Annotated in this window: 58 protein-coding genes and 1 riboswitch (2 of these 59 cut by a window edge); of the genes, 8 read left to right on the top strand and 50 right to left on the bottom strand. The window is 27.7% G+C overall.

Features of this window, described 5'->3' with window-relative positions; all coding sequences use genetic code 11:
* The 15 genes from KGF45_RS15250 to nrdE all read right to left on the bottom strand — a co-directional run.
* Positions 1-100: the start of a putative RNA methyltransferase gene (locus tag KGF45_RS15250; protein WP_227842849.1), read on the bottom strand. The gene continues 818 nt to the left of window position 1, outside the view; the window shows 100 of its 918 coding nt (coding positions 1-100); its start codon is at positions 98-100; its stop codon lies beyond the left edge, outside the window.
* Between the two features lie 317 nt (positions 101-417).
* Complete coding sequence (locus tag KGF45_RS15245; protein WP_227829580.1) at positions 418-852, bottom strand: N-acetyltransferase; 435 nt, start codon at positions 850-852, stop codon at positions 418-420.
* A gap of 143 nt (positions 853-995) precedes the next feature.
* On the bottom strand, positions 996-2,912 hold the full coding sequence (locus KGF45_RS15240) for an FtsX-like permease family protein (RefSeq protein ID WP_227842848.1): 1,917 nt from the start codon (positions 2,910-2,912) through the stop codon (positions 996-998).
* Positions 2,912-3,658, bottom strand: coding sequence for an ABC transporter ATP-binding protein (locus KGF45_RS15235; protein ID WP_227842847.1), 747 nt, complete (start codon positions 3,656-3,658; stop codon positions 2,912-2,914). Before KGF45_RS15235 ends, KGF45_RS15240 begins: the two co-directional genes overlap by 1 nt.
* A 103-nt stretch (positions 3,659-3,761) precedes the next feature.
* Positions 3,762-4,613, bottom strand: a complete 852-nt coding sequence (locus KGF45_RS15230) for an undecaprenyl-diphosphate phosphatase (RefSeq protein WP_227829583.1) — start codon at positions 4,611-4,613, stop codon at positions 3,762-3,764.
* Between the two features lie 266 nt (positions 4,614-4,879).
* Positions 4,880-5,872 (bottom strand): sensor histidine kinase, encoded by a 993-nt coding sequence (locus KGF45_RS15225; protein WP_227829584.1) that lies wholly within the window; start codon positions 5,870-5,872, stop codon positions 4,880-4,882.
* Positions 5,873-5,881: 9 nt separating this feature from the next.
* Positions 5,882-6,574 carry a response regulator transcription factor gene (locus KGF45_RS15220; protein ID WP_227829585.1) on the bottom strand — a complete coding sequence of 231 codons (693 nt, stop codon included), beginning with the start codon at positions 6,572-6,574 and terminating at the stop codon, positions 5,882-5,884.
* Between the two features lie 160 nt (positions 6,575-6,734).
* The gene (locus tag KGF45_RS15215) at positions 6,735-7,694 is read right to left on the bottom strand and encodes an ABC transporter substrate-binding protein (RefSeq protein ID WP_227829586.1); all 960 of its coding nucleotides are present in this window, start codon (positions 7,692-7,694) and stop codon (positions 6,735-6,737) included.
* Between the two features lie 31 nt (positions 7,695-7,725).
* Positions 7,726-8,595 (bottom strand): ABC transporter ATP-binding protein, encoded by an 870-nt coding sequence (locus KGF45_RS15210; RefSeq protein ID WP_227842846.1) that lies wholly within the window; start codon positions 8,593-8,595, stop codon positions 7,726-7,728.
* Complete coding sequence (locus KGF45_RS15205) at positions 8,588-9,370, bottom strand: ABC transporter permease (RefSeq protein WP_227829588.1); 783 nt, start codon at positions 9,368-9,370, stop codon at positions 8,588-8,590. The genes KGF45_RS15210 and KGF45_RS15205 overlap by 8 nt, the downstream gene beginning before the upstream one ends.
* Positions 9,371-10,000 carry a hypothetical protein gene (locus tag KGF45_RS15200; protein WP_227829589.1) on the bottom strand — a complete coding sequence of 210 codons (630 nt, stop codon included), beginning with the start codon at positions 9,998-10,000 and terminating at the stop codon, positions 9,371-9,373.
* A gap of 340 nt (positions 10,001-10,340) precedes the next feature.
* Positions 10,341-11,240, bottom strand: coding sequence for a helix-turn-helix transcriptional regulator (locus KGF45_RS15195; RefSeq protein WP_227842845.1), 900 nt, complete (start codon positions 11,238-11,240; stop codon positions 10,341-10,343).
* Positions 11,241-11,291: 51 nt separating this feature from the next.
* Positions 11,292-11,921, bottom strand: coding sequence for a GyrI-like domain-containing protein (locus KGF45_RS15190; RefSeq protein WP_227842844.1), 630 nt, complete (start codon positions 11,919-11,921; stop codon positions 11,292-11,294).
* 84 nt (positions 11,922-12,005) lie between these two features.
* The gene (gene nrdF, locus KGF45_RS15185) at positions 12,006-12,977 is read right to left on the bottom strand and encodes a class 1b ribonucleoside-diphosphate reductase subunit beta (RefSeq protein ID WP_227829592.1); all 972 of its coding nucleotides are present in this window, start codon (positions 12,975-12,977) and stop codon (positions 12,006-12,008) included.
* A 12-nt stretch (positions 12,978-12,989) separates the two neighbouring features.
* Positions 12,990-15,089 (bottom strand): class 1b ribonucleoside-diphosphate reductase subunit alpha, encoded by a 2,100-nt coding sequence (nrdE, locus tag KGF45_RS15180; RefSeq protein WP_227829593.1) that lies wholly within the window; start codon positions 15,087-15,089, stop codon positions 12,990-12,992.
* A 473-nt stretch (positions 15,090-15,562) separates the two neighbouring features.
* Between nrdE and KGF45_RS15175 the strand changes: the two genes are divergently transcribed.
* Positions 15,563-16,288: a pentapeptide repeat-containing protein gene (locus KGF45_RS15175; RefSeq protein WP_227829594.1), complete on the top strand. Its 726-nt coding sequence runs from the start codon at positions 15,563-15,565 to the stop codon at positions 16,286-16,288.
* A 173-nt stretch (positions 16,289-16,461) separates the two neighbouring features.
* Here the strand turns inward: KGF45_RS15175 and KGF45_RS15170 are convergent, their stop codons facing one another.
* The 8 genes from KGF45_RS15170 to KGF45_RS15135 all read right to left on the bottom strand — a co-directional run bounded on the left by KGF45_RS15170 (position 16,462) and on the right by KGF45_RS15135 (position 25,019).
* The gene (locus KGF45_RS15170) at positions 16,462-17,658 is read right to left on the bottom strand and encodes an ABC transporter ATP-binding protein (RefSeq protein WP_227829595.1); all 1,197 of its coding nucleotides are present in this window, start codon (positions 17,656-17,658) and stop codon (positions 16,462-16,464) included.
* A gap of 2 nt (positions 17,659-17,660) precedes the next feature.
* Complete coding sequence (locus KGF45_RS15165; RefSeq protein ID WP_227829596.1) at positions 17,661-18,686, bottom strand: FecCD family ABC transporter permease; 1,026 nt, start codon at positions 18,684-18,686, stop codon at positions 17,661-17,663.
* Between the two features lie 73 nt (positions 18,687-18,759).
* A complete protein-coding gene (locus tag KGF45_RS15160) occupies positions 18,760-19,890 on the bottom strand; it encodes an ABC transporter substrate-binding protein (protein WP_227829597.1) in 1,131 nt (376 codons plus the stop codon).
* 202 nt (positions 19,891-20,092) lie between these two features.
* Positions 20,093-20,273: riboswitch (cobalamin riboswitch) on the bottom strand.
* Between the two features lie 122 nt (positions 20,274-20,395).
* Positions 20,396-21,289 (bottom strand): dihydrodipicolinate synthase family protein, encoded by an 894-nt coding sequence (locus KGF45_RS15155; protein ID WP_227829598.1) that lies wholly within the window; start codon positions 21,287-21,289, stop codon positions 20,396-20,398.
* Positions 21,290-21,370: 81 nt separating this feature from the next.
* The gene (locus KGF45_RS15150) at positions 21,371-22,273 is read right to left on the bottom strand and encodes a fumarylacetoacetate hydrolase family protein (RefSeq protein ID WP_227829599.1); all 903 of its coding nucleotides are present in this window, start codon (positions 22,271-22,273) and stop codon (positions 21,371-21,373) included.
* Positions 22,274-22,325: 52 nt separating this feature from the next.
* Positions 22,326-23,486 (bottom strand): UxaA family hydrolase, encoded by a 1,161-nt coding sequence (locus KGF45_RS15145; RefSeq protein WP_227829600.1) that lies wholly within the window; start codon positions 23,484-23,486, stop codon positions 22,326-22,328.
* A 175-nt stretch (positions 23,487-23,661) separates the two neighbouring features.
* Entirely contained in the window at positions 23,662-23,967 is a 306-nt protein-coding gene (locus KGF45_RS15140) for a UxaA family hydrolase (protein ID WP_227829601.1), read from the bottom strand.
* Between the two features lie 77 nt (positions 23,968-24,044).
* Positions 24,045-25,019 carry a 2-keto-3-deoxygluconate permease gene (locus KGF45_RS15135; RefSeq protein ID WP_227829602.1) on the bottom strand — a complete coding sequence of 325 codons (975 nt, stop codon included), beginning with the start codon at positions 25,017-25,019 and terminating at the stop codon, positions 24,045-24,047.
* Positions 25,020-25,588: 569 nt separating this feature from the next.
* Between KGF45_RS15135 and KGF45_RS15130 the strand changes: the two genes are divergently transcribed.
* Entirely contained in the window at positions 25,589-26,365 is a 777-nt protein-coding gene (locus KGF45_RS15130) for an IclR family transcriptional regulator (RefSeq protein ID WP_227829603.1), read from the top strand.
* A 262-nt stretch (positions 26,366-26,627) separates the two neighbouring features.
* Positions 26,628-27,773, top strand: a complete 1,146-nt coding sequence (locus KGF45_RS15125; protein WP_227842843.1) for an iron-containing alcohol dehydrogenase — start codon at positions 26,628-26,630, stop codon at positions 27,771-27,773.
* A 148-nt stretch (positions 27,774-27,921) separates the two neighbouring features.
* Here KGF45_RS15125 and KGF45_RS15120 read toward each other — a convergent pair whose 3' ends face one another.
* The 8 genes from KGF45_RS15120 to KGF45_RS15085 all read right to left on the bottom strand — a co-directional run bounded on the left by KGF45_RS15120 (position 27,922) and on the right by KGF45_RS15085 (position 35,100).
* The gene (locus KGF45_RS15120) at positions 27,922-28,791 is read right to left on the bottom strand and encodes a L,D-transpeptidase family protein (RefSeq protein ID WP_227829605.1); all 870 of its coding nucleotides are present in this window, start codon (positions 28,789-28,791) and stop codon (positions 27,922-27,924) included.
* An 81-nt stretch (positions 28,792-28,872) separates the two neighbouring features.
* Positions 28,873-29,586 carry a DUF434 domain-containing protein gene (locus tag KGF45_RS15115; protein ID WP_227842842.1) on the bottom strand — a complete coding sequence of 238 codons (714 nt, stop codon included), beginning with the start codon at positions 29,584-29,586 and terminating at the stop codon, positions 28,873-28,875.
* Positions 29,587-29,822: 236 nt separating this feature from the next.
* Entirely contained in the window at positions 29,823-31,205 is a 1,383-nt protein-coding gene (locus KGF45_RS15110) for a dihydrolipoyl dehydrogenase family protein (RefSeq protein WP_227829607.1), read from the bottom strand.
* Positions 31,206-31,297: 92 nt separating this feature from the next.
* Positions 31,298-32,596 (bottom strand): cytochrome c biogenesis protein/redoxin, encoded by a 1,299-nt coding sequence (locus KGF45_RS15105; protein ID WP_227842841.1) that lies wholly within the window; start codon positions 32,594-32,596, stop codon positions 31,298-31,300.
* A 125-nt stretch (positions 32,597-32,721) separates the two neighbouring features.
* A complete protein-coding gene (locus KGF45_RS15100) occupies positions 32,722-33,054 on the bottom strand; it encodes a winged helix-turn-helix transcriptional regulator (protein ID WP_227829609.1) in 333 nt (110 codons plus the stop codon).
* A gap of 371 nt (positions 33,055-33,425) precedes the next feature.
* Positions 33,426-33,572 (bottom strand): hypothetical protein, encoded by a 147-nt coding sequence (locus tag KGF45_RS15095; protein WP_227829610.1) that lies wholly within the window; start codon positions 33,570-33,572, stop codon positions 33,426-33,428.
* Between the two features lie 18 nt (positions 33,573-33,590).
* On the bottom strand, positions 33,591-34,217 hold the full coding sequence (locus tag KGF45_RS15090; RefSeq protein ID WP_227829611.1) for a flavodoxin: 627 nt from the start codon (positions 34,215-34,217) through the stop codon (positions 33,591-33,593).
* 22 nt (positions 34,218-34,239) lie between these two features.
* Positions 34,240-35,100 (bottom strand): aldo/keto reductase, encoded by an 861-nt coding sequence (locus KGF45_RS15085; RefSeq protein ID WP_227829612.1) that lies wholly within the window; start codon positions 35,098-35,100, stop codon positions 34,240-34,242.
* 118 nt (positions 35,101-35,218) lie between these two features.
* Here KGF45_RS15085 and KGF45_RS15080 point away from each other — a divergent pair, with 118 nt between their 5' ends.
* Complete coding sequence (locus tag KGF45_RS15080; protein ID WP_227829613.1) at positions 35,219-35,614, top strand: MerR family transcriptional regulator; 396 nt, start codon at positions 35,219-35,221, stop codon at positions 35,612-35,614.
* A 59-nt stretch (positions 35,615-35,673) separates the two neighbouring features.
* Here the strand turns inward: KGF45_RS15080 and KGF45_RS20520 are convergent, their stop codons facing one another.
* The 5 genes from KGF45_RS20520 to KGF45_RS20510 form a co-directional block, all read right to left on the bottom strand.
* Positions 35,674-36,087: a hypothetical protein gene (locus KGF45_RS20520; protein WP_413841277.1), complete on the bottom strand. Its 414-nt coding sequence runs from the start codon at positions 36,085-36,087 to the stop codon at positions 35,674-35,676.
* Positions 36,088-36,099: 12 nt separating this feature from the next.
* On the bottom strand, positions 36,100-36,621 hold the full coding sequence (locus KGF45_RS20515) for a hypothetical protein (protein ID WP_413841279.1): 522 nt from the start codon (positions 36,619-36,621) through the stop codon (positions 36,100-36,102).
* A gap of 224 nt (positions 36,622-36,845) precedes the next feature.
* Positions 36,846-37,796, bottom strand: coding sequence for a DUF1848 domain-containing protein (locus KGF45_RS15070; RefSeq protein ID WP_227842840.1), 951 nt, complete (start codon positions 37,794-37,796; stop codon positions 36,846-36,848).
* A 121-nt stretch (positions 37,797-37,917) separates the two neighbouring features.
* Entirely contained in the window at positions 37,918-39,492 is a 1,575-nt protein-coding gene (locus tag KGF45_RS15065; RefSeq protein WP_227842839.1) for a ClC family H(+)/Cl(-) exchange transporter, read from the bottom strand.
* Positions 39,464-39,646: a transposase gene (locus KGF45_RS20510; protein WP_227842838.1), complete on the bottom strand. Its 183-nt coding sequence runs from the start codon at positions 39,644-39,646 to the stop codon at positions 39,464-39,466. Before KGF45_RS20510 ends, KGF45_RS15065 begins: the two co-directional genes overlap by 29 nt.
* 159 nt (positions 39,647-39,805) lie before the next feature.
* Here KGF45_RS20510 and KGF45_RS15055 point away from each other — a divergent pair, with 159 nt between their 5' ends.
* On the top strand, positions 39,806-40,252 hold the full coding sequence (locus KGF45_RS15055; protein ID WP_227842837.1) for a MarR family winged helix-turn-helix transcriptional regulator: 447 nt from the start codon (positions 39,806-39,808) through the stop codon (positions 40,250-40,252).
* A gap of 2 nt (positions 40,253-40,254) precedes the next feature.
* Positions 40,255-41,550 (top strand): MATE family efflux transporter, encoded by a 1,296-nt coding sequence (locus KGF45_RS15050; protein WP_227829618.1) that lies wholly within the window; start codon positions 40,255-40,257, stop codon positions 41,548-41,550.
* A gap of 222 nt (positions 41,551-41,772) precedes the next feature.
* Here the strand turns inward: KGF45_RS15050 and KGF45_RS15045 are convergent, their stop codons facing one another.
* The 13 genes from KGF45_RS15045 to trxA all read right to left on the bottom strand — a co-directional run bounded on the left by KGF45_RS15045 (position 41,773) and on the right by trxA (position 55,044).
* Complete coding sequence (locus KGF45_RS15045; RefSeq protein ID WP_227842836.1) at positions 41,773-42,450, bottom strand: epoxyqueuosine reductase; 678 nt, start codon at positions 42,448-42,450, stop codon at positions 41,773-41,775.
* 67 nt (positions 42,451-42,517) lie between these two features.
* Positions 42,518-43,264, bottom strand: a complete 747-nt coding sequence (locus KGF45_RS15040) for a DUF2087 domain-containing protein (RefSeq protein ID WP_227829620.1) — start codon at positions 43,262-43,264, stop codon at positions 42,518-42,520.
* A gap of 369 nt (positions 43,265-43,633) precedes the next feature.
* Entirely contained in the window at positions 43,634-44,104 is a 471-nt protein-coding gene (locus KGF45_RS15035) for a PTS glucose transporter subunit IIA (protein ID WP_227829621.1), read from the bottom strand.
* Between the two features lie 23 nt (positions 44,105-44,127).
* Positions 44,128-44,727 (bottom strand): KpsF/GutQ family sugar-phosphate isomerase, encoded by a 600-nt coding sequence (locus tag KGF45_RS15030; RefSeq protein ID WP_227829622.1) that lies wholly within the window; start codon positions 44,725-44,727, stop codon positions 44,128-44,130.
* 19 nt (positions 44,728-44,746) lie between these two features.
* Complete coding sequence (locus KGF45_RS15025) at positions 44,747-45,928, bottom strand: MalY/PatB family protein (protein ID WP_227842835.1); 1,182 nt, start codon at positions 45,926-45,928, stop codon at positions 44,747-44,749.
* Positions 45,921-47,498 carry a PTS transporter subunit EIIC gene (locus tag KGF45_RS15020; RefSeq protein ID WP_227842834.1) on the bottom strand — a complete coding sequence of 526 codons (1,578 nt, stop codon included), beginning with the start codon at positions 47,496-47,498 and terminating at the stop codon, positions 45,921-45,923. The genes KGF45_RS15025 and KGF45_RS15020 overlap by 8 nt, the downstream gene beginning before the upstream one ends.
* Before the next feature lie 434 nt (positions 47,499-47,932).
* Positions 47,933-48,769 (bottom strand): PRD domain-containing protein, encoded by an 837-nt coding sequence (locus KGF45_RS15015; protein WP_227829625.1) that lies wholly within the window; start codon positions 48,767-48,769, stop codon positions 47,933-47,935.
* A 1,037-nt stretch (positions 48,770-49,806) separates the two neighbouring features.
* The gene (locus KGF45_RS15010) at positions 49,807-50,487 is read right to left on the bottom strand and encodes an ABC transporter ATP-binding protein (RefSeq protein WP_227842833.1); all 681 of its coding nucleotides are present in this window, start codon (positions 50,485-50,487) and stop codon (positions 49,807-49,809) included.
* Positions 50,488-50,503: 16 nt separating this feature from the next.
* A complete protein-coding gene (locus tag KGF45_RS15005; RefSeq protein ID WP_227842832.1) occupies positions 50,504-51,874 on the bottom strand; it encodes an FtsX-like permease family protein in 1,371 nt (456 codons plus the stop codon).
* A 60-nt stretch (positions 51,875-51,934) separates the two neighbouring features.
* Positions 51,935-52,996 (bottom strand): sensor histidine kinase, encoded by a 1,062-nt coding sequence (locus KGF45_RS15000; RefSeq protein ID WP_227842831.1) that lies wholly within the window; start codon positions 52,994-52,996, stop codon positions 51,935-51,937.
* Complete coding sequence (locus KGF45_RS14995) at positions 52,984-53,655, bottom strand: response regulator transcription factor (RefSeq protein WP_227829629.1); 672 nt, start codon at positions 53,653-53,655, stop codon at positions 52,984-52,986. Before KGF45_RS14995 ends, KGF45_RS15000 begins: the two co-directional genes overlap by 13 nt.
* Positions 53,656-54,429: 774 nt before the next feature.
* Positions 54,430-54,555, bottom strand: a complete 126-nt coding sequence (locus tag KGF45_RS20190) for a hypothetical protein (RefSeq protein ID WP_255287840.1) — start codon at positions 54,553-54,555, stop codon at positions 54,430-54,432.
* A 171-nt stretch (positions 54,556-54,726) separates the two neighbouring features.
* On the bottom strand, positions 54,727-55,044 hold the full coding sequence (gene trxA, locus KGF45_RS14990; protein WP_227842830.1) for a thioredoxin: 318 nt from the start codon (positions 55,042-55,044) through the stop codon (positions 54,727-54,729).
* A gap of 442 nt (positions 55,045-55,486) precedes the next feature.
* Here trxA and KGF45_RS14985 point away from each other — a divergent pair, with 442 nt between their 5' ends.
* Both KGF45_RS14985 and KGF45_RS14980 read left to right on the top strand, forming a co-directional pair.
* On the top strand, positions 55,487-56,233 hold the full coding sequence (locus KGF45_RS14985) for a helix-turn-helix domain-containing protein (RefSeq protein WP_227829631.1): 747 nt from the start codon (positions 55,487-55,489) through the stop codon (positions 56,231-56,233).
* Positions 56,226-57,107, top strand: coding sequence for a PhzF family phenazine biosynthesis protein (locus KGF45_RS14980; protein ID WP_227829632.1), 882 nt, complete (start codon positions 56,226-56,228; stop codon positions 57,105-57,107). Before KGF45_RS14985 ends, KGF45_RS14980 begins: the two co-directional genes overlap by 8 nt.
* A 203-nt stretch (positions 57,108-57,310) precedes the next feature.
* Here KGF45_RS14980 and KGF45_RS14975 read toward each other — a convergent pair whose 3' ends face one another.
* Positions 57,311-57,671, bottom strand: the 3' portion of a protein-coding gene (locus KGF45_RS14975; protein ID WP_227829633.1) for a peptide MFS transporter. The gene runs 995 nt beyond the window's last position; only the last 361 of its 1,356 coding nucleotides appear in the window; the start codon falls outside the window, past its right edge; it ends in the stop codon at positions 57,311-57,313.

Raw genomic sequence — 57,671 nt, 5'->3', positions numbered from 1 at the left:
TGAATACATCTATATTTTCATTAAGTAGTAATTTAGCAATTTCTATCCTTTTTAATTTTCCAACAATCTTTTTACCTTCATTACTTATATTTTGTTTCATCTCCATAATCTCCTCAAATTTACTATTTAATTTAAATAGCACGAAATTATGGCTACTTATATAAGGTATGTTTCTATATCTTATATAAAATCATGTTATAAGTTTTTGTAAAATAGCCACAATTTGTGCGCTATCCTCTTATTCTAATATAATGCATAAATGCTCTTTTATTCATTATTTTATCCTCCCATAATTATATATTTTGTAATATATACTAGGTTACAAGCATATATGATTCAGGATTTTAAGTCTCACCATTATAAAAATATATCTATCTAGATAGTAAACATTTTAATCGCTATTCTAATATGAATATACTAAAGCTGTTTACTATATTCCATTAGATATTCTTTAAACCCTGAATCTTCATTTACTTGTTCTTTTACTATATTAAAACCTTTTTTATTGTAAAATACAACTGCTTTTTTATTATCTTTATATACTGCTAAGCTTAGATTTTTATACTCTTTAATTACATAATCTAAAAGTTTGCTTCCTATTCCTAGACTTTGATAATTTGTACTTATAAACAAAGCTCCTATAAATTCATTATCTATAATACTTATAAATCCTTTTATTTCTTCTCCATCATCATATACAAAAGTTTCAGATATAGGCATATATTCGTTTTTAACAATATTGTAGCTATTTTTCCAATAATCTTTATTTATAAAATCATGTGCTTTGATTGTACTTTCTTCCCAGATTTCCATTATTTTTTCTATATCTTTGTTATTTGATTTTCTTATCATAAATTTTACCTCATCTCATTATTATATTGAGTTATTCTTAAATCCTATACTGTCTATTTTACTCATAAATATTACTGGATTATAAGTTAATATAACTCCAGTAATATCTATTTTATATAAATACAGTTTACTAATATATCTAATTAAAAATTGACTAAATTTAATCTTATCTCTTTTAAATAATTATTTCTTATAAGTAAGAAATACACTATTTGAACTATAAACAAGCTTCCCATTACCAAAACTGCAGATGATGCAACCTCTATATCAAAAGAGTTCTTGAGTGCAGTAAGTGCAAATACCGAATGTACAACAGCTACTACATAAGGTAACAAAAACACAATTCCAATCTCAATGGTTGAAGCTCTTTTAATCTCCTTATATGTCATCCCCAATTTATTTAACTGTTCATACTTTTTCTTGTCAATTTGACAATCCATATAAAACTTATTATATAAGAAACTACTTGTAGTAACAAAGAAAATTAAACCTATAAATACTGCTAAAAACATAAATGTAGAATATGTTAGTTTACCAGTTTCTATCATTAATTCTTTAGAGAAAAACAAATATGGTTGCATTCTAGACTCATTATCAAATTTATCTTCAAATTGTCTACATATATCTATAGTTTTACTTGAATCTTCTACCTCAAATGTTGAAAATCTATCTATTATAAACTTTGATTTTATACTATCATAAAAATTATCTTTTACCACATACATATTTTTATAATACGCTGGCATAACACATTCTTCAACTTGTTTTGCCACCTTTAAACTTCTATTCCCTATAATGACATTTTCTTTGACTTTCTTATCTCCAGGTAAACTTGATGAAAACAATGATATAGATTCATTATCTTCAAAACTTATAGGCTTAACTCCTATAGTCTTTGTAATTTCTAGGTACTTTGATTCTTTCATTATTCTCACATTAAAATCACTTTTCTTAGGAAATACAGTTTTAAACTCACCATTAACTCTTGCATAATCTATACCTTCTTTTTTCAACTTATTTTCTATAAAACTCATTCTTTCCTTATCTTTCTCTTTACTGTCAGGTTTATTAGTGTCATTATGCAAAGTCATTGTTGAATAATATATTGTGCTAGGATATATTAAATTAATTTGACGTTTTACATCTTTCCAAAATGAGTAAACAGTACCTATAGCAGTGAATGCCACTGCAGAAGTTATAGTTATCAAAAAGAATATCCTAGCATTATCTTTTACCTTATAAATTAAGTTTGAAATCCAAAGCATATTTGTATTACTTCTATAAAAACTTTTCTTCATCTTCAATTTTTTTATAAAGTACACACTAAATTGAGAAAAGAATAAATAAGTTGCTACTATCGTCAGAGATGTAACTGGAACTAAGCGTAAATATGTTGTATATTGGTCAGTTGATGTAACAGCACTATAATACGCTATTATAAACAGGCAAATACTTAATATAGCAAGTATTAGTGATGTTTTAGGCTCTGGTTTTGGAGTTTTTGTACCTTTAAGTAACTTCAATACTTGATTTTCCTTAATTATAAAAGAAGTAAATATAGATGTTAATATAGCTAAAACCATAAAATAAATTAAAGTGGAAAACATTGCATTTAATGGTATATAAAATTCTAGTGGTGATAATTCTAAAAAAGTAGACATAGTTACTAAAAATATCTTTGAAAAAATTAAACCTACTATTATCCCAATTACAGAAGATACTATATTTATTACTATATTTTCTATAAGAACCAATTTCATTACTTGTCGTTTTGATATACCTGTAATATAGAGTATTCCAAACTCTTTATATCTACTCTTAAGAAAAACACTCACTGAATAAAACACAAAGAAGAATAAAAATAAATATGCAATTATTTTACTCATCTTAAGCCCTTCTTTTAAATAGTCAGGAAATTGAGCTATATCTAAACCTGGATGACTTGTAAACATAATAAAAGAAAAAAGTAGTGAAGAGGATATAACAATACTTGCTAAATATCCTAGATATGCTTTAATATTTCTTGAAATATTATTAATGGCAAATTGTTTTATGTTCATTAATTATCTCCTCCCAATAATGTAAGCACATCCATTATTTCTTGATAAAATTGCTCTCTACTATTTTCCTTATATATTTCATTGTATATAGCTCCATCCTTTATAAATAAAATATGATTACAATAGCTTGCTGCTAATGGGTCATGAGTTACCATCATAGTAGTAACTTTATTCTCTTTATTTATCTTTTGAAATAGCTCCATTACAGTCTTTGATGATTTTGAATCTAAATTACCTGTTGGCTCATCTGCTAAAAGTATTGATGGTTTATTGATTAATGCCCTAGCAATAGCAGTCCTCTGAGCTTGGCCACCAGACACTTCAAAAGTCCTTTTATTTAATAAATCTTCTATACCTAAAATTTTAGATACTTCATTTAGCTTTTCATCTTGTTCTTTTACACTTACCTTATCTAATGTCAATGGCAATACTATATTTTCACCAATAGTTAAAGTATCTAATAAATTAAAATCTTGAAATACAAACCCCAACTCTCTTCTTCTAAATAAGGCAAGTTCTTCACCTTTTAATGATAATGGATTTTTACCTTTTAATTCTATTTTTCCTGTAGTTGCTTTATCAATAGTAGAAATCATATTTAAAAGAGTAGTCTTGCCACTTCCAGATGGTCCCATAATTCCTACAAATTCTCCGTCCTCTATACTAAAACTTATATTGTTTAATGCATTAAAAATCATTTTTTTACCATATACTTTGCTCAAATTACTCACAATTAAGGTTTTCATTATTTATAACTCCTTTCTAATTTATAAAATGACATGAAGTATATATTAAATACTACTCATATTAATTAAAGAAATTTTATATAAATACTGAATTTATTTTAGTTTATATACTAATTATATTGGTAAAAGCTAATATAGCAAGTACTATACCTGCCACTATTCTATATATAGCAAATACTCTCATTGGTTTTTTCTTTAGAAAATTTACGAACTTTTCCATCACTACTATAGACACAAGAAAGGCTACTATAAATCCAACAATTAAAGCAATCCACAAAGTTGGTGTCATTATTGAATAATCAAATTCAAATAAATCTAGTCCTGAAGAAGCTACCATTGCTGGTATAGCTAAGAAAAATGAAAATTCTGCTGCTGTAGGAGAATTAAGCCCTGCTATCCATCCACCCATAATAGTAGATGCACTTCTTGACATTCCTGGCCACGCAGATAAAACTTGTAATACACCGATTTTTAAAGCTTGCACTGGAGTGATTTTATCTATATTATCTGTTGAGTGCTTCTTTTTTCTAAATAGAGTTTCTATTACTAATAATAAAATACCCCCAACTATGAACCCTATAATTACAGATTGTAAGTTAAACAATGCTTTTATGTTATCATAAAATATAACTCCCACAATCCCAAATGGTATACAACCTACAATAACATTTATTCCAAATTTAAATCCAGTTTTTCCTTCCTTACCTCCAGTAAATATGAATTTAAAAAACTCTATAACACTATCCTTTATTTTTTTCCAGTAAAGTACTACTACTGCTAGTATAGCTCCAAGTTGTATTACAACTTCAAACATCTCAGCAAATTGACCTTTAAAATCTATTAAGCTTCCCACCAAAATCATATGACCTGTAGATGACACTGGAATAAATTCTGTAAGTCCCTCTACTATAGCTATTATGATTGATTTTAATATAAAAATAATATCCAAACTCATTGATAAACACCCTTTCTTTACTATATAATCTTCTTAAAATTTCTTTTCTTATGTCATTTCTTATATTAATTTTAATTGACATTAGAAAATTTCACTATCTACAAACATTACACAAACATTACATCTATGTAATATTTGCAAAAAATAAACTATCTTAAAATTAGATTGTATAATTATAAATCTTATTAAAAAATATATACACATTAATTTTAACAAGACATTTAAATTATAAATACAATGTTAATCCATCTTAAAATAGTCTCTTATTAGTTTATATTATCTTTACTAAATATTATTGAAACTTCGGTTCCTTTTCCTACTTCTGATTTTATATTGACCTTATGACCTAAGTTGTCACATACTTTTTTTACTAGATAGAGTCCCATACCTGTAGATTCTCCAAATTTACGTCCATTTTCTCCTGTAAAAAATGGGTCAAATACTCTTTTTATATCTTTAGATACAATTCCAACACCTTTGTCTATTATACTTAAAATTATAGACTTATTATTTTCTTCAGATTTTATAATCAAATCTTTACTATAATCTTTAGAATATTTAACTCCATTTGTAATTAACTGATTTATTATAAATTTCATCCATTTTATATCTGTATAAATATAAATAGATTTATCTATATCTATTTTAGGAATTATCCCATTCTTTATAAATAATCTCTTTTCATCATTTATAGTATCTACTATAATATCATTCAAATTAGCTTTTTCAACCACAAAATCTTTCTGAAATTCATCCACTCTTGCGAAATACATAGCCATGTTTAAACCTTTATTAACTCTATCTATCTCCTTTTTTATATTTTCAGTAACTTCTTCACCTTCATATTCCTGAAGTTGAAGACTTATAACTGATATTGGAGTCTTCATTTGATGAATCCATTGGTTGATAAAAGTTAAATGTTCACTATGTATTTTTTTATGTTCCTGAATCATTGATTGATATAATCTATGTTGTTGTTTTAAAATAACTGATATGTTTTCTCCAAAAAAAGAGCTCCCTAAATATAAAAAGGATTCATCTAAAGAGTTTATACCTTTTTTAAAGAGATTATATACTTCTCTATTTTTATAATATTTATATATCAAAAAAAACAATAAGATAAAAGTACTAAACAATAAGATATATAAAGCTTCTTCTACACTGATAAATTTCATAAGACTACAATAAATAATTGTCATAGATATTCCTAAATAATATATAAAAATATAGCCTTTACAATCTTTAAATAATAATTTCATATTCTCTCCTTACCAATTTTTATTTAACTTATATCCTACTCCTCGTACAGTTTGAACAGCATCATTTATACCTAACTCCTCAAATCTTTTTCTTATTCTACTAACATTTACATTTAGAGTATTTTCTTCTACAAACTCAATATCATCCCATATCTTTTCTAATAGATAATCTCTACTTACTACTTTAGGGTATTTTTTTATAAGACACTCAAGTAATATTCCTTCTTTTTTAGTGATAATCAAGGTCTTATCCTCTAACTCTAGCTCTAATCTTTCTGGATAAAACTTTAGTCCATCTAGTTCTAATATTCTCTCATCTATTTTAGGCGAATATTCACCATATACCCTTCTTATATGACTTTTTATCTTTGCCATTACTACATCATAATAAAAAGGCTTTGTTATATAGTCATCAGCTCCACTTTCTAAAGCTCTAATCTGGTCTAAATTACTATCTCTAGCTGATACAAAAATTATAGGAATATTTGATTGTTGTCTAATACATCTACACCAATAGAATCCATCAAACTTTGGTAAATTTACATCTAAAAGCACTAAGTCTGGCTTGAAATTTGCAAATGTAGTAATTATATTATCAAAGTTTTCTTCAACCATTACTTCAAATCCATATTTCTCTATATAATCTTTAAGTAATGTACTTATTGATATATCATCTTCTACAATATATATTTTATGACTCATATAATTCCTCCATATTTTAATTTTCTTATTTACCCTATGTTAATATTACATTCTCATATTGCTCCATATATAAACATACCATTAGCATATATTTTTATCAATAGAATAGAAAAAGTTACCTTAAATAAGGTAACTTAAACTTTTAGCACTATTAACTCTACTATTTAGCATTATATATTAATTCTTTTATGTCTACTTTTTTCTCTTGTAATCCATTTTTTATTAAGAAGTCTTGTGTCTCTTCAAGAGAAGATATATCTTTGTCTGTTATATCTAAACTAAAATCATACCAAGCATATAACTCTTTAGTTTCTTCAACGCTTAAATCAACTTCTTTTGCTACCTTTTCCATAGCTTCATCAAAGTTATTGTCTACATATTCTAAAGTTTCTTTTTCAACTTTCATAAATCTTTCAACTACCTCTGGATGTTTTTCAGCAAAATCTGTACTAACAGCAGTTACTATTATACCATCTACTAAACCTTCACCATTTGCTACAAGTTTACTTCCAGACTTCATGGCTTTAAGAGCTGCTGGTCCAGCAATCAATGCAGCATCAACACTACCATCAGAAAGAGCTGCTGATGCTTCTGGAATACCCATATTAACAAACTCAACATCATCCATACTTAGTCCTTCTTTATCAAGTGCTGCAATTAATACTTGATGTAATATAGTTCCTTTTGGTCCAGCAACCTTCTTGCCAACTAAATCTGCTGCTGATTTTATTGAATCATTATTTGTTAAAATCATAAATCCTTTTGGTGATCTACTATAAGTGTTTAATATTTTTAAATCTACACCATTAGATGCTGCTATTAAAGCTGATGTCCCTCCTAATGCATGTAAAAAATCTATCTCTCCAGCCGCTAAAGCCTGTGTTTGCTCCGGTCCTGTAGTTATTTCATGAAAATTAACTGCTATATTATCCTTTTTAAATTCTTTCCCAAATAAATCATCTTGTTTTTGAATTATAGAAGGCACATTTAGTGGTGATTTTACATAAGTTAAATTTATTTCTGAAAGATTTTCACCCTCATTCTTTTTTGCACATCCAGCTAAAGACGCTGTTGTAAGTGTTAATATTGTTATACCTATCAATAGTTTTTTTAATTTCATATTTTTACTCCTTAAAATATTATTAATTTCTTTAAATGCTTTTATTTGATTTCATTGTCATTAAAATATCTTTTTTTAATTTAATATAGTAATTTGAAGTTAAATCTCTATTATAATCATCCTCTATATTAAATTCTTCTATTTTTCTTTCCTTTGTAAAAACAACTATTTTTTTGCCTATCTTTAATGCTTCATCAATATCATGAGTTACAAATATTACACCTTTATTGGTTGATTTATGTATTCTTATAACTTCATTTTGCATATCAATCCTTGTAAAATAATCTAGTGCTGAAAAAGGCTCGTCCATAAACAACATATCTGGATTAAAAGAAAGTGCTCTAGCTATACTTACTCTCTGTGCCATACCTCCTGAAAGCTCATTTGGATAAGAATTTTTAAATTTCTGTAAGTTCATCATTTTAAGATATTTTTCTATATCAATACTATCTTGTTTGTTTGATTTACTTAAATCATCCTTGCCATTTAAATATATAAGATTATCATTTCTATCTTTATTAGTGGTACTTTTTGAGTGATTTAACTTATTGAGTATTTTATTTAAAAGAGTGTTTTTTCGTTGATTGTGAAAAGCTATATTTTCACTTACATTTAACCATGGCATCAACCTACTTTCTTGAAATACAAAGCCAACATTAGGTTTATACTCTTTATTATCTTTTACAAACCTAATTTCACCACTATTTACATCTTCAAGTGATGCAATTGCCCTAAGTAAAGTAGTTTTGCCACATCCACTTTCACCTAAAATTACAGTTATATGACTTTTATCTATATTTAAAGAAATATCACTAAGCACTACATGTTCTTCATTATCAACTTTATAACTTTTAGATAGATTTCTGATTATATACCCAGAATTACATACTAGACTACTCATATGCTTCCACCATCTTTCCTTTGCTTACCTTCTTTACAATAATTGAAAATATATAGTCTGTAATTATTCCTAGAAGTCCAATTACAATTATTCCTACAATAACAACATCTGTTCTAGACATTTCTTTTCCATCAGATATTAAATATCCAAGACCTGACGAAGCAGCTACAAGTTCAGCTCCTATAATTGCTCTAAAACTATATCCAAGTGCTAACTTTAGACCAACTGCAATATCGAGAATTGCATTAGGAATAATTATTCTAAATATTATCTGAAGCTTTGACAATTCAAATACTCTGCCTACTTCAATTAACTTTGAATCACAATTTTTAATCCCCTTTAATGTACTTGTAAAGATTGGGAAAAAAGATGCCAAAATTATAATTATTATTTTTGATTCTTCACCTATACCAAACCATAATATAAGCATTGGTATTAGAGCAAGCGGTGGTGTATTTCTCAAAAAATTTATCAATGATTTAAAGTACTCATAAACTTTACCATAAATTCCAAAGAATATACCTAAAGGAACACCTATAATTGTACTTATTGCAAACCCTATCAAAACTCTTTTCATACTTGCATATACATTAATAAATATTGAACCATCATTTATCATATTTAAAAATGTACTATACACTTTTTCAGGTGGTGGTAGTATATATTCACTCCAAATACTAAGATAATTTGTAATTTTCCACAATACAAGAATTATAAAAAATATTAAAACACTTTTTATTAACCTCAAAAGTTTATCATTAATTTTATTGCCCATTTACAAACCATCTCCATTATTACATCCATCTTTACAATAAAACATTTCTACTATATCGTACTTATCCTCAGAGCCATTTTTAATTTCTTGTATTTTACTTAATATTTCATCTTCACTTGATACTTCAAGAACTTTTTCAAAAGAATCCTTAAAATATCCTAATGGAATTGGAGATTCATCTATTTTTCCAAGTGATTTTATACCTTCTTTTTCAGCAAATTCCTTCCATGTATAAAATACAGCATTATCTTTGCCTTTAAACTTTTCACTTGCAAAATCTCTTAATTGTGTACATGGACAGGTTACTATTAACATATCTTCTTCACTTTTAATATATTTTTCATATAAGACTCTACAAGTCCTTACTAATATTGGTTCTATCATAGGAACTTCAAAGCCACTTATCAAATTATTTCTTTTTAAAAGATTTATGCTTTCTGGACATCTACAATCTAACATTGTATTTTCAATTTTTTTTGCATATTCTTTGTACTGATTCTTTACATATTCTAATTGCGCCTCACATTCAACCATTATGTACCCTTTTTTTATCAAAGTTTCTTTGATAATATTAAACTTTTCCCCATACATTTTTTCTGCTACTGGATTTATTAGAAGATATTTATTCATAGCTCCTCCTATTATTTAATATTGAATATTATTCTCAACTATTAGTTTAAATGAGCACTTAGTTTTTGTCAATATATTAATTTTTTCTTAAAAAAGTAATGTTTATTTACAAATTATTACTATTTTACTTACAATATTAAAATAATATATTCAATTTGTTTTAACAATAACATATGTATATTACTATTAATCTACTTATAATGATATATACACAATTAGTATAGATAATTTGACACTGATTCTATATATGTAAAATAAAAATGTGATAAAAAACTAAATTATACTTTGCTAATTTACTAAAAAAAGTGAAGTATAATTAATACTTCACTTTTTTTAGTAATCACAAATATTTTATTTTAATATCATCAATAATCTGTAAAATCTTATCTCTAACATCTATGGGTTCTAGTACCTCAATATTTTTTCCAAAAGAAAGTATATATCCATAAATCCAGTCGTTTTGTGGATATTGTACAGTCACTATAAAATTTCCATTGTTATCATCTGATATATTGTCAATATCAAATTCATCATATACTCTATATCCTATATCTTTAGAAATTTTCAATTCCAAATTGATATTTTTATACTCATTTTCTTTTATTTCTCCTACTTCTGTTGGTATACTCCTCACAAATGTCTGCTCACAGACGCAGATATTTCTCATCCTTATAATTTTAAAAATTCTATAATCATTTTTTTTACGACAATAAGCTTTAAGATACCATGATTTTTCTTTAAACCAAATCATAAGTGGCTCTACACAGCGTAAACTTATTTTTCCATAAGTGTCTATATATTCAAAAGTTATAATATTACAATCTAATATAGCAGATTTTATCTTTACAAATTTATCTTTTTCTCTATCATCACTACCCCAATGAGAAAAATCAACACTTATCCAGCTTGTATCTGATTTGCAGAATAAAGGTTTAAGTTTTGCCAATGTAGAATCAATATTTGGATACTTAAGTGCATTTAAGCTCTCCAGTGAAGCTAAAATTTCATTCTGCTCTTGCTCAGATAAAATAGATTTATCAAAAGTGAAATTATCTAAAATACCTATACCACCATTTCTACCTTTGTCAGTATAAATTGGAATACCAGAAGATGACAATATTTCAATATCTCTACAAATAGTTCGTCTAGATACTTCAAAGTGTTCAGCTAACTCCGTTGCAGTGACTCTTTTCTTATCTAACAGGATATAAATAATTTCAAATAATCTATTACTTTTCATATAATCACCTCATTACTTTATTATAGTATAACAATAAAGCAATATATATACTTACATCTCTCTTTTTACTTCAAAACGCAAAACAGTCTTCAACAAATCAGCATTTGATACTTTACTTTCATTAGTTATATATATTTCACGATGTATATCAGATTTTCTTATAAGTTTATTTTTCTTGCAAAATTCATTCATAATAATAAAACTCTCTGGTTCATTATCATATAAACCTCTATGAAGCATTTGAACACATAGTCCATCATTAATAATTCCAAATTCAACATTTTCAATCAGATTATGTGGCTTTTTCTTTTTTACTATCTCAATTGCTTTGCTTAATAAATCTTGTGTAACAAAGTCTGGTTGACGTATCATTATAGTATAAATCAATTCTTCCTTAATAAGTGTACTTGAACATTTACTATCTTCTGTTTTATCCCATATAGCTTCTAATGGAAAAACAGTATAATCAAAGTAACCTTCTGGCACAATACCCTTTTTAGGCATAGTTTTTATTGCATATGCTAAAGAATATAGAACTCCAATTGCCTCACTAAACTCTTTATCATTTGGATTTCCTTTTCCTTTTATCATAATAAATTTCTGTTCTGGTACATCAACTATTACAGGATTCTCATTAGGTAAATATAACTTTTTATCTTTCTTTCTCCATTCATACTTCATAAAAAATACCTCCGTATATTTATTTTATACATTGATATTATCATGATAAAAGTGACAACAGTGTGTCACAATTTATAAAATAAATTATATTATAAAATCTTCATCTTCTAACTCTTCATAGACCCCTTTTTGATATCCATTACCTTTAGTTGAAAAGAAATCATGTGTTTTAGTTTCAGTACTAAGTCCATTTAACACAATTGGATTGATAGCATTTACAGTATAAAGTCTTTCAAATCCTAAATTTTCTAAAGCTCTATTTGCATTGTATTTCAAAAAATCTACAACCTCTTCTTCAAGTCCACTATCTTTATATATTACATTTGTATACTCTATCTCATTTTCCATAAGAATATCAAGTATAGAATACATCTTATCTTCTAATTTTTTCTTATCAGCATTGTCAAATGAATTGTATATTTCTTGCGCAAGAAGTCCTATATATTTACCATGTAAAGACTCATCTCTAAGAATAAGTGATATTATTTCTCCACTAGCAACCATTTTTCCTTGACCAGACAGATACAATGGATAAAAGAATCCTGAATAAAACAAGAAACTCTCCAAAAACACACTTGTAACCATTGATAAATATAAATTCTTTTGGTTTGTAGTATTTTCATATTGAGCTAAAACTAAATCAGCCTTTCGTTGTAATGTTGGCTCTGTTTCTATCCATTCAAATAAATCATCTATCTCGGAGTTAGAAAGCAAAGTCATAAATATAGAAGAATAACTTTTTGCATGTATTTCTTCCATAGTACCCATAAAAGATAAAACTGCTTTTCTTTGAAGATTATCTGTTAAACTCATCATCGATGGAATCCCATTATTCCCTTGCTTTGTATCCAGTAATGTCAGTCCACCTAATACTTTTTTATATAAATCTTTTTCATTATCATCTAATTCATTCCATACCTTAATATCTTTAGAAACAGATATTTCTTCAGGAAGCCAAAATTGTTTTACATTTTGTTCCCAAAAAGCCTGTGTGAATCCATCTTCTTCTTTATTCCAATTAACTGCATCATGTGTTTTATGTAATTTAAATGTCATATATTTCTCTCCCTATACTGAACATACTAGACACTCATGAGTGTCTCTTGTCATCTTTGTTCTTGTGTAATATAAACTTTTCAGACCTTTTTTATATGCATATATGTAATGTCTAGCTATATCTCTAGTTGTCTTTTCATCTGTAACAAATAATGTTGTTGATATTCCCTGGTCAACATGTTGTTGAACTGTTGATACTAAATCTATAACTTTCCTCATATCCATTCTATATGCTGATTGATAATACAACATATTTTCATTAGTTAAAAATGGCATTGGATATATCGTAGTTGAATCTCCATATGTTCTTACTTCTACTGGCTCAGTAATTGGCATTATACTTGATGTTGCATTTTGAACATAACTAATACTTTGAGTTGGTGCTACTGCCATTAAATATGCATTATATATACCTTTTTCTTTGACCTCATCCAATAATTTTGTCCAGTCTTCTTTTGTTGGTATATAAATACCTTCAAATAATGCTTTTACCTTTTCTAACTTAGGTAGATAAGATTGTTCATAGTATTTTGATAATACCTTGCTTTTTCTTCCCTTAGCATACTCTGATTTTTCAAACCCTTCAAAAGTTTGATTTTTTTCTATAGCTATTTTCATAGATGCTTTAATTGAATAATATCTAATCATTGCAAAAAATACATTAGAAAACTCTATAGCATCCTCTGAAGTATATAAAATATTTTCTCTTATTAAGTATCCATGTAAATTCATAGCTCCCAATCCTATAGAATGAGATTTGCTATTGCTATTATTTACAGTCGGTACTGGCTTTATGTCTGTTTTATCTGCTACAAATGTCAATGCTCTTATCGATGTCTCAACTGTGCTTTCTATAGTTTTATTGTCCATAACATTTGCTATATTTAAAGAACCAAGATTACAACTTATATCTTGACCCCATTTATTTTCTCCACCATAGCCTTCTATTTCTGAAGATGTTTGGTATTGGAATATTTCACAACACAAATTAGACATTTTTACCATACCAACCTCTTTCAATGTATGTTCCCTATTGGCTGTATCTATGTACACTACATATGGATATCCACTTTCTTGTTGCATTTGTGCTATTTTAGTCAACATTTGTCTAGGATTTATTTCTTTTTTTCTTATATCTTCATCATTAACTAACCTATCATACCACTCACTTATTTCTATCTCATCAAGGTAAACTCCATACTTTTTATACACAGTATGAGGATAGAATGCATAGGCTACTTCATTTTTTTCTGCTAACTCCATAAATTTATCAGGTATAATAGCTCCCAGCGATAATGTAGCAAGTCTTATTTTTTCATCAGCATTTATCTTTTTAGTATCCATCAATAATTCAAAATCAGGATGAAATACTGTGAGATAAACTGCACCAGAACCTTGCCTAGCTCCCATCTGATTAAAATAGCTGAATGATTGTTCCAACATTTTAGCTACTCCAACAACACCTCCAGCTGCACCTTCTATATCTTTAATAGATTCACCTGATGCTCTAAGCTTAGATAAGTTTAGTGCAACTCCTCCACCTATTTTTGATAAATGATTTGATGAAGATATAGCATATGAAATACCTTCTGTGCTATCTTCTACAGATAGTAAAAAACATGATACCATTTCTCCTGCTCTTTTTCTTCCAGCATTTAAAAATGTAGGTGTAGCTGGTTGAAATTCTTGTTTTACTATTTTGTCTGCCAAGTTTAAAGCTAGACTCTCATCACCATTTCCTAATGTTAAAGCTACAATTAATACTTTTTCATTATACGTTTCTAATATTTCTTTTCCATCATTACTTTTTAATGCATAATTTTGATAAAATTTATTTGCACTCATATATGACTGAAACTTAAATTTATGTTCCTCAATAAGTTTGTATATCTTTTTGATAAAATCCATGCTGTATTTATGTATTACTTCTTCTAAATAATAACCTTCCTCCATTAAATACTTCAATCTTTCTTCTAGATTGTTAAATTTCTTTAACTTTGGATTTATAAATTCTTCTATGTAACTACTTAGGGCTTCCTTATCCTTTTCCAATTGATATTTCCCTTGTTCATTTTTAATTATCACTTGATTGTTAAGCTCTATCCAATTCATTATTTACCGTCCTTTTAACATAATCTTGTGCTATAATTTCATTTAATTTACTTATTATTTCTTTTAATATTTATCAGTTCAAATTCCAAAAACAACCTATAATTATAGGGCATAATAAGTATTTTTCAAAAACAAAAGCACTACATATAGTTAGTGCTTTATCTATTATATACTACATATAGTATATACACAAATTTTTTTATATCTAAACTTTTATTATTATATCATTGATATTATTTTTATTTAAAGAAGTTAAAATCATAGTTATTATCTTCCTTTCTTTACTTTATTCTCTAAATAAAACCATAAAAATATTTACTCAATGTTTATATGTTACTAGAAATAATAAATCTTCAATAAGATATTTAATATTTTATATATTATTTAGAAGTTTTTTATTTATTGTTATATAATTAAATATATGACTATTTTTCTACTAAATATATAAAAATAAATTAGTGAAGGTGATTTTAATGAAAACTGTTTCTAAACAAGAATTAGAAAAAATACTTGATAAACATTATTTGTGGCTTAAAAATAATAATGATGGAGAAAGGGCAGATTTAAAAGAAGTAAGATTAGAAAATATGGATTTAAGAGGATATTGTTTAAGTAATATTGACTTTTCGTGGTCTGACCTAATCAATTTAAATTTAGAAAAGGCAGATTTAGAAAACTCTAGCTTTAAGAATTCTTATTTTTCAGATTGTTCATTAAAAAATTCTATATTAAAAAATGCAGACCTAGGTGGTGCCAATTTTAGATTTTGTGATTTATCTAACTCAGATATTAGAGGAACTAATTTAGAAAATTCTAATTTGGAATATGCTACATTGGATGGAGTAGTATCAGATGAAAGTACTCGTTTTTTTAAATTGTACTGTCCTGAAACAGGTGCATTTGTAGCTTATAAAAAATGTTTTAATTTTAGAATGGTACAATTATTGATACCAAGTGATGCAAAAAGAGTATCTGCTACATCAAATGCTTGTAGATGTGACAAAGCAAAAGTACTATCAATTACAAGCATAGATGGTAAAGAATCTTTTAAAAGTGCTCGTGCATATGCTGATGAAAATTTTATATATCGAGTAGGAGAAATGGTGGTAGCTGAAGATTTTCATGAAAATAGATGGAAAGAATCAACTACAGGAATTCACTTTTTTTTAACTAGAGATGAAGCTATTGGTTATCTATAAAGTATTATTTTTTTATTTAAGTGTGCAGTTTAAAATACATAGTAAAAAATGTATCACTAAATAAATAATTTCTAAAAAAGAGTATCTAGAGATTTTAAAAATGTACTTTAAAAATCTACTTACGATACTCTTTTATATATTTTATCATTCCTAAATATGCCATAAATTACAATTTACAGTAAATTATTTTTATCAATACTATCCACTATTTTAGAAACTTTATCTACATATTCTATATTATCACTCAAATGCTTATAATATTTATTACTCTCATTTTTAGTTCTAAATGAATAAACTTTTTTATCCAATTTTAAAGCCTCTTTTATAATGTCTATATTTCTTTTATTTGTTTCTCCTACGCTAAATCCTGTGTCTATTATAATCTTAGAATTATTTAAATTTCTAATAGCCAAATCGAAACTTTCATCACTTATTGACTCAAATGGCTTTTCTGTAAACAACTTTATGCCCATAGTCCTACCAATTTCATAATCAATATCATTTTCATGTATTATGCCAGAATATATACCTATACCTCTTTTAGTAAAAGCTCTGTAGATTGGTGTTGCTTTACCACCTCCACCAATTATAAAAACTTCATTTTTTGATTTATTGCTAATTTCTACTGCACCTAACAAACTGTTAAAATTTTTATCCTCTAATTCATAAAGTGAATTTATCATATTTTCATCTACCATATCTTCTGGCTGACCATACGCTATAACTTTGTTGTTTTTCACAAGAACAACCTTATCACAACTTTTTAGCGCTATATCTATTTCATGTAATGAAAGTATTACTGATATTGATTTTTCCTTACTTAGTTTTTTTAGTATATTCATAAGTTCTAATCTATGCTTTATATCCAAATGAGTTGTAGGTTCATCTAATATTATTATTTCTGGCTCTTGAACTAATGCTCTTGCAACCAATACCTTTTGTTTTTCACCATCACTAAGTTCATCAAAATATCTTTTTTTTAAATGAAGTGCATTTACAGATTCTAATGAATCATCTACCATTATTAAATCTTTTTTAGATAGATTTCCAAAAAATCCTGTATAAGGGTATCTTCCCATATTAACTACATCTTGTACAGTCATTAAATCTCCTAATAATCTATTTGTAAGTACTAAAGCCATCTTTTTAGATAATGTCTTTCTGGAGATATGATTTATATCTGCATCATTTAAATATATTTCACCTCTTATTGGTGTTATGAGTTTAGATAGAGACCTTAATATAGTAGTTTTACCAGCACCATTACTTCCCAAAAGACATAATATTTCTCCATTTTTTACCTCTATGTTTATGTCACTTACAACTACTTTTTTATCATATCCAACACTTAAATTATTAGTTCTCAACATGTCTAAGCCCTATCCTTCCTTTTCATCAATAACATTATTACAATTGGAGCACCTAATAATGAAGTTATTGCACTTATTGGTAATTCTATTGGCGACAAAATTACTCTGGATACTAAATCACAAAGAGCTGTAACTATACTTCCTAAAAGAATTACTACTGGTATCAATACTCTATTGTCCGATGTTCTAAATATCAATTTTGCTATTTGTGGTACTGCAAGACCAATAAATCCTATAGGACCTGCAAATGCTGATACTATTGCTGCTAGTATACTAGATATAAATACTACCAAAAATCTAAAAAATTTTATATTTACACCAATACTCTTTGCATACTCTTCCCCTAGTAAAAAAGCATTTAGAGGTTTTATTATGAATATAGTCATCAAAAGACCTAATATGCCGACTAACATAAGTATTTCTACTTTTTCCCATGTAAATCCTGAGAAACTTCCCATAGACCACATAGTAAATTCTTTTAATTTTTCATTATTTGCAAATGATTGTAATATATTTGTTATTCCACTACATACATATCCAGTCATAATTCCTATAACCAAAAGCGTTGTTATATTTTTTACTTTGCTGGCAAATAGAATAACTATAGACATTACAATTAAAGCTCCTACAAATGCGGCTATAAATATACTCATTGAATTTATACTTTCAAATCCTAATGTATATCCGCCTAAAATCATCAGTGCTACTGATAAAGTGGCACCTGAAGACACACCTAAGATATATGGTTCAACTATTGGGTTTTTGAAAAATATCTGTAGTAAAATACCAGATACTGCTAAGCAAGCACCTCCTACCATAGTTGCAAGAACTCTAGGAATCCTTATATTATAGATTATTTTATAGTGTTCTGTACTATCTATTCCTCTTAATACAACATCTATTATTTCTTTAAATTCGATTTTTACAGAACCAAATGCTACACATATCAAAAAAGTAAGTATTATGCCTACAATTAAGGTTATAAATATAGTAGTATTTTTAATTCTGCTTTTATTGATAAAGTCCATCTATATACTCCTCTTATTAAAAACTACATTAACTCAAATTTATAAAGTTTACTTGTTAATTTAATCTTATCTATTACTTATCATAATTTACATAATGCTTAATTTTTTCACCAGTAGTACCTGGGTGAAACATTTCAACCAAATCTACTATTAATTCATCTGTCCTATCCACCGATTGATAATAATCTGGAGCAAACACCCATAAATTCCCTTTTTTGACAACATCTAAATCAGATAACACTGGTGCACTAGATTTTATAGACTCTAAATTTGGTGCATAATCTGAACTTGATGAATACACAAATATATCTGCATCTTTTGCTACTTCGTGCAATTGCTCAATACTTACTCGCCCTTCATTTGAATCTATTGAGGCACAAGCATTTATTCCACCTGCCATGTTTATCATATTATCTACATATGAATTTTTAGGTGCTATATAAGCATTACCTTCATATACAGACGCCCATACAACTTTAGGTTTACTTTTATTTTTTATTTTTTTACTAACTTCTTCTATTTTTTGTACTGTTTTATCTAATTCACTAGTAGCTATATCCTCTTTATCATAAAATGCAGCTATTAAGCTTGTCCACTCCATTCTTCCAAATGGATTTTGTTCTTTATATTCATTATCTACAACATAGTTAAGTCCCAATTCTTCTAACTTATCTATAAACTTTGTATCTGCTTCTGATAAACCACTACTCACTATAGTCAAGTCAGGATTTAAGTCTACTATTTTTTCATAGTCTGGTGCTAAATTTGAACCGACATAATGTATCTTTCCATCTTTCATTAAATTTTTAATTTCTTTGATAGTCCAATATTGTTCTTCTGTTGTTACTGCTTTTATACTATCTAACTCACCTATCGTCCTTAAAGAGCAAGCTTGTGTTGTAGATGCTATCAATACATTATCCACAGGTGTCCTAACTATATTTGCATTCTTGTATTTTTCAGGTATTTTTATCTTTTTAGGAATCAAAATTAGTTCTCTATTATCTCCATCAACAACCTTTTTAATTCCATCTTCTAAATTCTCAACACTAAACCCACTTGCATATTTTAATTCTAGTTTTTCACCGCTATTAACTTGTTCATTGTTGTTATCTTTTTTGCTACAACCTACAATACCTCCTACGAAAAAAACTACCATTACAATTAAGAAAAACTGCTTTAAAACATTTGATTTAAATTTCATTACTTTCACTCCATTATTTTATTTTTTATGAGTGGCTACATATATTTTAAAAAGACATTTTACTAAAATTAATTTTATAAATATAACTTTTTAGTAAAATAAAAAACTTCTCCTAAATTAGCAAGGAGAAGCTTCTATATCAATTTTATAAAAAATGAATTGATATCTCATTTTATTATAAACTACAATCTCCACCCTAAATTGTATTTATGTAATACTGGGCAGGTCTCCTGACTCACGGCTTTTCCTCCATCAACCTTCCCAAAATTACTATGAATCTCAGTGGATTTGATTTTGTATCCGTATACAGTAGCGGGGGCTGTAGTGAATTTACATCACTTTCCCTATTAAACTAAAATAGTACCCTAGTATTATTTATATTTAATTTTTCATTAAGATAATTGTAGTTTATTGTTAATTACTTTGCAAGGTTGATTTAATATATCCACTCAAAAAGAGGGCTTAAAATGACTATAAAAATCAATTTAAAACCCTCTTTATCTTCCTAGTTTATATTTAATTCATCCATCAAATCTTTAATTTTACATACTTGATTTTCATTTGGCTTTATAAATGGAGCAGTTACATAATCACTTATTTCTAATCCTCTAATATTCATAGCTTTCTTCATTGCTGGTATAAATGGATTTGTTATTGAATAAAAATCCATTGCTTTATTAATATATTTTTGAATTTCAATAACTTTGTCCATATCCTTATTATTATAAGCTTCAGTCCATTTAAAACATACTTCTGGAATTAGATTTGATAAACCGCCTATACATCCTGCTCCTCCAGACATTAAGTTGTGTATAAAATTTTCATCATATCCACTATATATCTTAAAATTTGGGAACTCTGTTTTCATAGTATTTATTAAATCTCTAGTATGTCCCATTAAAGTTACTGTATCTTTATATCCAACTATGTTTTTATGCTTTCTTGCAAGCTTTAATGTAAGTTCTGGACTTAAATCATAACCAGTTCTATCTGGATAATTATATAGGTATATTTCTGCATCTGTGTTTTCAGCTATCTTACTGTAAAACAGTTCAATACTATCATCATCAAGTGAGAAATAATAAGGACTTATTATCATAACTCCATCTGCTCCACTATTATGTGCATAATTTGAAAGTTCTATAGACTCATCTGCACACATACGACTTGTACCTATAAACACTTTAACCCTCTTATCGACATGATTAATTACTAAATCTATAAGCTCTTTTTGCATATCCATAGACATATTAAAGAACTCTCCAGTACTTCCCATTATAACTAGACCATCTACTCCCCCATCTATAAGGTAATCATATACTTTTTTGTTTCCTTCTCTATCTAAATTTCCGTCTTCATCAAATATTGTAACAACTGGTGTCAAAAATTCTGCTTTCATAATTTAAACTCCTAAAATTTATTTTGATATGTTCATTTAATATGTTTATAGCCCATGTTTTAAAATTATATAATAAAACATTTACTTAACATAATTTTTCAATATTCCAATACTTTCAATCTCACATTCAATTACATCTCCACTATTCATATATCGAGGAGGAGAAAAGCCCATCCCTACTCCAGAAGGTGTTCCAGTAGCTATAATATCTCCTGCCTCTAAAGTCATCCCTTTTGAAAGTTGTGAAATTATATCTGAGATATCTGATATGAATAACTCTGTATTAGAATTTTGTCTTTCTTCATTATTTACTCTACTATATACATTAAGTTTTACTGGAAAAGAAATTGCACTTTTATGTAAGATACATGGCCCTAAAGATGTAAATGTATCTAATCCCTTTCCCCTAAACCATTGAACATGTTCTTTTTGCAACTTTCTAGCAGAAATATCATTTATCACAGTGTAACCAAAGATATAATCTTCTACATCTTCTTTTTCTATATTAACACCTGTTTTACCTATTACTACTCCAAGTTCAACCTCATAATCCAACTGATTATTTATATCAAAATGAGCATCTATCTCGTCTTCTGGACCTATTGCCTTTGTCACACGTTTTGTAAAATAGACTGTTTTCTCAGGTTCTTCAAAGCTACTATCAAAATGAGTTTGAGTTTCTTCAAGATGTTTTTTATAGTTTACTCCTACACATAAAATGTCATGTATTGGCTTTTCTATAGGAACATGTATAGTGCATTTTTCTCTTTTAAAAACATTATAGGCATTAAATGATTCTTCACTTATAATATTTTTTAACTTAATAATATCATCCTGAGATACGCTTTGAATTAAATCAATTACATCTATAAAAAATTTACTAAGACTTATGGAATTGACATCGATAATAAACAATTCATCCTTTGAGAGAATTCCTACCTTTTTAGATGTATCTTCAATACTACTAAAACTAACAAACTTCATACTATCACCCTTTAGTAAAATTCTAAATGCATACCTTTTTAAGTCCTATATTTTATACATAATTACACACTCTAGCTATTGCCATTTCAGTATATCCCAGTGATTCTGCTTTTGATTGCTTACCATTTGCTACATCTACAACTAGATTTAATAAATCATCTGTCAATTCTTCCATTGTCTGTGGTCCATATATAACTGGACTAGCATCAAAATCCATATTATCTTCCATATTTGCAAAAGTTATTTTATTTCCAGTTATTTTTATTACTGGAGCTATTGGATTTCCTGATGGAGTCCCTCTCCCTGTACTAAATACTACGACTTGAGCTCCTCCTGCAACCATACCCGCAACAGATGAAGCATCATTTCCTGGTGTATCCATTATTACAAGACCCTTCTTATCAATTTGCTTTGCATAATCATATACTTCACTTATTACTCTGTGCCCACCTTTGTGTATACAGCCTAGTGATTTTTCTTCCAAGCTTGTAAGCCCACCAGCTATATTTCCAGGAGATGGATTTCCTTCTCTAACTTCTTCTCCAACTAATTTTAATGAATTTTCATATCTATGTACTATATGTAGTATTTTTTCTTTTACCTCTTCATTTACTGCTCTTCTAGCTAATATATGTTCTGCTCCTATAAATTCAGTAGTTTCACTTAAAATTGAAGTAGACCCTAAATCAACAAGTCTATCACTTAATTCTCCTATTAGCGGATTAGCAGCTAGCCCACTTGTTGGGTCAGACCCTCCACATTCAGTCCCTAATATAAGTTCAGATATTGGAAATTCTTCTTTTCTAAGTAAAGAAGCTTCTTGTGCCATTTCTCTAGCATAACGAACAGCTTTTTCTATAGTTTTCAAAGTTCCATGCTCTTCTTGTATTACAAGAGTCTTTATTGGTTTATTTGTTCTCTCTTTTATTGCATCAACTACCAAGTCATTTTGACAATTTTCACAACCTAAAGACACAACTATTACACCATATACATTAGGATTTGCTGCGTATCCAGCCATAACATCCATAGTTAATTGTTGGTCTGAACTTACTTGAGAACATCCATTTTGATTATTAAAAGTAACAGCCCCTTGAACTTGTGAGGCTATAATTCTCGTTGTATCTGATGCACACACACTTGTAGGTAATATTAATATGTGATTTCTTATACCAACTCTTCCATCTGGTCTTTTATATCCATAAAATTTCATATTGATTTCCTCCTAAAATAGTCTCTTTATCATACTTTATGTGATTTTCTTGTACTATAAATTTTATTCTTATTGCTAATTAGCTAACTAAAATCATTCTTATTCAATCATTCAACACAAAATACTTTAATCATTTAATACTAAATACTACTTTGCTTGAATTATAAATGTTACTTTATATGTTCGATACAATTTGTTTATCTAAATCTTCCCTAACACTTTTAACATTGTGAATATGTACATGTTGACCAATTTTTATTTCTTGATTAGCTTCTCCTATGTGTTCTCCATATTTAGTAACTTTATCTCCCTCAGCCATATCCTTTATAGCCAATTTATGATAAATAGTTATATCATCTAAAGCTGTTATTGTCTTTATTGTTTTATCTTTTAATTTAAATTTAATTTCACTGTTCTTAGATATTGCCTCAATAGCTACTGCAACATTATCTTTTTCATCAATTATCACTGCATTTATCATTATCTTTGTTCTCCTTTATAAATAATATAATTTTATTAATATACAAAATCATCTTAGTAATTATATATCTGTATTCATCAGGCTACTATTGTCCCATCATCTTTTTGTTTTGGGAATTTAGGACATCCATGCTTCTTGGCCCACCAGCTAGTTATAAGAGGAACTAATATCGCAGTAACAACTACTGCAGCTGCTACTTGAGTTGTAGCTGTTGCAACATATGGCTGCCATGTTGGGTCAACTAATGCAACAGCAGCAGGAACAGCAATTGCATTCCCTGCAGTTGTGGCTACAGCCCATCCTGCATACCCTGGACGTTTCCCTATAAATCTATCACAGAATACTATAAATATACCTCCTACAAACACAGATATTAATCCAAGCAATACTCCAGATAGACCTCCTTTTAATATACTTGCAAGATTTATACTACTTCCAAGTGCAAATCCTACAAAAGGTACTAATAAATTACATCCTGGTTCTAAAAATTCTTTCATCTTTTTGTCAAAATTACCTATTATCATACCAACAAGTATTGGCACAATTGCAGCCAATAATGACATTAATGGAACATTTGCAAGTCCTGAAGTTCCAAGAGCTATCAATGTAAAAAATGGCCCATCGTTCAAAGTAAGTAAACTCATAGTTGCACAATCTGTTTCATCTCCATATGAAGTCATTAATGAGAGATATATACTACCATTACTATTTGTAACTGCACTTATAACTGCCAAAGTTGTAAGACCTAATACTCCATCCATTCCAAATAATTTTCCTATAAGTATACCTATTAAAGCACCTATAGCAAATTTAGAGCCAAGAAGTATGCCTCCTCTTTTTAATACTTTTGGCATTTCTTTAAATTGAAGCTGAGTTCCAAGACATACTAGTTGAACCCCTATTATAGTTGCAGAGCCAACACTTGAGAATACTGCTGTTGTAAATGAACCTATTTGTACAATATCTGGGCAAAATGTATTAATGAAAGCTGCTATAAACATTGGAACTATCATCATACCTGCAGGAATTTTTTTAATAAAATCCATTATCATAAAGTTACTCCTCCTAAAACATGATATTTAATTACTCTTATTAAATTTTTTAGCTTTAATTTTAACGGCCGTTTCGGTTCGTATTTAAGAACTAAGTTTTTATTTACGAATCTTTGAATTAATGATAGCATTTTCCTAATTATGAGTCAATAAAAAAAATAAATTTTTGTCAAAATTTTTTCAAATTATCTGATAATATATCAATAGTTATCAATTATCTTCATTATATGCAAAATATAAAAAGTAATTTTTCTCAATTCACATCTATATATCACAATTTATATAATTTAAATTCATAATATTTCGATATTTATATATAAAATACGGTTATTATTGTCTTATCTTAAATTATATAGCTAAATACAGTGTACTTTCTTCAGGTATATTTTGGAAATTATTTCAAGTTTTCAATATAAATTTTCATAAAAAAAATCATATACAAATATTTACAATTAAAGCTTATTTGTATATACAGTCATATATTTTATTTCTACATTGTAAATTATCATACATTATGCTAAAATCAACATATTCTAACACTTTAAATTAACAAAGATAGGGGGAAATTTATGACTTCAGATAATCATCGCCCAACAGCTAGGATATTAGATATTTTAGAAGCATTAGCTGAATCTGAGAATGGATATACTCTTACAGAAATAGCAGATGCTATCAATGCTCCAAAAAGTAGTATCTTTCCTATAGTTCATACACTTAATGCTAGAAAATACATTACTATTGATAAAAATACGTCTAAATATTCCATAGGTATACGTTCTTACACATTAGGGTCTTCGTTTTTTGAAAAAAGAACTATTTTTAACTACATAATTGACGAAATGACTAATATAGTTAATTCTTGTTCTGAAACTTGTCAACTTGGTATACTTGACAATAACGAAGTTCTTTATATTGGAAAAGTTGACTCTCCAGAGCCAATTAGACTTATTTCTTATGTTGGTAAAAAGATACCTGCTAATTGTACAGGTCTTGGAAAAGCACTTTTATGTGATTTTGATAAGGAAAAACTAATAAGTTTATATCCAGATGGGTTAAAAGGATTTACAAAAAAATCAATTACTGACTTTGATATTTTATATGACCAGCTTCTTGAAGTTCGTGAAACTCAAATAGCTTCAGAATGTGAAGAATCAATGGAATATCTAAAATGCCTTGCTGTACCAATAAGAAAAAATGGATGTATAAGAGCCGCTGTTAGTGTAACACTTCCACTTTTTAGGTCTAGTGAAGAAAAAATAGAACTGATAAAAAAATTACTTTTAAATGCACAAAAAAACATTCAATCTATGATGGAAGAACGTAATGAAGATATTATAATAAATTAGATTGATAAAAACAAAGTTGCTGACTTAATTACAGTAACTTTGTTTTTTTATGCTCTTTTTTATTTTTAATATTTTTATTGACATGATAAAAATACTATGTTAAATTCTAATCATAATCGTAATTACGAACTTAGTTCTTATATAAAAACTCGCAATATGTATTTTAACCTCAAAACCAATATATAATATGTGAATTAGTATAAGACTATTATAGGTATGTATATTTTACATAAAAATTAATTCAAAAAAGGAGATTTTAACTATGAGTATCTATTATGTACCACCAATAAACTTACTTGGAAAAGGGTGTCTTAGTGAAGCTAAAGATTCTATTAAATCTTTAGGCACTAAAAAAGCATTTATCGTTAGCGATAAATTTCTAACTTCAAATGGTACTGTAAAAAAAGTAACAGATATGTTATCTCAAATAGGTGTAACCTTTGCTGTTTATGATGAAGTTAAACCAAATCCAACTGTAACTAATGTTAACAATGGTCTTAAAATACTAAAATCAGAAAATTGCGACTTTGTTATAACTATAGGAGGTGGTTCTCCACAAGATTGTGGCAAAGCTATTTCTATATTAGCTACCAATGGAGGAGACATTAGAGATTATGAAGGTGTAAATAAAACTTCCAAAAAATGTCTTCCTATAGTTGCAATAACTACTACTGCTGGTACATCAGCTGAAGTTACAATAAATTATGTTATAACAGATGAAGATAGACATGTAAAAATGATAATGGTTGATACAAATGCACTAGCTACAATGACAGTAAATGACCCAGAATTAATGATTAGTAAGCCAGCTAACTTAACAGCAGCCACTGGTATGGATGCACTTACTCATGCTATAGAAGCTGTAGTGGCTAATGGAGCTTATGATGTTACAGATTCAACTGCACTATATTCTATAAAACAGATATTTGAATATCTTCCTAGAGCTGTTAAAGATGGGAATGATATAGATGCTAGAGAACAAATGTGTTATGCTTGTTTTTTAAATGGAATTGCATTTAGTAATGCAGGTCTTGGAAATGTCCATGCCATGGCTCATCAATTAGGAGGTTTATATGATTTACCTCATGGAGTATGTAATGCTATGTTACTACCAATAGTTGAAGAAGAAAATGCTAAATCTGCACCTTCTAAATTCCGTCCAATAGCTGAAATTATTGGAATGAATATACATGACAAATCAGATAAAGAATGTGTTGATTTTGTAATAGATAAAATAAAGGCTCTTTCAGAAGAGGTAGGAATACCAAAATCTTTAAAAGATGTTGGTGTTGATAATCCTAATTTTGAGTTGCTTGCTGAAAATTCTATGAAAGATGCTTGTGCTGGAGCCAATCCTGTTTTCTTTGATAAAGACAAAATTATAGAATTATTTAAGAAAATCTCTTAGTATAATAATACTTATAAATTAATTATGTATATTTATAAGGGAGTGTCTCAAAATATTTTTATTTAATTATTGACACTCTCTTATTATTTAAATTCTTATCTTTAATTTTATTTTATTTTAAACTCCTTGAAACTAATAAATAATATTTTTAATGAATTATAACTGTTGTCGTGTCAGGTATATTATCATATATCCACTTAGCATTTTCTGTACTTAGTCTTATACATCCATGACTAAGAGCTTCACCAAGTCTAGCATCTATTATATAACTTCCAGTTGAATTATATAACACAGAATGATAATAATACCCTCCTTTAATACGAGTGGCATACTTAACTGAATACTCATCAGTCCCAAAAGAAGGTTTTCTACCACTTATATAAAAAATACCTGTTATCGTTGGAGTTTCAGGTTTACCTATAGTACATTCCCATTTATATAATTGCCCCCAGCCACCATTATCTTTCTTAAAAATATAAGTGTATTTATTTTTAAGGTCTGTGGTAATTAGATAGTCACTAGTACTTTTAATATTATTTTCATTAACAAATTTAGTCATATCAGTATAAAAATACTTATAGTCTAATTCATTAGGTTTATTTCCATCATTTGACAAGAAATAATTAAAAACATATCCTGTTTTATCATCATATACAACTTTACTCCAATCACCATCTACCTGTAGAACTTCGACCCTAGACTTTTCAGGAATTACTGTAATTATATTAGAAGTTGTAGACTTATCTTCTCTTAAATTTAAATTACTCCAAGCATATTCACTTACTGATATTAAATCCTTGTATACATACCCTTCTTGAAAATTATAAATTACTTTAATCCAATCGTCTTCTTCATCTAACACCTCTAATTTAGAACCTTGAGGTATTACAGTTATAATACTTGAACTTGTAGATTTCGCAGACCTCAAGTTTACATTTACTAAAGCATATTTATATATAGGTGCTCTGTACTTTTTAATGTTTATTTTAAATAGCTTCACACATACCCATCCTCTCATATGTCTTTTTACAATACTTTATGAAATTCGATATGTATTCGTTCTTCTATTTTTAAACTTACTCTGTATAATTAAAGGTTATTATCCATTTAAATTTACAATATTACAATCTTTAATGTATTCTTCAATTATACTTCTAGCTACATTAAAATAACTTATACATTTATCAACTATAACAGCATCACTACTAACTACTCTATCAAGTTTTTCTAATATAACATCTGCATTTTTTACTAATTCTACTTCTGTTTCAATTTTCCATTCCTTGGCATGTTCTAATATCTTATACCTTAGATTTCCAGAATTAGAAACTGGTGCATCTAAGTAAAATTTAATTTTTGGAGCTTTATATTTGTTAAAAAACTTTCCTATTAAGTTTAAAGCTTCTTCTGTTTTATCTATAATTTTATATGTTCCTCTAAGACCTGCTAAATCTCTTATATTTCCATCTCTTCCTATGACTAGAGTTCCTCCAGATAATGCTACTTCTAGAGCTATTATCAAATTAAAACCATCTATGTATATAATTCCTTCATTTATTTTATCTAAAGAAAGTATCTTTGATTGTCTTATTCTATTTTTTTCATCAGTACATACTGCTCTCTTCAGTGCATCTCTTTGTCTTATTGAAAACTGATATCTATCTCCCACAAAAGTTGCAACAGGGTCTATTTTATAATCTCTATTTATTAACCATTCTATTTCTTCTTGGGCCTTTACAAGTCTTATAAGTTCTTTCCTTGAAAACCAATGTTTGTCACTCTCATCAAATCCCCTTTTAGATATTTTATTCATAGAATATTTCACCACCTTGATATTAAGTTTGCTAATATTATCTTATTCATTTATATTACTCAATATTTAGATTATACCTTTTAATGCTCTCTTATAATACAAAATAATAACTTTCACACTATATTTATACTTTATAATGTAAAAAAAGGATACTATTAGTAAATTCTCATAGTATCCTTTCTTTAAAATTTATTTATAATGATAATTTTAGGCTTTATTTATATATTAGACTTATTCTATACTTCCTTTATCATATTAGGAGATAAAACATCATTAAGAGCCTCTGTCATAGTTGGATGTGCATAAACACGGTCTCTTAAATATGTGTATTCTACTTCTAAATCTACTGCTAACTGAATTAAATGTATAATCTCACTAGAATCTTCACATATCATGCTAGCACCAAGTATCTTATTGGAATTTTTATCTATTACGATTTTTATAAATCCATCTGTCTTTCCAATTTGTTTAGCTCTTGGAATTGCATCAACTGGTATCTTTGCTACTAATACATCATATCCTTTTTCCTTTGCTTGTTTAACATTAAGACCAACTCTTGAAAATGCTGGACTTATAAATATAGCATTTGGTATATTTTTTCTATTACTAGTTGTTCTAGTCTTATTTCCAAATAATTGATTGATTATTATACGATAGTCATCTAGTGATATATAAGTAAATTGAGGTCCTCCATTTATATCTCCTATAGCCCATATGTGTTCTTTATTAGTCTTAAGGGTATCTGATACTTTAATAAATCCTCTTTCATTTAATTCTATACCTGCATTTTCAAGTCCTAAACCTTCAGTATTTGCCTTTCTACCTGTAGCTACAAGTATTATATCACTTGTTATTTCCTTTAATTCACTATTTATCTCATATTCTACTGTAGCTAAATTAGAAACTTCCTTAATCTCTTTTACCTTTGTATTATTTATAATTTTTACATTTCTCTTTTCAAGTAATTTTATTATTTCTTCTGAATCCTCAATATCTTCATTTGGTAAAATTCCATTATTTGAATTTAATATTGTGACTTCTGTTCCAAATGAACTATAGATACCTGCAAATTCTAAACCTATAAACCCAGCACCTATAATTGTCATTTTTTTAGGTAGAGTTCTCAAATTCATAAGAGATTCACTATTATATACTATTTTATTATTTTCGATACCTTTAATATTAGGTATAAATGATTTTGAGCCAGTATTGATAAATATCTTATCTGATACTAATTCATAAACTTCATTTTCAGTTTTTACTTCTACTGTATTTTCATCAATAAAAGTACCCATTCCTGTAAATATAGTTACATTATCATTTGAATTTAACTTATTATAGTTAGCTTCTCTCAGCTTTGTAATTAAAATTTCTTTTTTATCTATAGCTTTTTCATATTCGATTTGTGCATCACTCCAGGAGTTTATATTTCTTATATTGTTTGCTGAATTTTCTAAGCTTTTAGTTGGGATACATGCTACATTTATACATGTTCCTCCATACATTTTATTTGATTTTTCTACTAAAGCTACTTTTAATCCTCTATTAGCCAAATCTCCTGCTAATGTTTTTCCGCCTTTTCCAAATCCTATTATTATTGCATCAAATGTTTTTTTCATATAATTTTCAACCCTTTCCTTCGTTATTTATACACTTACTATAACAAGGTTTTCTAGGTGATACAATTAGGTACTTTTTTGTAACCTTATATTTAATACTTTTTATTTTTCTGAGTTTCAATAAAAGACTTCATGGTCTCTTTATTCATTGCTCCTGGAATGTACTGAGTTACATATCCTTCTTTATCAATTATAAATGTAGTTGGAAAAGCATTAATTCCATATTGATATGCTAGTTCTCCATCTTCATCAAGTGCAACAGGAAAAGTATATCCTTCATCTTTTAAAAAGCTAATTACATGTTCTCTTGAACCTTCTCTTCCTAAATTTGGTGATGCTACACCTAAAATTACTACCTCTTCATTATTTTTCTTATAATCTTTATACAACTGCTCTATATGAGGCATTTCCTCTTTACATGGAGGGCACCATGTAGCCCAAAAATTTAAGAACACAACCTTACCTTCATAATCACTTAATTTGTGTGTTTTACCATATTGGTCAGTTAAAGTAAAATCAATGGATTTTATTCTTTCTTCATCATTAGAGCCGTTATCACTATTTTCATCATTAGATTCTTTTTGATTGTCTTTGTTGCTAGACTCCCCTTGTGTATTGTCATTAGAATTTTCTTGTTTATTCTCTCCTTGATTCACACTTTGATTATTTTCAACTTTATTTTTTTGTGGAATATTAAAGTGCTTGCTCACACTTTCAAATCCATTTATCATCATTAATATTCCTGATATTATAAGTATAGCCCCACCTATCTTTTTAATAGTTTCCATATTAGATTTTATTTTATCGATAGTCTTAAATAGCTTACTATAGAACATAGCTGTAATTATAAATGGCAAAATAAATCCAATAGTATATACTACTATTAAAAGATTTGCATTCAAATGATTAGTTGAACTAGAAACCATTACTAATACAGATGCTAATATTGGTCCAATACAAGGAGTCCACCCAAAACTAAATGTAAATCCAAGTAAATACGCTGTTATTGCTTTCATTTCTTTAAACTTTACATTCAATCTTTTTTCTCTATTTAGTATTGAAGATTTAATTATTCCCATGTAAAACAATCCCATGATAATAATTATAATCCCACCTATAAACATTATTAAATCTTTATTCTCATTAAAAAACATACTCAATACTCTTACTGATGACCCTAGTATAAAAAAGGTTGTCGAAATTCCTAGAGTAAATAAGATAGTATTTTTAAATAGAGAACTTCTTATAAAATTCGTTTTTCCCTCTTTTAAATTTTCCACACTACTATTGGACAGTATACTTAGATAAATAGGTAGTATTGGTAATATACATGGTGAAAAAAACGATAGTATTCCTTCTATAAATACTACAAATAAATTTGCATTTTCCAAATTAAAATTCCTCCTTATTCTATTTCCACTATTAAAACAAAAAGTTATGTACTTTTTTGTTTTTACTTTTATATTCACTCATAGCTTAATTAAGTCACTGTAAATTTAAAAGCAAATTTAAAAACTTATTTATCACAATTTAAATTCTTATTGCTCCACATAATCATCTTTTCCATAACAGGAAGTAATAGTAATCCTGACTCACTTAAAAAATATGTTGATTCTACAATATTATTAACTGACTTTTTTTTGTTGATTATAATTCCTTGCTCAATTAAAAAATCTAATTGTTGAGTTAACATTTTCTTACTACATTCTGGAATAATTCTTTGTAATTCGCCAAATCTTTTTTTATCTTTTTGTAACTCCCATATTATTATAGCCACCCATTTTTTACCTAATATACTTGATAATGCCTCTACTGGACAGTCATATATCATATCATCTATATTGTACATTTTATCTCCTCTTTCTTTTTATTAATTATTAAGACATGCTTTTATTTCATTTATAAATGTGTTGATATTTACTAATTTAAGGTTTTTAATATATATATTTTGGTTTTAAAATATTTCTAAGTTTTTATATAATTACTATATCAGTTTTATAAATACATCACAATTGGGTACTTTTTTGTAACTACATATTTGTAACTATATAAAATTAAAGTTAATTATATTAAATAAATTTAGTTCTTATATAGTAATTCTTTATCTAAGTTCTTTATCCTGTTTTAATAATTTTTATATATAATATCAAACCCATATCTTCGTATTTACCCAAATTTATACAAATTAAAAAATCTGACAGATATTTATCTGCCAGATTTTTAAATGATAAACTTATCTTTATAATAGTAAGAAAGATAACATGCTGATACAAGATAATTTTCTAGTAAAGATATTATCTCTAACTCTCTGTTCACAGATTTTTCAACAATTGATTTTTGAATCTTATTATCCATGAACACCTTCATAAAGATTTTCTCCTTTATCTACTCTAACTTTAAACCATTCAACCATGATACAATATCGTTCTTTGCTTCTTCAACATCATTTCTAGAAACGGTAAATCCATCTTTTAAAACTGTTGCTTTAGGTTCAAGCTCAGAAATTGTATTTATAGTATCTGCAAATCCACTACCACCATGAGTATTGAAAGGAATAATCGTTTTTCCAGAAAAGTCGTACTCGTCTAAAAATGAGTATAAAATCATTGGTATATCGCTCCACCAAGTAGGATAACCAATAAAGATTGTGTTATATTGGCTTATATCGTCGATATGATTTTTTAGTTCTGGTCTTGCGTTATTAGATTGCTCTTTTTTTGCCACTTCCACCAGAACATCGTGTTCAGTCGGATATTGTGTTTTAGGTTCTATGCGAAATATATCTGCTTCTGTACTTTCTTGAATGACATTTGCTACATATTGAGTATTTCCTATTACTTCGCCATCAATGACAACTGTACTATTTGCTTCATCTTCTGTCATATTTTTAGGTTCAGTAGTTTCTGGCATGGAGAAATAAACTACTAATGTTTTTCCTGAATCAGATGTTCCACAGGCTGTCATAATAAACATAAGCATTAAACCTAGAAAAATCGTAACTATTTTTTTCATTCTCTTCTCTTCCTTGTAATTTTTATATTTTTCCTTTTCGTTCTTCAATCATATTTACAAACATATCAACTGTTTCTGGTGTCTGATGATTGAAAAATAAACTTGTGTTTGTATCTAACATAGCGACCTTACACATATCCTCATCTGAAAGCTGAAAATCAAAGATTTCAAAATTCTCTTTCATACGTTCGATATGAGTGGATTTAGCTAATGCGACAATATCTCTTTGCATAAGCCACCTTAAAATAACTTGTGCAATGGATTTATCATGTTTATCAGCAATTTCTTTTAAAACAGGATTCTGAAACATATTGCTTTTTCCTTCTCCAAATGGTGCCCATGCTTCTATTTGTACACTTCTTTTTATCATGTTTTCTTGTGCTTTTACTTGTTGGTTAAATGGGTTTGTTTCAACTTGATTTACATGTGGTGCAATCTTGTTAAAAGACGCTATGTCCGCTAACCTATCTGGCGAGAAGTTACTAACGCCTATTGCTCTGATTTTTCCAGCTTCGTATAAATCTTCTAGTGCATGATAAGCACCATAATAATCACTGAATGGTTGGTGCAATAAGACTAAATCTATATAGTCTACTTTCATCTTTCTCATAGATTGTAAAATGGACTGCTTCGTTTTCTCGTAACCATAATTATCAATCCATACTTTTGTAGTAATGAATAATTCTTCTCTTTTCAGACCACATTTGCTGATTGCATTTCCTACTTCTTCTTCATTAAAATAAGATTGAGCGGTATCAATATGTCTATAACCAACACTGATTGCCTCTAACACGCACTTTTCACATTCCTCTTTTGTTATCTGAAATACTCCAAAACCTAATTTTGGTATTTTCACGCCATTACTTAATTCAACATATTCCATTATTTATTCCTCCTTGACATTGTACATTTTTGGGATACAATAGAATTATACAAGCCGGTTGTTACTACCGGTCAATACCTAATTTTAAAAAAATTCAAATATGTTTGGAGGAACTCTTATGTATTCTATGAAAGAAGTATGTAAACAAACCAATCTAACTTATGAAACATTAAAATTTTATTGTAATGAGGGACTTATTCCCAATGTCAAAAGAGATAGCCGTAATTATAGGACTTTTGATGAAAGAGATATAGAATGGATAAAAAGTTTATCATGCTTAAAAAACTGTGGCATGAGTATCAAAGAAATGAAACATTATGTATCATTATGCTTAATGGGTCAGTCCTCAATTCCAGAAAGGAAAAAAATATTAGAAGCTAAGAAAGATATGTTATTTAGACAGTTGCAGAAATTAAATGATAGTATAGAATATATTGATAAAAAACAGCAATTTTATAATGATATTATAAATAATAAAATAAAATATACAAGCAACCTAATAAATGTGAGATAAATTAACCAATTACTATCTTTATGGAGCGTCAATTCAAACTGTGAAATCTGTGACGCTTTTTACCATAAGAAAAAGGGTTCACATATCAATCCTTCATCCTCTTGATTATCGAGTACAAGAAACAAAATCAACACATATAAAACTATAATAGTAGCTATTATTTCTTCTAATTTTGACGCATATGCAATCCAACTTACAGAACTTCCAGATTTGACTAGATAACCATTCATTAATTTTATACTAGTTGCGCTTATTGCCATAGGAAATGTAAATGCAGCAAAGCTTGGATAAAAAGGTAATCTTAATAATTTTGGTAAGTATCCCAAAACTACAATGTAAAATACAATTGACAATACAAATAATAAGTATAATATAACACTATTTTTATTTAAAAAAGAATTGATGTAACCAGACAATAATAATGAGGCTGGTGCGACTAATATGGCTAAAGTCGGTAAAGATGGTTCAGGCATCTCCTTGATTATTCATACTCTCTTTAAAACTATTGGTATAAGAACTATATAATATATAAACCCCATCCAAAAAGCAATTTTACCAATTAAAAGTTGATTAAATACTGGTGCTGTAACACTAGCTGTAACTACTCCAACATAAACTATATACCAAGATGGAAATACTGTCTTTATTGAAAAATTAACTAAAAACTTCTTACTAAACAATACTACTAATACCATATGTCCCACAATTCCTATACCCCAAATTACAATACCTAATTCTGGAGATAAAGGTTTTACATATGTAGCAAATATCATTGTAGCCATTGTTATAGTTGGAAATGTACTTAAAACTAAGGGATTTCCTAGTTGTTCTTTTACACTTTTTCTAAGCAATATTATTTTAACTATATAAATTGCATATAAAGTAAATCCTATAAATCCAATTACATTATGTAATGATTCACTATAGGATTGTAATAAGTTGCCTAGAGCAAATATTGATAGAATCAAACTTGCAATAGGTATAGGATATTTCTTTAATAAATTCAAAATATACCTCCTTTTCACCAATCTATCTATATTTTCAATATATCAAAATTTTGGTCAAATTGACATATTGTAGTGATTCCTATCTTATAGAAAATATCTATTTATACTTATTTTACTATTACAATTTTCTATATTTTTTAACACATTCAAATAGTGTTTATTTTACATTTACTTTTTTCTATATTTTTTTACATATTAAAATAGTCACCATTTTATGTTTACTTTTAATCAAATATACTAATCTGATTATTATTGTCTTTATCTATTTTAATAATCTTCATATCTCTAACAGTTATTTTTGCATCTTCTCTTATAGCACCCACAAGTACTCTATTCTCTTCATTATAGAGTCTACAATTTTTTTCTACTTGTGTATAATTAAAATTAGCATAACAATATAAACAATAATGTCTACAAGTATTGTACTGTCCTATGTCAACACTCTTAATACATCCACAAATGTCCCTTTGTGTATCATCCTTTTTGACTTTCACTTCACTACCTATAATCTTTGATATTAACTTATCATCAATACACTTACTGTTTCCAATGCCAAACTTACTTAAATTATATTCATCACAGCATATTTCAAGTGTTATATTATACTTATGAGATATTCTAAAAAATTCCTTCGACAACATTTCTATTTCTTTAATTTGTATAGGTTTTATATGTAATGATTTTGTATTAAATTTTGTTTTCTTGTATAAATCTATAAAACTTATTATACATTTTTCTGTAAATCCATTAAGTTGACTACATAATCTATCAAATGCTTTTATATGATAATCTAAGTTATACTTTTCACTTAGAAAAATTGGGTCATATCTCAAAATTACTCTTTCTTTTCCTATGCTTCTAGACAATTCTTTAAATGACTCTATTATCTTCTTTTTATCCAAAATTCGTGTTTCTACATCTTTACCATATGGAGTTATAGTATAGTGAAAATAATATTTGTAGTCTTTTAATTTATTCAAATCACATATCATTGGAGTTGCATCTTTTGTCCAAAATACAAAGCAATCAACAGTATGCGGATTTAACTCTATCTTACTGACTTGTTTTGGATTCATCGGATTAACAACATACACAAAACCCTCTTTAAGTCTGTTAAAAAACCACTTACTATAAAAAGCAGGTATATCAGTTCTTCTACTTACACTTACTATCATAATTTAGCCTCCATCCAAAAGTATAGTTGTTGTCACTCTTAGAATTGTCCAGAACACATTCTACACACATTATTTACTAATTTTTCTTAACACAATAACATGCTTTTTACATCCTATTATGCTAGACAATATATGATGTATTTTCTTTACAGAGTTTTTCCATTTTATCATACACAACGCCACTGTCTCTCTCATCTGTCATGGTCACAATTATATCACTTGCCTTGAGAATTGTTTTTCCTTTTGGAATAATTTCTTCTCCTCCTCTTTGAATGGCTACCAAAAGACAATTTTCTGGCCATTGAATATCCTGAATTGCTTTGTTGGCAACAGGAGAACCAAACATAACAGAAAACTGATCTAGTATTTTCTCTCCCCTCTCTCTATGAACAGGTTCTCCATTGTTCTCAAGTAATCTCTCCAGAAGACTTTCATAAATCGGCTTAGATTTCAGAAGTGTAGCCACAATATATGCTACAATTGAAATAACGGATAGGGAAAGCATCTGACTAACAGAACCTGTCATTTCAAAAATCAATATAATTCCAGTCAAAGGCGCACGTACAATGGCAGTAAAATACCCTGCCATAGCCAGAAGTACAAAATTATTGACATAGTCTAGGTTCATTCCAAAAAACTGTATACCTACCATTCCGAACATTCCCCCAATAAAGGCTCCTAAAACAAGTAGTGGAAAAAATATTCCTCCTGGCGCACCAGACCCAAAACTGACAGCCGAAAATACAAAACGGATGACAAAAATCAAAGCTACCATTCCCAGCAGATATTCATGGCTTGTCAGTGCTTCCACCAGATTATGCCCACTTCCCAGCACTTCAGGCATCAAAAGCCCCAAAATACCAGCCATCAAAAATGGAATCAATATTTTTCCAAATGTACCTATTTTGGGAATCTTTTTATATAGAGACTGAATAAATAAGGTAAACCAATTATAAAATGCCCCCATAACTCCAAGCACAACACCTAGAATCAGTATCAACCAATAATAACTCTGTGGTAACACATTTCCAATGTCAAACTGGAATACTGATTCCACGCCTAGAAAATTAGCTGATATATAATCAGCTGTTAGAGATGCTGTCATCACAGAAATCAAAACAGACACTGAAAAGTTTTTATGTACTTCTTCCAGTGAAAACATGACGCCTGCCAGTGGTGCATGGAAGGCTGCTGATAATCCTGCACTTGCCCCACAAGTGAGCAAGAACTTTTCCTCTGTTTTTCCTCTATCAAGAGCTCTGGAAATACCCTTTCCTACCATAGCACCAAGCTGGATAGAAGGTCCTTCTCTTCCCAAGGCAAGACCACCCATAAGCGATAAGAATCCTCCAACAAATTTGGCTGGCAACACACGCCACCATACTTGCTTGATTTTACCTGTCATCTCTCCTTCTAGCTGAGGAATACCACTCCCTGAAATCATTGGCTCCCAATTTACTAGCTTTGATACAATCCACGCAAGCAGTGCAAGCACTGCAAACCAGAGTGCTATTTTCACAGTTGAACCTTTTACAAAATTTAATATTTGGTTGAGCCAAGTACCAGCCTGCCCCAAAAGTATCCTATATAAAAGTACAATCAAACCAGCTATAGCACCTACAAGAAGCCCTTCGCCAATCAAAATAACTTGAAATCGCTCGGCCCTCTTAATTACATGAGATGTATCTTTTTTCATAATCTTTCTCCTCCACTCCATAATTTGGTTCAATATGAATAAATATATTTTTTAGTTCATTTCGAACAAAATCATCTATTACTTTTCTTCTATATTTGATACACATAACCAACTTATAATGTAATTTAAATACTGAATGACTATTGTTATCCAACTTAATTTCATCGTATTTACCACTGAATCAATAATACAATACATCTTTGGAAAAATAAAGAAGGGCATATTATTTTATTTTTACTTTACTCTTGACTTTAATAAAAAACCATGATAATATTAGTCCTAAATCAGACTAATATTACGGAGGAAAAATACCATGAAAGATGATATAAAAAAACATATTAAAGAATATTACGCCTATTGGCTTGGTCTAAACAATCTGTACGACGAATGGGCCAAATCATATAACATGAGTGTACATTCACTATTTGCACTATATGCAATATGGGAAAATCAAGAAAATTGCACCCAAAAAATTATATGTGACGAATGGCTTATGCCAAAGCAAACTATAAACTCTGTACTAAAAAATTTTAAAGATAAAGGTTATATTGAACTATTGGTTAATGAGAATGATAGACGTAATAAAATCATTCACCTAACTCCAATAGGAAAAATTTATGCACAAGATGTTCTTCAAGATTTGCTTAAGCTTGAGGAATCTGTCATGCACAAAATGGGGCAAACAAATAGAGAATCAATGACAAAAAACAATGCTCTATTTTTAGAACTATTCAAAAAAGAAATGGAGACTAAAAAATAACTATGGTAAAGAAACAATTCTTAAAAAATGTACTACCCTCTATGTTAGCTTTTGCTTTTTCAGGTGTTTATGCCATTGTAGATGGATGGTTTGTGGGTAGAAATATCGGAGATGCAGGACTTGCTGCAATCAATATTGCCTATCCACTGACTGCATTAATTCAGGCAATTGGGACAGGAATTGGTATGGGTGGAGCAATTCAAATTGCTATATGTCTTGGTAGAGGTGATGAAGATGAAAATAAATATCTTGGAAATACTATTTTTATATTGCTTGTGGCTTGTATAATTTCCACAATAATATTAGGTTTGACTTCTCAATCAATTTTAAGAATATTTGGAGCTGAGGGAGAAATCTTAAATCATGCAATATCTTACATAAAAATTATTATTTACGGAGCAACATTCCAAATTATTGGTACAGGTCTTATCCCAATTATTAGAAATTATAATGGTTCATTAGTGGCAATGTCTTCTATGATTGCAGGCTTCTTAACAAATGTAGTTTTGGATTGGTTGTTTGTTTCAGTATATTCATATGGATTATTAGGAGCTGCAATAGCCACAGTCATTGGTCAAATGGTTACTCTACTTCCTTGTATTTTATTTTTGACTATTAAAAAGAAGTTATTTGGATTTGCTATATTTAAACCTATGCCATACTTCTTTAAAAAAATAATCGAAGTTGCTGTTTCTCCATTTGGATTAACACTTTCTCCAAATATAGTCATTATAATTCTAAATAAAGGTGCTCTTTCATATGGTGGTGCACAAGCTGCTGCTTGTTACGCAGTTGTAAGTTATATAATTTGTATTATTCAATTACTTTTACAAGGTATTGGTGATGGATGTCAACCATTGATTGGAAATTATTATGGTGCAAATAATTTAAAGTCTGTAAATGAAGTTAGAAAAATGGCCTATATCACAGCATTTACAACTTCAATTGTTTGTATGATTGTAATTTATCTTCTTAAAGATAAAATACCAAACTTCTTTGGAGTATCAGACATAGTAGCACAAAGCATTTCTAGTGTACTTCCAATTTTTATTTCAGGATTTTTATTTATAGCATTTTTACGTATTACAACATCATTCTTTTATGCAGTCAGAAAGAATCTGTTAGCATATATTTTAATTTATGGAGAGCCTTTACTACTTACTGCTCTAGTTGCTTTGATTTTACCAAACATACTGGGATTAAATGGTGTATGGATTTCTGTACCTTTGACACAAGCTTGTCTTGCAGTAGTTGGTTTCATTCTATTAAAAAAATATGCTAGATTAGACACATTATAGGCAAATATTTTATTGAAAATTATTTAAAAATATCCTTATCGTTTTTAGATTTTATTATTAAGCTTTTATTTGCTCTTCTAGCTTATGCTGTTATTGACAATTACCTCAGTTATTGTGTTTATTCATATTAAATTTTACAAAGGGTGCAATTATTAAGCACCCTATAAATTTATTTTTTTAAGAAAGCTAAAAAACAATAAAAATGTCTAGCTCATATCTATATTATAATTTTTGATTTGCATATTTCAATGACCATGGGCAATTCACCATACATTTTAAAACACAAAAACATTTAGAAATATCAATTATAGACTCTCTTCCCCCTTGATGAGTCCAAGCATTTCCATGTATAGCTTTTGCAGGGCATTTTTCTACACAAACATTGCAATCACCACATTTTGAATCAATCAAAGGATGCTTTTCAACAGAAATTGGTGCATCTGTAAGTACTGTACACATACTAAAAGCACATCCAAATTCCTCAGTGATAAATAAATTATTTTTTCCCATGAATCCAATACCACTAATATTAGCTATTGTCTTGTGTGGTAAAGGGCTAATACCTGATTGCATCTTAGGGTCAATATATCCTCTTTCAATGTATCTATGTTCTATATTATTTTTTTCTGATTGAGCATAAGCACTATAACCTTTTGTTTGAAGATATTCAGAAATCCAATCAGCTAGTTTTTCCATCTTTTCCTCTTTTTCCAAAAACTCATCACTGTCTGTAGGTAAATTATTGTATATATCTTTAATAAACTTCTTTGACAATCCTATACAAAATAAAATTGCCTTAGAAAAACCTCGTGTTTGATTTATTGGAAATTCAGATATATCAACAAAACGAATAATGTCTACACCTTCGTTGTACAAAATAGATTTCAACTCATCATTCATTTTTGACTCCTTTCACAGTTAATCAAGTAAGAAATAGCTTTATATACTAATAGATTCTGGCGTTTTATTATGTTAACCAATACTTTGTACACTCTTTATTTCTACTCATAAAACCATATTCAATTAAATATCTTCTAATCGTTGCAAAATCATAATATATAGACTCTAAAATTTGATTAACTTCTTTTTCTGAATATTGCTTTCCTTGCTCAAATTGTTCTAAAATTTTAGACAAAATAACAACTTTTTTCTTTTCTTTTGATGAAAAAACTTTTAATTTTAGAGGGTTCATACTTTCAAATGATGTTTCTAAAATGTGTTTTCTTTCTTCTTCAGTTACTACATATCTCTCATCTACCATTTTGGCATGTTCGTGGATTGGTATTATAGTACTATCTCTATTAGATTTATCTTCAAATACAGATTCATATAAAGCCAAGTATAGCTTAGCTTGTTTTGCTTTTTCTCTAAACATAAATTTTTGATGACGTATTGTAGAGGTAGATACTCCAAGCTCTTTTGCAATTTCTTTATCTGATAAATCACTAATAAATAATTTAAATAATTGTTTTTGATTATCAGTTAATGTATTGTACTTTGAATCATTATTGACTAATTGTTCCAAATAGTCACCATGTTTTAATTTTGTATGCAATTCAATAGCTCTTGATGCTTCAAAAAATCTGTCACCAACTCGGTATATTTCTCCTACTTCATATGTTTTTCCACAAATAATGCAACTATAGCAATTTAAGTCTGCATTGAATACATAACCTTTTTTGATATCTTTAATAGAAAGATTTTCAATCTTCATATTATTCACCTCCATCATATAGTTTATCTTTTTAATAAACATATCATACTAAAGTTTATTATTATTGTCAACATTTCTATTTTAAGTTTATATAAATCATGTGTGTCTAACTTTTAAATTACAATGTATCTCCAAACAATATATTTAAATCTCTATTTGAACAATTACTATTTATAATTAGGTATTTTTCTATCTAAATATAAACGTACAAAACTAATTACAAAAAAATAAAAGGAACTACTCAATTTAGAATCAAGCAAATCCCTTTTTATCTAACATATTTATATTAAATTTATATAGTACAACTTTATATTAAATTTACATTGTACAACATAAGTTTATAGACAGTAATCTTTTATTTTATACTTTTTATTTAAACTCAATTACAGTATCTTTTCCACCCTCTACACTATTACCTACATTATATGTATTCATATTGTACTCTGAATGATTAGTTATTGTAACTGGAGTAATAAGTGAGATACCATTTGATTCAATTAATGAACGGTCAAATTTTAACATTGGTGCCCCCTCTTTTACTTGGTCTCCTACACTTACTAATGCTTCAAATCCTTCACCTTTTAAGTTTACAGTATCTAAACCAACATGAATAAGAAGTTCCATTCCATTTTCTAGTTCTATAACAAATGCATGTTTAGTTTCTGCTACAACTGCCACCTTACCATTAGCTGGAGCATAAACAATATCACCTGTAGAATCTATAGCTACACCTTCGCCCATAAGTTTTTGAGAAAATACAGCATCTGGTATTTTAGATAACTCTATTACCTTTCCTGATATTGGTGATTTTATTGATTTTTTCTTAAACATTTTAAACATAAAATATACTCTCCTTTTTACTTTTAACCATTATTAGCTGCCTTTAGTTTTTCACCTAGACTTCCTCCTGGATGATATTTATAAAAATCAGCTGAGTCAAAATTACTGTTTTTAGATAATGCACATGCAATAGAATCTCCTAAAACCAAAGTAATTGTAGATGATGTTGTTGGTGCTAAATTTAAGTGGTCAGCTTCATCCTTTGCAGGATATATTAAAGCATAATCGCATTCTTTTGCCAATACTGAATTTCTATTTGAAGTAAAAGCAATCGTTTTAGAACCTATTGCTTTAACGTATTTTATACAATTTACAACTTCCATAGAATTTCCACTATTTGAGATTAAAATTGTAATATCTTGACTTTCAATCATTCCTAAATCTCCATGTACTGCTTCTGTTGCATGTACAAAAAAACTTGGTGTACCAGTACTTGCAAATGTAGCTGCCAATTTTTTACCTATATGTGCAGATTTACCTACACCCATAAAAATCACTTTACCTTTACAGTTTGCAATTTCATTAACTATATTTTCATATTCAATACCTGCTTCATCTATTAAACACTTTATAGCATTCATTTCAGTAGTCATAACATCAACCATTGTTTTTAAATAGTTCATAATCATCTCCCCTTCTATATTAAATATTTTCTGTAATATAATCTATAGTTTTTTTAATTCTATTTAAGCCATCTTCAAGTTTTTCTCTTGAACATGCAACATTTAACCTTAAATAAAACTCACTTTCTTCTCCATATACCTTGCCTGCCATAATAGCAACTTCACCAATATCTATTAATAGATTTTGGAATTTTTCACTGCTTATTTTAAGCTCAGAGAAATCAATCCAAGCAAAGTAACAGCCTTCTGGCATAACCAATTTTAATGGATTTAAATTATTTTCTATATAGTTAATTGTATATTGAAGATTCTCTTTAAGGTATTTCAATAACTCATCTAGCCAATATTCACAGTCATTATAACAAGTCATTGTCCCCAAAATAGCTAGTATAGCTGGTGAATTTACAAAATCACGATATCTAGTTATATTTTCAAACTTAGTTCTTGTCTCTTCATTTGGTATAATGACATATGACCCAGTCAATGCTGGTATATTAAAAGACTTAGATGCTGATGTACAAATAAATATAGACTCTAAATAATTGTCTGCCACATTTAAAACAGGTGTCATTTTATTATCATATACAATATCCATATGTATATCATCTGATATTATTTTTACATTATTCTCCTTACAAATCCTTACCATCTTAATAAGCTCTAATTCACTCCACACTCTACCTGTTGGATTATGAGGATTGCATAAAATAAATATCTTAGAATCTTTACATTTTTTCTCAAAATCCTCAAAATCAATAGAGTAAAATCCATCCTTATTTATAAGGAGAGATTTTATAATATTGCGATTGTTTTTTCCTATTACTTCATAAAAAGCATTATACGCAGGAGTATTTATTAATACTTCATCACCTTCATCACTAAAAATTTCAATGAGTTTACTAATTGAATACATTACACTTGGACTGTAATATGTCCAATTGCTATCAATACTACAATTAAATCTCTTAGAGTACCAATTTCTGATAGAATCTCTAAAATCATCGTGCTTCCATCTGCTATATCCTAATACTCTATGATTTAATCTTTCTTTCAATACTTCTGTTATCTCATTTGGAAATTCCAAATCCATATCTGATATTGTAAAAGGAAGTAATCCTTTTTTTCCAAATCTATCTTCTACATAATCCCATTGGGTACAATATGTACCCAATCGGTTTACTTTTTTATCAAAGTTAATCATTATATGCCTCCAAATGACCTTCCATCGCCTTATCCATTTGCTTTCTTAAAGAGTACACTTGAGTACCTATAATTACTTGAATTGTATGTTCATCTAATTTAACAACAGCTATACCACCAGCTTCTTTAATTGCATCTTCATTTATTAGTGATACATCTTGTAATTTTAAACGTAATCTAGTTACACAATTGTCTAATGATAATATGTTAGATTGCCCTCCTAGTGCTGCTATCATTTGCTGACCTTTGTATGTAGATAGATTTTTAAAATCTGAACCATTCCCTTCAGAAACTTTTATTTCTTTATCTTCACGTCCTGGAGTTTTTATATTAAATTTAAGAATTGCCCATTTAAATACAAAGTAATATATTGCAAAGTATAAAGCTGCTACTAATACTGCTATTGGCCATCCTGTAGCTGCTCCTCTCAATACTCCAAAACTTATAAATGCTATTAAATCTCCTGTGAATCCCATCAATACACCCAAGTATGGAAGTACCATGTTTGCTAAACCATTCATAAATGTATGGAAAGCAAATAATGCTGGTGAGATAAATAAGAATAAAAACTCTATTGGTTCACTTATACCACCTATAATAACTGTCAACACTCCTGATATTAGAAGTCCTTTAAGTGCTTTTCTATTTTCTGGTTTTGCTGTACGATAGATAGCTAATGCTGCCCCAGCTAAACCATATTGAATCATTAATTTCCCTTGCTCCATTTTACCAGCTAAATCAAGAGGTATAATCTGATTATTCTCCACATATGCCATAAACATGTTCAATGTTCCAAAGTATGTTTCTCCATCAATAACAGCAGTTCCACCTATTGGTGTAAAACGGAATACAGATGTTACAAGGTGGTTTAATCCAAATGGTATTGTAACCCTTTCAGCTACTGCATATGAGAAATATCCTAATGGCCCTGCTGAAGAAATCCATCTTCCTAAACTTTGGAACGCATTGAAAAATGGTGGCCAAACAATAGGTATTAATAAACCAACGATACTCATAACTATTAAACTAACAATTGGAACTAATCTTGGTCCACTGTAGAATCCTAATGATTCTGGTATTTTCAAATTACTAACTTTATCATACATTGCATAAACAATTAAACCTGCTATAATACCACCTAAAACACTTGTGTTATATGTCTGTATACCCATAATCATAGCTTGACCATTAGTTGACATTTGGTCTGCTGCTACTAATAAATCAGCTCTTGTTAAATAAAAATTTGTACCTATATGCATTGCTATAAATCCTACTAAACCTGAAAATGCACCAAACTCTTTTTCTTTTTTTAATAATCCTAGTGGAATTGCCATTGCAAATAATGCCCCCAAGTTATTAAATGCAAATAATCCTATTGTTAACATAAAATTTAAAATCATATTAACATATTCATTTCCTAGAAATGGAACCATTGCAATCATCTTAGGGTCTGTAAAACCAGCCCCAAGACCTAGCATCATACCAGAAACACTAAGTAGTGCTATTGGGAACATAAACGTTTTTCCTAACATTTGGAAGAAATTCCATAGACCTAACTTATTTTTTTTCATATTTTCACCCTCCTATTTTTATATAAAAAACATAATCTAATTTATAGAAAAACCTAAATCAAAAAACTTAATCTAATAACTAAGTTCAATGATTTAGGTTTTGCCTGCTCAACCAGTTACAACCCTAAAAGCCATTGTCTATATTTAATAAAAAAGCCTAAATCAAAAAACTTAATCTAATAACTAAGTTCAATGATTTAGGTTTTGCCTGCTTAACCAGTTACAATCCTAAAAGCCATTGTGTTTATTTAATAAAAAAACCTAAATCAAAAAACTTAATCTAATAATTAAGTTCAATGATTTAGGTTTTGCCTGCTTAACCAGTTACAATCCTAAAAGTCACTGTCTGTATTCAATAAAAAAGCCTAAATCAAAAAACTTAACTAAAATTAAGTTCAATGACTTAGGTTTTGCCTGCTTTATCAGTTACAATCCTAACAACCACTGTTTGTTATTTTATTTATATGAATCATTAGATATAATTCTTCTTCTTTACTAATTTTATATTCAAATCTGTCTAATACCAATGCTGCAATTTCTTCAGTACATACTTTAGGTTTATTATAGTTTTTATTTACTAGTTTATACATATCTTCAACATCACTATCTTTGTAAGTTTCTTTTCTTAAAATTCTTTGAACGAAAAACTTTAAGTGAGTTATAAGCCTAGAGTAGTTCAGTGAATTTACATCTAATTTAAATCCATGTACTTCTTCTATTATCTGAACAACTTGTTTTGAAAACTCTAGTATATTAATACCTTCATCTTTTTGAGAATTTTCTAATCCATTGATTATATGAATAGCAATATATCCTGCTTCATCTTCAGGCAACCTTATTCCTATCTTTTTTTCAATTTCATCAATTGCCCATAATCCAAATTCAAATTCTTCTCTATAAAGTTGTTTTGTTTCATTCAGTATCAAATTAGGTAATTTTATACCCTGTTTTTCTCTTTGGACAGCGAATTCTATATGACTAGTTAAAGCCAATATTATTGAATCATTTACTTGAGTATTTAAAACTTCATTAGCTTTTCCTATAATTTCATCTGAAATTTTAAAATATTCAATTGAGGTTTTATTAAGTATTTGATTGTATTTGTCTTTTTGATTATCTTGAACAAAATATTTCTTAGAAATCAAACTTTCATCTATCAAATCTCCTACTTTTTTCTTGAATCCAACTCCAGCACCAGTTACAATTATCTCTGTGCCATCTTCTAGGGAGCTTACTACTACATTGTTATTAAATATTTTTTTTATATTCACTATAAATCCCCTCTGAAAAAAATGTTCCATCACACTTACATAGTATATTATATTTAATTTAATGTCAATATTTAAAATTTTACTTTCGCATATATTTTGCATTTTACCCTATAATACTACAATTACAAAACATTTTAACTAGCCGAAACCAAATTGTCGTTTTTTGTATTTTTTTCATTTAAATATATTTAAATGTTTTATATCTATATTCAATTCTTTAAAGTTATTCAATATTTTTTATTCCAATATATATCTTCCAGTATTTTCAAGTATCTTAATGTGCATTCATTAAGTATTTGTTTAAATTCATATTATATTGCATTATAAGTTTTTTTAAAATAGGTATACCCAAAAATCAGATTAATATAAAAGATTCTTTATATGAAATTTTCCTCAAATATTTTTTAAATTATATTTTTATTTCATATTTACGAATAGATTTCATATTTTTTCCTAAATTGCTGTAAATACATTAATATTTTAATACCTTATATAATATTTTCCAATTATTTATAATACATTTTTTCATTAATTTTCTATAATTAAAACTTTATCACCTCTAATAATACCTAATCAATTATAACATTTAACATTTTATGTAAAATTTATAAAAAAATGTATATAATCTAAAATAAGTGACTATACTAAAAATATGATACGGATAACCAATAAGTTCAACCTATCTCCCCCAAAATAGAATGAGCTACAGTTCCCCCCAACTGTAGCTCATTTTCGTGTTATTTAGGTGTTTTTCATATAATTTCAATCTAAAACAACTTCTATAACAGTATCTTTATATTTGACAGATACATACTAAAATACTAGAATTAAAGAAACCCATGTTAGCTTTTTTTATTAGGTCTTTAAAAAATTTACTATGGGTTATTACTTATAAAATAGGGGGATTTAAATGGAGACAGAACGATTAATCATTCGTCAGTTTTCACCTGACGATTGGCAAGATTTGTTTGAATATTTATATGTTCTTTTAAAGATAAAAAGCATTATCACAAAATTATGATAATGCTTTATTTATGTTAATCTATATTGTTATCTTTACTTTTTATAAACATCAAGTTTCCATTATTTATTCCCCATATCTCATCAGCAAATAAAGCAACTTCCTCTGAACTTGTTGCTATTATCACACATTTATTATCTTTATGTGCCAAATTGTAAAACACATTTATTAGACTTTCTTCACTTTTATCATCTGTGCTTTCTATAATATCATCACATACTATTAAGTCAGGATTATTAGATAATGACCTAGCAATACACACTTTTTGTTTATCATAATAAGATAAGTTTTCTACTCTATCCATTACTTTTTCTTTATCAATTCCTACCTTTTGTAGAATTTTATATACTATTTCCTTTTTATTCTTTTTCTTATTTTCACTAATTCTCATTGGTAAAAACATATTCTCCAAAATAGTTTCATTATTTAATAAGTTATAATCTTTAAATATAGCTCCTATATCCTTATTTCTATACATATCCTTATTTATATCTCTTAAATCCTTGCCCTTGTAAATAATACTTCCATCAGTATAATCATCAAGACCTGATATTATAGATAACAAAGTACTCTTTCCTGCCCGAGGCTTTCCTATAATAACATACATTTTTCCAGCTTCAAATTTGGCACTTACATCTTTTAATACATATTTATTACTTCCCTCATATTTATAATTAACATCTATCAGTTCTAGCATTACCAATTTACATCACCTAATTTCTATCATAAATTATCTGTATTGGTTTATATATAATTGTACTATATACGGCTACTATGCCAGTTAATAATATCAATATTATCGCTACAATAATTATCTTAAATATTAAATTTGGAATTAATTTATCTCTTAAACTTTTTATTTCTTGTTTGATATCATCACTATTTATATCTATATTTTTATATTCTCTACTATTCAGTAAATCAGCATTATGTATTACATTATATTGATTTTGATATTCAAAAACATAATTTGATATTTTTGAAGCTGATATACTTACAATTCCTCCTCCAAGTATAAGGCATACTAAAGTTATCATAATACTTTCACATATGAAACTCTGAACTATCTTAAATTTAGGCATTCCAATTAATATTAACACACCAATGTAATACTTTATTTTTTTTATTGCTATTATAGAATTTATCATCAATAATATCGAACCTAATATTAATATTCCAAGCGTAACTGTAAAAGCTATATTAGACAAACGTTGCATTGGTGCTATTAATTTACTGTACGCAAACTCATCTATAGTAACTTTATAAATGTCACTTAGACCTTTATCTCTTATCTCTTTCTCAAAATCTTTTCTACTATTAGAGTCTCTCAATAAAAACCTAGCATTTGTATAAATTATTGGATTTTCCGATTCAATCTTCTTTTCAAATTCTACTAGAGTATTGTACGTAGTTAATATACTATTATAGATACTTTCATCTTGAACCATTTCTATCTCTTTATCATTCTTAGTGTCTTTTTTCTTATATATTCCTACTATTTTTAAATTTAGTTTAGTATTAATACTATAATCACTTAATAGAGATATCGTATCTCCAATTTTTAACTTATTAATATCAATAAATTCTTTACTTACCATACATTCATTATCTTTTTGAAATACTCTTCCTTTTACCTTCTCCAGGTTATAGTGTTTAAAACTTTCATTCTTTTCTGTATATCCTATAATCCCATAATTTTTAGCCCTCATATCATCATCTACGATTTGCCTGTCATCATTAGAATTATATTTGTTATCATCAAAGTGTGCTGTGATATTTCCAATAAAAGATACTTTTTTTACATATTTTGACTTTGCAAAATTTAAATAATCATTTACACTCAAGTTACTATATTTTATCATAGACTTTCCTGAATTATCCTGAACAAGTTTTTTACTATCAAGCTTAATTTGAACTTCTGATTCAAATTTTTTCTCATAATTTTCCTTTATCACATTAACGTTCGAATTTATTATTGAGGAAATCAATATTGCTAAGACCATCAATAACATAACAACTACACTAAATGAACTACGCAATTTATTTCTAAGTAAGTTTTTGATTGCATTATTTAAAATATACACTTCACATCTCCTCTTACCAATTCAATAATGTCTTAGAATTATTATATCTATCTTAATTTGTTACTTATATTCTTTAAATACTAGATAAAAAGTTGAACCTTTACCTTCTTCACTTTCTACCCATACAAATCCGTTACATAAATTACATACATGTTTTACTAAACTAAGACCTATACCATATCCATCTTTATTTAATTCATTTATTCTATATCTGTCATAAAATATTTTTTTCATACTATATTTATTCATTCCAATACCATTATCTTTTACTGATACAATAACGCTACCTTTTTGATTTTTCACATTTACACAGATATCTTTACATTCACCATATTTTATTGCATTGTCCAAAAGGTTAGATACACCTCTATAAATCCACTTTTCTTTCCCATAGATACTCATATTTTCATCTTCATCAAAATCAAAACTTAAATTATCATATACTTTAGAATAGTGGTCACATACTTGCGCACATATTAAAGCTATATCAACTTCATACATATCTTCATTATTTTTTGTATCACTTATTGCAAGTACATCTTCTACAGTATTTGAAACATTATTAAGAGTATTTAACAGTTCTTCATTTCCACTTAACTCTAAACTTGTTCTAAGTATTGCTATGGCATTTTTTTGTTCATGAGATAAATATGAATTTAATCTTTTATAATCTTCAATATGAGAATCAAACTTATCTTTTAAATCTTTATATACTTTAGACATAATGGGGTCTATACTCAATACTTCGTCTTCATCTTCTATATTATTTATATTATTTAATATCCCCATTCTTTCTTTAAACTCTAATCTATTCAATATTGCTAAAAGGATAAAGTTAGAGGTTACTATAAAAGCAAAAAACAACATTATAATTATATTAAAATTACCATTAAGGGCAAGATTATAATCAGAAATTAATCTTTCATCTAAAGTATTATCTTCCATAGTGTTATAAGTATTATCTATATTTATTCCATAATATGCATTTGAATCACTAGCCATTAATTCTTTACTTGTATTAGATATATTTATAATATATTTCAAACCTACTGTAAAAATTATAAAGACTATAACAGAATATAAAATTAAAACTATAGTTTTTTTATCTTTTAATCCTTGCATATAGAATATCCTATCCCTCTAGTAGTTATTATTATCTCTTTTCCTGCAACTTCTCTTAATTTCTTTTTTAATCTAGCTATATGTACCCTTAATACAGAGGATAATGGGTCAAAGTATTCATCATAAACATGTTCTGATATATCTATACTTGATACGATATCTGGATATCTACTTGCAATATATTCTGCTATATCAAACTCTTTAGTTCCTAGACTTACTTCTTTATCATACACGTACACTTTTCTAGATGACGGATTTATTTTGACAGGACCTGCCTCTATATTTGGATTTGTCCTACCATAAAATCTTCTTATAACTGCTTGTATCCTAGCTCTCAATTCTATAATTTGAAAGGGTTTTACTATATAATCATCAGCTCCTAAATCAAGCCCTTTTGCCAATTCATTTACTTCATCTCTTGCTGTTACAATTATTATAGGTGTATTTAGATTATTACTTCTAAAAAATTCTAATATCTCTATTCCATCTTTATCTGGTAAATTTAAATCTAATAATATAGCATCATAGTCATTTATAAATGCTTTTTCTTCTCCATCTAATCCACAATTTGCTATATCTACTACTAATCCTTCATTTTCCAACCCTATCTTCATATTATAAGAAAGCTCTTTATTATCTTCGATTATTAATACTCTCATATAATCATCTCCTAAATAAAATATCAACTTATTCATTATATATAATGAATGTTTATTGAATGTTAATTATACTTTATAATTATTTAATTCTTATATAAAATCTAACCCTATTATTATTCAAATACTCACACTTGTCAAATTTATGCTTAATTACTATTCTATTTAATATCTCTACCAATATAATTATTAACTTGTCCATCATATTTAATAAATCCAAAATATAGATTAATAAGAATTAATTAACAAAATTCTTTATAAGAACATAACCTATATTAAACAAGCTCTTAACTAAAACTTGAGTTTGTCAAATTTTAAAATACGAAAGAGAATCTTTTATATGCTATTAAAAATTTGGCTTTTAAATAAAAATTTTTTATTCCTTTTTAGTAATAGATAAGTAATAGCTAAAAAGACAATTTTATTGCACACTTAAAAAAGGGGGGTCTTACAATATTCTTAAATTATAAATGAGATACCCTTTTTTATTTACATATAGATTATTTAATACTTTGCAAAAAAAGTGAACTCATCTGATAGAATCCACTTTTTTCTGTAGTCAAATCTTTATTTTGAAATAACTTCTTTTAGTGTTGGGAGTGTATTAAATAAATAATACCTGTAATTTTTATTTTATTAACTTTAAATGCCTCTTTCAATATTGTATAAAACAACAATAAATACTTATAATAATTTCAAATATCTGTGAAAATTTATTAACTATATTATAATTATAAACTTATGGTTATAACTACTAGCACTACTATTTACTTTTATTTAATAAGTATCAACAAGTACAGATTTCTTTATTTTCTGTTTATCTAAATGTGAAATTGCACTAGATACAGCAGTTTGACCTTGCCCTGCTGGTCCACTTCCTATTATTACAATGTCATATCTCATAATCTCACCTATTTTCTAATAACCTTTCTTTTTTCTTTTATATAAATAATATATCAATAGCCAACATCACTGACAATTAGGCACTTATTTGTAACTACATAAATAAATCTTATAAATAAAAAAACTCATTTTATAATGAGTTTTTTTGTTTATATATATGATTTAAATTAATTACATATATGATTCAATTTTATTTTTTAAATTATCTTTAGGTATAAACCCTATTAATCTATCTATAGGTTTACCATCTTTAAATATTATTACAGTTGGTACTGTAGACACTTCAAACTTTTGAGCTAATTCCATACTTTGGTCTATATCTACTTTTAAGAAATTTGCTTTTTCAGTCATATCATTTCCTAAAGCCTCGTATACTGGTGATAACATTTTGCAAGGTCCACACCATGTAGCAAAGAAATCTAAGACTACTAACCCTTCTTTGTTTTCTACTTCATTTATAAATTCATTGTTATTTATTATTTTTGCCATAATATATATCTCCTTTATTATTTTTATTGTTTTCTTGATATTAATATACTACGACTTATGTACTAGTTCAATTAGTCACTTTTTTGTAACCATTCATTTTTAACATTCTTAAGATTATCATTATAGTCAAACATTAATTAAATTTATTTATGTCAATACTTTTTATACACTATTTATGCTATCTATCCTACACCCTAAAGGAGTGGGTTTTCCGCACTAGGTTGTAAGTTCAGCAGTCACTTATGTAGTAATTATAAAAATCTGTAAATTTTATTTAGCTGTTAACTAAATTTGAACTTCATTTCAAAAATACACTATAAAACTTTTCTAATTTGTAACTTAATTTTTTACTTCATATGATTGACAATTATATATATACATTATAAAATAATATCAGTACCTACTAAGGTAGTTATCATATTTTTATTAAAGGAGTTTATATATGGATGCTATAGTTAACGAACTACAAAACATAGGATTTACCAAATATGAATCACAAATCTACATATCATTACTAAAGGAAAACCCTCTAACTGGATATGAAATAAGTAAATTATCAGGTGTACCACAATCAAAAGTCTATGAAAATATAACAAAATTACTTAACAATAATATAATTATCAATATTGAAACTGACCCTATAAAATATGTACCTATAAACCCTAATGAATTACTAAAAAGTAAAAAAGAAGAATTCAATAATTCTATGGACAAACTAGAAAACAACTTACAGATATTAAATAAAGGAAAAAGTATAGAATATGTTTTAAACATAAAAGGCTCTAAAAATATATTAAAAAAAGCAATCGAAATGATAAATAATGCCAAACAAGAAATTATAATTTCTTGTTCACATGAAGAAATTCTCAACCTAAAAGATGAGCTTTTAACTGCTTCTAAAAAAAATATTAATGTTGAAATACTACTTTTGGAAGATAAAAATATAGAGGGTCTAAGCAACGTTCATATCCATGGAGGTAATGAAGCTACACTTAAAAATAAAAAACTTTATAAAGGTATTCTTTTAATTGTAGATGATTCTGAAATATTAACAGGAAATTTATCTGAAGGTGATGAAGCTATTTCAATTTGGACAAAAAATTCTAATATTTTATACATTGGAAATCAATACATACAACATGAAATTTATATTTCACAAAAAATAAAAGGGGGTCTTAAAGATGAATAAAGTTAAAATCAAACAAGTTGATGCATTTACAACTATACCTTTTGGAGGAAATCCTGCTGGTGTAGTCACAGATGCATCCAATATTTCTGACGAAATCAAACAGAATATAGCAAAGGAAATGAATTTATCAGAGACTGCATTTGTCTCAGAATCAGATGTGGCAGATTTCAAGGTTCAATTTTTCACACCTGGCTTAGAAGTTGACTTATGTGGTCATGCTACAATAGGAACATTCCATGCTCTTTTAGAAGAGGAAAAACTTGATGCTAACAAGAACATCTTTTATCAAGAGACAAAAGCTGGTGTACTATCTGTAGAACTTAAAAAAATAGATAATGAAAACATATTTATGATGGAACAAAATCCTCCTAAATTCGAAAATCTAAATAGCTGTAGAAAAGAACTGGCACAAATGATAGGTGTAAAAGAAGATAGACTTCTTGAATATCCAATTATGAAAGTAAATACAGGAATTTGGTGGCTTGTCTTTGGATTAAAGTCTCTAGATGATTTAGAAAATATTTCTCCAGACTTAAATAAAATAAAAGAATTTAGTGCTGATAATAATTTAATTGGAATAACTCCATTTTGTGTAGAAACTCTAGATAAAAAATGTGACTATCATTTAAGATCTATAGCTCCATATGTAGGAGTAACAGAAGACCCTGTATGTGGAACTGGAAATGCTTGTGTATCATCTTATATAGTACAACACAGTATTTTAGATAAAACTGACTTTATTGGTGAAGAAGGAAACTTTATAAATAGACCTGGAAAGGTATATGTAAATATAGCTAAAGAAAACAATGATATCTCTTCTGTAAAAATTGGAGGAAGTGCCTATACTATTTTAAGTGGAGAAATTGTGTATTAATACTTTATCTAATTTAACAATAAATAAAAATACTAGTCTTAATTGACTAGTATTTTTATTTATATATTTTGTTTAACAAATTTATTTCACTATACATCATGTTAAAAAGTAACACTTTATATGATTATTATCAATTAGCTATATATCAATCTAATACAATATAACTATCATAGATTAATATACATAGTATAGTTATTTACTGATTATTTATCATCCTCAACAAGTTTATTTAATGTCTTGTCAAATAAGAATAATAATATAGCTGCAACAAATAGTATCACTGGAATTATAGTATATACTTTAATCATCTCAAACTTAAGAGTAAATGCATATATATATCCATATCCTTGACCAGCTATGAAAGTAGCAAATGTCCAAACCCCCATAAGAACACCTAGAAGTTTTTTAGGAGCATACTTACTTACAAAAGAGTTACCAAGTGGTGAGAATAACATTTCCCCAAAACTTAGAAGTATACCAAACATAACTATCCATATTATACTAGCTTTAGCAGTTTCAGGAGCTCCAACACCTCTTGTAAGCTCTGCTCCAACAAGCATTAAG

Source organism: Clostridioides sp. ZZV14-6154 (assembly GCF_020657785.1).
In the GTDB taxonomy this organism is placed as follows: domain Bacteria; phylum Bacillota; class Clostridia; order Peptostreptococcales; family Peptostreptococcaceae; genus Clostridioides.
Note: the sequence above shows the minus strand (reverse complement) of the source record. Positions and strands in the feature narration are given on the sequence as shown.

What these genes read in the sequence shown, in the direction of transcription:
- KGF45_RS15245 (WP_227829580.1), bottom strand. Translation starts at nt 852, where the DNA reads ATGATAAGAAAATCAAATAACAAAGATATAGAAAAAATAATGGAAATC.
- KGF45_RS15240 (WP_227842848.1), bottom strand. Translation starts at nt 2,912, where the DNA reads ATGAACATAAAACAATTTGCCATTAATAATATTTCAAGAAATATTAAA.
- KGF45_RS15235 (WP_227842847.1), bottom strand. Translation starts at nt 3,658, where the DNA reads ATGAAAACCTTAATTGTGAGTAATTTGAGCAAAGTATATGGTAAAAAA.
- KGF45_RS15230 (WP_227829583.1), bottom strand. Translation starts at nt 4,613, where the DNA reads ATGAGTTTGGATATTATTTTTATATTAAAATCAATCATAATAGCTATA.
- KGF45_RS15225 (WP_227829584.1), bottom strand. Translation starts at nt 5,872, where the DNA reads ATGAAATTATTATTTAAAGATTGTAAAGGCTATATTTTTATATATTAT.
- KGF45_RS15220 (WP_227829585.1), bottom strand. Translation starts at nt 6,574, where the DNA reads ATGAGTCATAAAATATATATTGTAGAAGATGATATATCAATAAGTACA.
- KGF45_RS15215 (WP_227829586.1), bottom strand. Translation starts at nt 7,694, where the DNA reads ATGAAATTAAAAAAACTATTGATAGGTATAACAATATTAACACTTACA.
- KGF45_RS15210 (WP_227842846.1), bottom strand. Translation starts at nt 8,595, where the DNA reads ATGAGTAGTCTAGTATGTAATTCTGGGTATATAATCAGAAATCTATCT.
- KGF45_RS15205 (WP_227829588.1), bottom strand. Translation starts at nt 9,370, where the DNA reads ATGGGCAATAAAATTAATGATAAACTTTTGAGGTTAATAAAAAGTGTT.
- KGF45_RS15200 (WP_227829589.1), bottom strand. Translation starts at nt 10,000, where the DNA reads ATGAATAAATATCTTCTAATAAATCCAGTAGCAGAAAAAATGTATGGG.
- KGF45_RS15195 (WP_227842845.1), bottom strand. Translation starts at nt 11,240, where the DNA reads ATGAAAAGTAATAGATTATTTGAAATTATTTATATCCTGTTAGATAAG.
- KGF45_RS15190 (WP_227842844.1), bottom strand. Translation starts at nt 11,921, where the DNA reads ATGAAGTATGAATGGAGAAAGAAAGATAAAAAGTTATATTTACCTAAT.
- nrdF (WP_227829592.1), bottom strand. Translation starts at nt 12,977, where the DNA reads ATGACATTTAAATTACATAAAACACATGATGCAGTTAATTGGAATAAA.
- nrdE (WP_227829593.1), bottom strand. Translation starts at nt 15,089, where the DNA reads ATGAATTGGATAGAGCTTAACAATCAAGTGATAATTAAAAATGAACAA.
- KGF45_RS15175 (WP_227829594.1), top strand. Translation starts at nt 15,563, where the DNA reads ATGAAAACTGTTTCTAAACAAGAATTAGAAAAAATACTTGATAAACAT.
- KGF45_RS15170 (WP_227829595.1), bottom strand. Translation starts at nt 17,658, where the DNA reads ATGTTGAGAACTAATAATTTAAGTGTTGGATATGATAAAAAAGTAGTT.
- KGF45_RS15165 (WP_227829596.1), bottom strand. Translation starts at nt 18,686, where the DNA reads ATGGACTTTATCAATAAAAGCAGAATTAAAAATACTACTATATTTATA.
- KGF45_RS15160 (WP_227829597.1), bottom strand. Translation starts at nt 19,890, where the DNA reads ATGAAATTTAAATCAAATGTTTTAAAGCAGTTTTTCTTAATTGTAATG.
- KGF45_RS15155 (WP_227829598.1), bottom strand. Translation starts at nt 21,289, where the DNA reads ATGAAAGCAGAATTTTTGACACCAGTTGTTACAATATTTGATGAAGAC.
- KGF45_RS15150 (WP_227829599.1), bottom strand. Translation starts at nt 22,273, where the DNA reads ATGAAGTTTGTTAGTTTTAGTAGTATTGAAGATACATCTAAAAAGGTA.
- KGF45_RS15145 (WP_227829600.1), bottom strand. Translation starts at nt 23,486, where the DNA reads ATGAAATTTTATGGATATAAAAGACCAGATGGAAGAGTTGGTATAAGA.
- KGF45_RS15140 (WP_227829601.1), bottom strand. Translation starts at nt 23,967, where the DNA reads ATGATAAATGCAGTGATAATTGATGAAAAAGATAATGTTGCAGTAGCT.
- KGF45_RS15135 (WP_227829602.1), bottom strand. Translation starts at nt 25,019, where the DNA reads ATGATAATGGATTTTATTAAAAAAATTCCTGCAGGTATGATGATAGTT.
- KGF45_RS15130 (WP_227829603.1), top strand. Translation starts at nt 25,589, where the DNA reads ATGACTTCAGATAATCATCGCCCAACAGCTAGGATATTAGATATTTTA.
- KGF45_RS15125 (WP_227842843.1), top strand. Translation starts at nt 26,628, where the DNA reads ATGAGTATCTATTATGTACCACCAATAAACTTACTTGGAAAAGGGTGT.
- KGF45_RS15120 (WP_227829605.1), bottom strand. Translation starts at nt 28,791, where the DNA reads ATGAGAGGATGGGTATGTGTGAAGCTATTTAAAATAAACATTAAAAAG.
- KGF45_RS15115 (WP_227842842.1), bottom strand. Translation starts at nt 29,586, where the DNA reads ATGAATAAAATATCTAAAAGGGGATTTGATGAGAGTGACAAACATTGG.
- KGF45_RS15110 (WP_227829607.1), bottom strand. Translation starts at nt 31,205, where the DNA reads ATGAAAAAAACATTTGATGCAATAATAATAGGATTTGGAAAAGGCGGA.
- KGF45_RS15100 (WP_227829609.1), bottom strand. Translation starts at nt 33,054, where the DNA reads ATGTACAATATAGATGATATGATATATGACTGTCCAGTAGAGGCATTA.
- KGF45_RS15095 (WP_227829610.1), bottom strand. Translation starts at nt 33,572, where the DNA reads ATGAAGGTGTTCATGGATAATAAGATTCAAAAATCAATTGTTGAAAAA.
- KGF45_RS15090 (WP_227829611.1), bottom strand. Translation starts at nt 34,217, where the DNA reads ATGAAAAAAATAGTTACGATTTTTCTAGGTTTAATGCTTATGTTTATT.
- KGF45_RS15085 (WP_227829612.1), bottom strand. Translation starts at nt 35,100, where the DNA reads ATGGAATATGTTGAATTAAGTAATGGCGTGAAAATACCAAAATTAGGT.
- KGF45_RS15080 (WP_227829613.1), top strand. Translation starts at nt 35,219, where the DNA reads ATGTATTCTATGAAAGAAGTATGTAAACAAACCAATCTAACTTATGAA.
- KGF45_RS20520 (WP_413841277.1), bottom strand. Translation starts at nt 36,087, where the DNA reads ATGCCTGAACCATCTTTACCGACTTTAGCCATATTAGTCGCACCAGCC.
- KGF45_RS15070 (WP_227842840.1), bottom strand. Translation starts at nt 37,796, where the DNA reads ATGATAGTAAGTGTAAGTAGAAGAACTGATATACCTGCTTTTTATAGT.
- KGF45_RS15065 (WP_227842839.1), bottom strand. Translation starts at nt 39,492, where the DNA reads ATGAAAAAAGATACATCTCATGTAATTAAGAGGGCCGAGCGATTTCAA.
- KGF45_RS15055 (WP_227842837.1), top strand. Translation starts at nt 39,806, where the DNA reads ATGAAAGATGATATAAAAAAACATATTAAAGAATATTACGCCTATTGG.
- KGF45_RS15050 (WP_227829618.1), top strand. Translation starts at nt 40,255, where the DNA reads ATGGTAAAGAAACAATTCTTAAAAAATGTACTACCCTCTATGTTAGCT.
- KGF45_RS15045 (WP_227842836.1), bottom strand. Translation starts at nt 42,450, where the DNA reads ATGAATGATGAGTTGAAATCTATTTTGTACAACGAAGGTGTAGACATT.
- KGF45_RS15040 (WP_227829620.1), bottom strand. Translation starts at nt 43,264, where the DNA reads ATGAAGATTGAAAATCTTTCTATTAAAGATATCAAAAAAGGTTATGTA.
- KGF45_RS15035 (WP_227829621.1), bottom strand. Translation starts at nt 44,104, where the DNA reads ATGTTTAAAATGTTTAAGAAAAAATCAATAAAATCACCAATATCAGGA.
- KGF45_RS15030 (WP_227829622.1), bottom strand. Translation starts at nt 44,727, where the DNA reads ATGAACTATTTAAAAACAATGGTTGATGTTATGACTACTGAAATGAAT.
- KGF45_RS15025 (WP_227842835.1), bottom strand. Translation starts at nt 45,928, where the DNA reads ATGATTAACTTTGATAAAAAAGTAAACCGATTGGGTACATATTGTACC.
- KGF45_RS15020 (WP_227842834.1), bottom strand. Translation starts at nt 47,498, where the DNA reads ATGAAAAAAAATAAGTTAGGTCTATGGAATTTCTTCCAAATGTTAGGA.
- KGF45_RS15010 (WP_227842833.1), bottom strand. Translation starts at nt 50,487, where the DNA reads ATGCTAGAACTGATAGATGTTAATTATAAATATGAGGGAAGTAATAAA.
- KGF45_RS15000 (WP_227842831.1), bottom strand. Translation starts at nt 52,996, where the DNA reads ATGCAAGGATTAAAAGATAAAAAAACTATAGTTTTAATTTTATATTCT.
- KGF45_RS14995 (WP_227829629.1), bottom strand. Translation starts at nt 53,655, where the DNA reads ATGAGAGTATTAATAATCGAAGATAATAAAGAGCTTTCTTATAATATG.
- KGF45_RS20190 (WP_255287840.1), bottom strand. Translation starts at nt 54,555, where the DNA reads ATGAGATATGACATTGTAATAATAGGAAGTGGACCAGCAGGGCAAGGT.
- trxA (WP_227842830.1), bottom strand. Translation starts at nt 55,044, where the DNA reads ATGGCAAAAATAATAAATAACAATGAATTTATAAATGAAGTAGAAAAC.
- KGF45_RS14985 (WP_227829631.1), top strand. Translation starts at nt 55,487, where the DNA reads ATGGATGCTATAGTTAACGAACTACAAAACATAGGATTTACCAAATAT.
- KGF45_RS14980 (WP_227829632.1), top strand. Translation starts at nt 56,226, where the DNA reads ATGAATAAAGTTAAAATCAAACAAGTTGATGCATTTACAACTATACCT.